This is a genomic window from Finegoldia dalianensis (assembly GCF_046255015.1).
Classification (GTDB): Bacteria; Bacillota; Clostridia; order Tissierellales; family Peptoniphilaceae; genus Finegoldia; species Finegoldia magna.
The window spans coordinates 1-44,603 of record NZ_JBDLBQ010000011.1 but is presented as its reverse complement, the minus strand read 5'-3'; the positions used below and the strand labels follow the sequence as shown (position 1 = coordinate 44,603).

At 32.7% G+C, this 44,603-nt stretch carries 41 protein-coding genes and 1 pseudogene; 8 read left to right on the top strand and 34 right to left on the bottom strand.

Features of this window, described 5'->3' with window-relative positions; all coding sequences use genetic code 11:
• The 7 genes from ABDJ34_RS09960 to ABDJ34_RS09930 form a co-directional block, all read right to left on the bottom strand.
• Nucleotides 1-814, bottom strand: an 814-nt coding sequence (locus ABDJ34_RS09960) for an ABC transporter transmembrane domain-containing protein (protein WP_412702242.1), incomplete at its 3' end; no start/stop codon positions are given.
• 100 nt (nucleotides 815-914) lie between these two features.
• Entirely contained in the window at nucleotides 915-2,549 is a 1,635-nt protein-coding gene (locus ABDJ34_RS09955; protein WP_412702241.1) for an ABC transporter substrate-binding protein, read from the bottom strand.
• 2 nt (nucleotides 2,550-2,551) lie between these two features.
• Nucleotides 2,552-3,256 carry an ATP-binding cassette domain-containing protein gene (locus tag ABDJ34_RS09950; RefSeq protein ID WP_412702240.1) on the bottom strand — a complete coding sequence of 235 codons (705 nt, stop codon included), beginning with the start codon at nucleotides 3,254-3,256 and terminating at the stop codon, nucleotides 2,552-2,554.
• Nucleotides 3,244-4,056: an ATP-binding cassette domain-containing protein gene (locus ABDJ34_RS09945; RefSeq protein ID WP_412702239.1), complete on the bottom strand. Its 813-nt coding sequence runs from the start codon at nucleotides 4,054-4,056 to the stop codon at nucleotides 3,244-3,246. Before ABDJ34_RS09945 ends, ABDJ34_RS09950 begins: the two co-directional genes overlap by 13 nt.
• Complete coding sequence (locus tag ABDJ34_RS09940; protein ID WP_412702238.1) at nucleotides 4,031-4,807, bottom strand: ABC transporter permease; 777 nt, start codon at nucleotides 4,805-4,807, stop codon at nucleotides 4,031-4,033. Before ABDJ34_RS09940 ends, ABDJ34_RS09945 begins: the two co-directional genes overlap by 26 nt.
• On the bottom strand, nucleotides 4,807-5,739 hold the full coding sequence (locus ABDJ34_RS09935; protein WP_412702237.1) for an ABC transporter permease: 933 nt from the start codon (nucleotides 5,737-5,739) through the stop codon (nucleotides 4,807-4,809). The genes ABDJ34_RS09940 and ABDJ34_RS09935 overlap by 1 nt, the downstream gene beginning before the upstream one ends.
• A gap of 20 nt (nucleotides 5,740-5,759) precedes the next feature.
• Complete coding sequence (locus ABDJ34_RS09930; RefSeq protein ID WP_412702236.1) at nucleotides 5,760-6,353, bottom strand: TetR/AcrR family transcriptional regulator; 594 nt, start codon at nucleotides 6,351-6,353, stop codon at nucleotides 5,760-5,762.
• 449 nt (nucleotides 6,354-6,802) lie between these two features.
• Between ABDJ34_RS09930 and ABDJ34_RS09925 the strand changes: the two genes are divergently transcribed.
• Both ABDJ34_RS09925 and ABDJ34_RS09920 read left to right on the top strand, forming a co-directional pair.
• The gene (locus ABDJ34_RS09925; protein ID WP_000013365.1) at nucleotides 6,803-7,159 is read left to right on the top strand and encodes a plasmid mobilization protein; all 357 of its coding nucleotides are present in this window, start codon (nucleotides 6,803-6,805) and stop codon (nucleotides 7,157-7,159) included.
• A 1-nt stretch (nucleotide 7,160) separates the two neighbouring features.
• Entirely contained in the window at nucleotides 7,161-8,492 is a 1,332-nt protein-coding gene (locus ABDJ34_RS09920) for a relaxase/mobilization nuclease domain-containing protein (RefSeq protein ID WP_412702235.1), read from the top strand.
• Between the two features lie 22 nt (nucleotides 8,493-8,514).
• Here ABDJ34_RS09920 and ABDJ34_RS09915 read toward each other — a convergent pair whose 3' ends face one another.
• The 15 genes from ABDJ34_RS09915 to ABDJ34_RS09845 all read right to left on the bottom strand — a co-directional run bounded on the left by ABDJ34_RS09915 (nucleotide 8,515) and on the right by ABDJ34_RS09845 (nucleotide 24,936).
• The gene (locus tag ABDJ34_RS09915) at nucleotides 8,515-10,230 is read right to left on the bottom strand and encodes an ATP-binding protein (protein ID WP_070241769.1); all 1,716 of its coding nucleotides are present in this window, start codon (nucleotides 10,228-10,230) and stop codon (nucleotides 8,515-8,517) included.
• Nucleotides 10,231-10,239: 9 nt separating this feature from the next.
• Nucleotides 10,240-11,304, bottom strand: coding sequence for an SIR2 family protein (locus ABDJ34_RS09910; RefSeq protein ID WP_282929925.1), 1,065 nt, complete (start codon nucleotides 11,302-11,304; stop codon nucleotides 10,240-10,242).
• Complete coding sequence (locus ABDJ34_RS09905) at nucleotides 11,291-11,503, bottom strand: helix-turn-helix domain-containing protein (protein WP_070241772.1); 213 nt, start codon at nucleotides 11,501-11,503, stop codon at nucleotides 11,291-11,293. Before ABDJ34_RS09905 ends, ABDJ34_RS09910 begins: the two co-directional genes overlap by 14 nt.
• Before the next feature lie 175 nt (nucleotides 11,504-11,678).
• The gene (locus ABDJ34_RS09900) at nucleotides 11,679-12,521 is read right to left on the bottom strand and encodes a nucleotidyl transferase AbiEii/AbiGii toxin family protein (RefSeq protein WP_412702234.1); all 843 of its coding nucleotides are present in this window, start codon (nucleotides 12,519-12,521) and stop codon (nucleotides 11,679-11,681) included.
• On the bottom strand, nucleotides 12,518-13,105 hold the full coding sequence (locus ABDJ34_RS09895) for a type IV toxin-antitoxin system AbiEi family antitoxin domain-containing protein (protein ID WP_130820052.1): 588 nt from the start codon (nucleotides 13,103-13,105) through the stop codon (nucleotides 12,518-12,520). The genes ABDJ34_RS09900 and ABDJ34_RS09895 overlap by 4 nt, the downstream gene beginning before the upstream one ends.
• 321 nt (nucleotides 13,106-13,426) lie before the next feature.
• The gene (gene rlmD / locus ABDJ34_RS09890; RefSeq protein WP_412702233.1) at nucleotides 13,427-14,641 is read right to left on the bottom strand and encodes a 23S rRNA (uracil(1939)-C(5))-methyltransferase RlmD; all 1,215 of its coding nucleotides are present in this window, start codon (nucleotides 14,639-14,641) and stop codon (nucleotides 13,427-13,429) included.
• 91 nt (nucleotides 14,642-14,732) lie between these two features.
• Complete coding sequence (locus ABDJ34_RS09885; protein WP_412702232.1) at nucleotides 14,733-16,529, bottom strand: ABC transporter ATP-binding protein; 1,797 nt, start codon at nucleotides 16,527-16,529, stop codon at nucleotides 14,733-14,735.
• Nucleotides 16,522-18,282: an ABC transporter ATP-binding protein gene (locus tag ABDJ34_RS09880; protein ID WP_412702231.1), complete on the bottom strand. Its 1,761-nt coding sequence runs from the start codon at nucleotides 18,280-18,282 to the stop codon at nucleotides 16,522-16,524. Before ABDJ34_RS09880 ends, ABDJ34_RS09885 begins: the two co-directional genes overlap by 8 nt.
• Nucleotides 18,257-18,733 (bottom strand): MarR family winged helix-turn-helix transcriptional regulator, encoded by a 477-nt coding sequence (locus ABDJ34_RS09875; protein ID WP_412702230.1) that lies wholly within the window; start codon nucleotides 18,731-18,733, stop codon nucleotides 18,257-18,259. Before ABDJ34_RS09875 ends, ABDJ34_RS09880 begins: the two co-directional genes overlap by 26 nt.
• A gap of 163 nt (nucleotides 18,734-18,896) precedes the next feature.
• Nucleotides 18,897-20,198, bottom strand: coding sequence for a phosphomethylpyrimidine synthase ThiC (gene thiC, locus ABDJ34_RS09870; protein WP_412702229.1), 1,302 nt, complete (start codon nucleotides 20,196-20,198; stop codon nucleotides 18,897-18,899).
• A gap of 180 nt (nucleotides 20,199-20,378) precedes the next feature.
• Nucleotides 20,379-21,293: a cyclic pyranopterin monophosphate synthase MoaC/MOSC-domain-containing protein gene (locus tag ABDJ34_RS09865; RefSeq protein WP_412702228.1), complete on the bottom strand. Its 915-nt coding sequence runs from the start codon at nucleotides 21,291-21,293 to the stop codon at nucleotides 20,379-20,381.
• Between the two features lies 1 nt (nucleotide 21,294).
• The gene (moaA, locus tag ABDJ34_RS09860; RefSeq protein WP_412702227.1) at nucleotides 21,295-22,242 is read right to left on the bottom strand and encodes a GTP 3',8-cyclase MoaA; all 948 of its coding nucleotides are present in this window, start codon (nucleotides 22,240-22,242) and stop codon (nucleotides 21,295-21,297) included.
• Nucleotides 22,243-22,329: 87 nt separating this feature from the next.
• Nucleotides 22,330-23,505 (bottom strand): GIY-YIG nuclease family protein, encoded by a 1,176-nt coding sequence (locus tag ABDJ34_RS09855; protein WP_094224216.1) that lies wholly within the window; start codon nucleotides 23,503-23,505, stop codon nucleotides 22,330-22,332.
• A 15-nt stretch (nucleotides 23,506-23,520) separates the two neighbouring features.
• Nucleotides 23,521-23,802: a hypothetical protein gene (locus ABDJ34_RS09850; RefSeq protein WP_094204204.1), complete on the bottom strand. Its 282-nt coding sequence runs from the start codon at nucleotides 23,800-23,802 to the stop codon at nucleotides 23,521-23,523.
• Nucleotides 23,803-24,174: 372 nt separating this feature from the next.
• On the bottom strand, nucleotides 24,175-24,936 hold the full coding sequence (locus ABDJ34_RS09845) for an AIM24 family protein (protein WP_094206300.1): 762 nt from the start codon (nucleotides 24,934-24,936) through the stop codon (nucleotides 24,175-24,177).
• A gap of 134 nt (nucleotides 24,937-25,070) precedes the next feature.
• Between ABDJ34_RS09845 and ABDJ34_RS09840 the strand changes: the two genes are divergently transcribed.
• Both ABDJ34_RS09840 and ABDJ34_RS09835 read left to right on the top strand, forming a co-directional pair.
• Nucleotides 25,071-26,330 (top strand): YkvI family membrane protein, encoded by a 1,260-nt coding sequence (locus ABDJ34_RS09840; protein WP_412702226.1) that lies wholly within the window; start codon nucleotides 25,071-25,073, stop codon nucleotides 26,328-26,330.
• 339 nt (nucleotides 26,331-26,669) lie between these two features.
• A complete protein-coding gene (locus ABDJ34_RS09835; RefSeq protein WP_412702225.1) occupies nucleotides 26,670-28,031 on the top strand; it encodes a YjiH family protein in 1,362 nt (453 codons plus the stop codon).
• A 40-nt stretch (nucleotides 28,032-28,071) separates the two neighbouring features.
• Here ABDJ34_RS09835 and ABDJ34_RS09830 read toward each other — a convergent pair whose 3' ends face one another.
• From ABDJ34_RS09830 to ABDJ34_RS09785, 10 genes are all read right to left on the bottom strand, one after another.
• Nucleotides 28,072-28,719 (bottom strand): SIMPL domain-containing protein, encoded by a 648-nt coding sequence (locus ABDJ34_RS09830; protein WP_412702224.1) that lies wholly within the window; start codon nucleotides 28,717-28,719, stop codon nucleotides 28,072-28,074.
• A 24-nt stretch (nucleotides 28,720-28,743) separates the two neighbouring features.
• A complete protein-coding gene (locus ABDJ34_RS09825) occupies nucleotides 28,744-31,848 on the bottom strand; it encodes a type I restriction endonuclease subunit R (RefSeq protein WP_412702223.1) in 3,105 nt (1,034 codons plus the stop codon).
• Entirely contained in the window at nucleotides 31,841-33,091 is a 1,251-nt protein-coding gene (locus ABDJ34_RS09820; protein WP_412702222.1) for a restriction endonuclease subunit S, read from the bottom strand. Before ABDJ34_RS09820 ends, ABDJ34_RS09825 begins: the two co-directional genes overlap by 8 nt.
• Nucleotides 33,081-33,968, bottom strand: coding sequence for an N-6 DNA methylase (locus ABDJ34_RS09815; RefSeq protein WP_412702221.1), 888 nt, complete (start codon nucleotides 33,966-33,968; stop codon nucleotides 33,081-33,083). The genes ABDJ34_RS09820 and ABDJ34_RS09815 overlap by 11 nt, the downstream gene beginning before the upstream one ends.
• 88 nt (nucleotides 33,969-34,056) lie before the next feature.
• Complete coding sequence (locus tag ABDJ34_RS09810) at nucleotides 34,057-35,550, bottom strand: recombinase family protein (protein WP_412702220.1); 1,494 nt, start codon at nucleotides 35,548-35,550, stop codon at nucleotides 34,057-34,059.
• The gene (locus ABDJ34_RS09805; RefSeq protein ID WP_412702219.1) at nucleotides 35,543-37,213 is read right to left on the bottom strand and encodes a recombinase family protein; all 1,671 of its coding nucleotides are present in this window, start codon (nucleotides 37,211-37,213) and stop codon (nucleotides 35,543-35,545) included. The genes ABDJ34_RS09810 and ABDJ34_RS09805 overlap by 8 nt, the downstream gene beginning before the upstream one ends.
• The gene (locus tag ABDJ34_RS09800; protein ID WP_412702218.1) at nucleotides 37,213-38,883 is read right to left on the bottom strand and encodes a recombinase family protein; all 1,671 of its coding nucleotides are present in this window, start codon (nucleotides 38,881-38,883) and stop codon (nucleotides 37,213-37,215) included. The genes ABDJ34_RS09805 and ABDJ34_RS09800 overlap by 1 nt, the downstream gene beginning before the upstream one ends.
• A gap of 100 nt (nucleotides 38,884-38,983) precedes the next feature.
• Nucleotides 38,984-39,205 (bottom strand): hypothetical protein, encoded by a 222-nt coding sequence (locus ABDJ34_RS09795; protein WP_457922058.1) that lies wholly within the window; start codon nucleotides 39,203-39,205, stop codon nucleotides 38,984-38,986.
• A gap of 473 nt (nucleotides 39,206-39,678) precedes the next feature.
• Nucleotides 39,679-40,089 (bottom strand): RNA polymerase sigma factor, encoded by a 411-nt coding sequence (locus ABDJ34_RS09790; RefSeq protein WP_412702217.1) that lies wholly within the window; start codon nucleotides 40,087-40,089, stop codon nucleotides 39,679-39,681.
• 269 nt (nucleotides 40,090-40,358) lie between these two features.
• On the bottom strand, nucleotides 40,359-40,880 hold the full coding sequence (locus ABDJ34_RS09785) for a hypothetical protein (protein WP_412702243.1): 522 nt from the start codon (nucleotides 40,878-40,880) through the stop codon (nucleotides 40,359-40,361).
• A 188-nt stretch (nucleotides 40,881-41,068) separates the two neighbouring features.
• On the opposite strand from ABDJ34_RS09785, the gene ABDJ34_RS09780 reads away from it, so the two are divergent.
• Genes ABDJ34_RS09780 through ABDJ34_RS09765 form a run of 4 tightly spaced genes read left to right on the top strand, consistent with a single transcriptional unit; the run spans nucleotide 41,069 to nucleotide 43,593 of the window.
• Complete coding sequence (locus tag ABDJ34_RS09780; RefSeq protein WP_000852883.1) at nucleotides 41,069-41,470, top strand: helix-turn-helix domain-containing protein; 402 nt, start codon at nucleotides 41,069-41,071, stop codon at nucleotides 41,468-41,470.
• A gap of 8 nt (nucleotides 41,471-41,478) precedes the next feature.
• A complete protein-coding gene (locus tag ABDJ34_RS09775) occupies nucleotides 41,479-42,027 on the top strand; it encodes an ImmA/IrrE family metallo-endopeptidase (RefSeq protein ID WP_065974253.1) in 549 nt (182 codons plus the stop codon).
• Between the two features lie 8 nt (nucleotides 42,028-42,035).
• The gene (locus tag ABDJ34_RS09770; protein WP_412702216.1) at nucleotides 42,036-42,518 is read left to right on the top strand and encodes a ligand-gated ion channel; all 483 of its coding nucleotides are present in this window, start codon (nucleotides 42,036-42,038) and stop codon (nucleotides 42,516-42,518) included.
• Nucleotides 42,511-43,593, top strand: coding sequence for a virulence RhuM family protein (locus ABDJ34_RS09765; protein ID WP_353966332.1), 1,083 nt, complete (start codon nucleotides 42,511-42,513; stop codon nucleotides 43,591-43,593). Before ABDJ34_RS09770 ends, ABDJ34_RS09765 begins: the two co-directional genes overlap by 8 nt.
• An 86-nt stretch (nucleotides 43,594-43,679) precedes the next feature.
• Here the strand turns inward: ABDJ34_RS09765 and ABDJ34_RS09760 are convergent.
• A pseudogene (locus ABDJ34_RS09760) lies at nucleotides 43,680-43,845 on the bottom strand (sigma-70 family RNA polymerase sigma factor); the annotation flags it as partial.
• Between the two features lie 9 nt (nucleotides 43,846-43,854).
• Nucleotides 43,855-44,603, bottom strand: a 749-nt coding sequence (locus ABDJ34_RS09755) for an ABC transporter ATP-binding protein (protein ID WP_412702215.1), incomplete at its 5' end; no start/stop codon positions are given.

Below are 44,603 nucleotides of genomic sequence, written 5' to 3'. Positions count from 1 at the left end.
CTAAATCAATACTTCCATTTATATAAAATAAAATCCCAAAGGGTATGATTGTAATAATTCCCATAGGAGAAAGTAATCTACCTATGGCAACCCTATTCATAGATTCACCCATCCAGTTATAATAAAAACTTGCATTATCATAAACTGCATCAGCATATTTTTTATAAGATGATTCGCTTTGATTAAAGGTCTTTATTACTTCTATCCCATCTATATACTCAACAATGGAATTATTCATATGTTGACCAATGGCAACTGACTTTCCAAACATTTCCTTATAATGAGTATTCATAACAGACATCATGGTAGCCATTCCTACCACAAATGGAATTAGTGATAGCAAGGTCAATCGCCAATCTAATGTAAACATGTAAATAAACAATAGAATAGGTCCTACTAAGTTTGCCGTGAATTCTGGCACAAGGTGAGCAAGTGAAGTTTCCATAGAATCAACTTGCTCAACAATTATATTTTTAAATTCCCCTGAAGATCTCGAAAGAACATCTCCTAGTGGCATCTTAAATAATTTTTTGGAAATATCATTTCTAATTTCTCCTAATGAATTAAAGGTTGCAGTATGAGATATAGTTGTTGATATTCCTGCTGCCACTTCTTTAATAACAAATGTTATTAAAATACTTATGCAAAGTGAAGTGTATAAGCTCATATCCCTTATGCCATTAATCAAATTCACAATAATTTTCGCCATGTATATATAAGAAAAAAGCCCAGCCACTACTCCAATTATTGCCAATAAGATTGACATAAAATATGAGCCTTTTCTCTTTTTTACATATTGTTTTATTAAATCCATCAAATCCCCTCCTTAATAAATCTTCGTAATAATAAGATAGGTCTATCCATTCACTACTTTATAGATAGACCTGCCTTAAATTCAATTTATTAACCTATTCTCATTTAGCTTTTACACTATAAATGTTGAAAAATTGTGGTGTGCTTGTAAAGTCATATCCACCAATTTTGTCATTTCTATACAAAATCATTTCTTTTGAATAAGAAAGAGGCAAATCCATAGCGTTTTCGTTTGAATATACTATAGCTTTTTGTATATTATCTTTAATCTCTCCTTCGTTTGTAGAAGTGGAAGCCTTCTTTATTGCATCAATATATATGATTGAATCAGAAAGTGCTTTTAACGGCATCAAATGTGGATCCATTTCAGTGATTGATTCTTGTAAGAACTTATGAGGTTCAGTATAAGAACCTTCTGTATTCCAGGTTGTCAAATGGAATTCTCCCTTTATACCATCTGTCCACCATGACATTTGATCTTTTTCAACTAGGTCAACATCTATACCTACTTCTTTTAATTGTGTCTTTATTGCAAGTGCAGTTTCCTTAGCAAGTACTAAATCTGACCAGTAAACATATTGAAGCTTTAATGGACTTCCGTCCTTTTCTCTAATTCCTGTATCTTTATTGAGTTTCCAACCCGCTTCATCTAGCAAGCTATTTGCTTTTTCAGGAGCATAACTATAAATAGTTGGATAATTTGCATCACAATAAGCTACATCTTTAGGGAATAAAGTTTCAGCTACATCTTCATATGAGTATGTTAAACTGTCGACAATGTCTTTTTTGTTAATTGCATAATTAATTGCTTGGCGAACTTTTAAATCTTCTAATTCTTTTTTACTTGGATTTAAAATTAGATTCTTAGTCAAAGTCCTATTTTTATTGACTTCTCCAGTAACATCCTTAATTTCAGAACCTTTTTTGAAGTCATCATAATTTATTAAATCTGCTCCATAAATTAAATCTATTTCCCCCTTATTTAAGGCTTGAAGTCTTGAGGAAGCATCGGGAATATATTTGACAATAACTTCATCATAATAAGGTTTTTCCCCATGATAATTTTCATTTCTAACAAATTTTGTATATTCTCCAGATTTAAATTCTTCTTGTACATAAGGACCTGTTCCTATATTTTCGTTAAATGTCTCAAAGTTTCCCTCAGTAAATGACTTTGGAGATGGCATCCCCAATACATTTTGGAAACAAAAGCCATTTATATAAAATTTAGACGGATTTTCATAGTGAACAGCAATCGTATTATCATCAATAACTTCTGTTGATTTTATCTCTGCAACAGCCCTAATGCCTGCAAAATTAGGGTTAGACTTATCAAAATCTAATATCTTTTTTACTGCATCAGCATTAAAATCTTCACCATCTGAAAACTTTACCCCATCCTTTAATTTAAAGACTAAAGTTTTGCCATCATCTTTATATTCAAAGCTTTCAGCAAGTTTTGGTACAATTTCACCGTTTTCATAAGCTACTAGGGTTTCGTAAATTAAACCACAAGCCATATTATTTTCCTTATTCATTGTTAAAGTCGTAAGGTTTGTCAGTTCTTTAGCAGTACATAAGGTTAAAACCTTCTTGCTTTCATCTTTTGTGTTTTCACTTGCTACATTTGAATTTTCTTGTGCTTTTTCTTGATTCTTTTGGCAACCTCCTAGTAAAATTGAAAAACTAAATACAAGTGCCAATAAAACCATCATATTTTTTCTAAGTTTGATCATTTCTATCTCCTTTGCAATTTTCCTTCTCTCAATATTTTTCCTTTCTTTATCTCTATGATATAATTTGAAATCTGTTTTGCTTGATTTATATCATGAGTGATAAAAATATAAGAAATACTATGCTTAGATTGATAATAAAAAAGTAAGTTTAATACTTTTTCAATCGTCAGTAAGTCAAGCCCAGCTGTAACCTCATCTAGTATTAAAAAATCAGGATTAACCATAAGGGCTCTTATGAGCGACAATCTTCTTTGCTCGCCTCCAGATAGTTGGTGAACGGGCACATCTAATATTTCCTTTTTTAAATGTAAATCCTCGCAAAATAATAACACCTTTTCCTTTCTTTCCTTTTTCGACAAGTTTGTTAAATTAATAAGCCCTTCTTCCAAATTTTTAAAAGTGCTTATACCAGGATTTAAAGTACCAGATGTATCCTGGAAAACAGACTGGATATTTTTTCTATATTTCCTTATTTTTTTTAATTTTAATTTTGAGATATCTACAGAATCATAGAATATAGATCCTTCATCTATTCTTTCTAATCCTATTAATGCTTTTGCAATGGTGCTTTTACCAGATCCACTTTCACCAATTAAACTTAAGTTATCTCCCCTTTTTAGTGAAAAGGAAATTTGATCTAGAGCTTTAAATGTCCCTTTTACTGTTTCAAAAGAAAGGCTAACATTACTCATAGCTATTTCGTCCATTTCCATTCACCTCCAGAATCTAATATTTTCTGACTACAGATAACAAATTTTCTTGTCCATTCTTCTTTAGGGCTTTCAAATATATCTTCACTACTCCCCTTTTCTATAAGGCATCCATTTTCTATCACATAGATGTAATCGCTATATTTTTTAAGAATATCAGCCTCGTGTGTTATTAACAAAATTCCTTTGCCTTTGAAATTTGCTTTAATCAATTCAAAAAATAATGATGAGTTATAATTGTCTAAGGCTGATGTTGGTTCATCAGCAATTATATAATCAGTATTTAGTCCCATAGATATCGCTAAAATAACACGCTGAATCATGCCTCCAGAGAGTTCAGTTGGATATGAATCTAAAACTCTTTCATATTCAAGATTGACGCTTTTGAGCTTATCTTTTGCTATACTTAATGCTTCTGATTTATTTATATTAAGATTAGCAATGTATGTTTCAACCATTTGACTTTTTATCTTTTTTCTTTTGTCAAAAGAAATCATGGGAAGTTGAGGAATAAAAGCGATGTTTCTATTGTTGCTATTGATATTATCTTTTTCCAATATATCGAAATCATCTATAGTAATAGTTCCAGAACTTACTTTTAAATCCTCTGATAAAATCCCAAGTATTGTGTTTACTAATGTAGTCTTCCCAGCACCACTGGGTCCAGTAAGACCAATAATTTTTCCCATAGGGATTCTAAGAGAAATATTATTTAAAAGATTGTTTCCTTTTTTATCTTTAACTTGTAATTGATTAACCAAAATCATATCTTCACCTTCTATTCGCTTCTTTTGCAATAATATTAAAAGACATCGTAGTAATAAAAACTGCAAAAATCGGGTAAATTATGAGTTCTGGCTTAATAAATATTGAATCTCTCGCTTCTAAAATCATAGAACCCCACTCCACAACATTTTCTCCAAGTCCAATTCCTATAAATGAAAAACCAGTAATTGCTAAAATCATATCCGCACAGGACAAACAAATATAATGAACTAAATCTAATAATATATTTGGTAGTATATGAACTAGAACCAACCTAGTCTTTGATGCGCCAAGTGAAATCATACAAGTGCAATAAGCTTTATCATATTCAATATTTATTTGAGTTCTAACAAGTCTTAAAAATCTCAATATATATGAAACAACCAAAGCGATTAATGTAGTTTTTATTCCATTTCCCCAGGATGCTATAAATATGATTAAATAAGCAATTGGTGGTATAGCCGTTACAGCATTAATAATCGAATCTACTATTACATTCTTTTTCATGGTAACTTTTGACGTTAGTGTTCCTAAAAGCAAACCTAAAGTAAAAACAATAATTGATGCCGTCATAACCATAAATAATGTAGTTTTCCCCCCGAACAGTATTCTCGATAAAACGCACCTGCCCATGCTATCATTTCCCAAAAGATACTTAGAACTTGGATTTGCAAATCTAAGGGGAAGATTAACTTCTAAGGGATCATTAGGGGCAAAAAAACTTCCAAAAAATATAAATAAAATCACTAGGAAAGGAAATAATGTCCTTTTGTTTATTTTCATTAATCTCCCCTTTCCTTTATCAAAAGATCGTTTATCAAATCTGATATTATATTAGCAAGTGCAATAAATAATGCTAAAAAGAAAACCAACCCATGAATCATCGTTGCATCACGATTTATTACAGAATTTACAATCAAATATCCAAATCCTGGAATAGAAAAAACTCCCTCAACTATTGCCACATTTGCAATCATAAGTCCAATACTCTGAAAGAAATTTGGAATTAACTTTACTATCGAGTTTGGCAATATATGTTTCACGAACAAAGTAAATTCCTTTAGACCATTTGCTCTAAAAAACATAATATAATATTCACCATTCTCTTTGTCTAAAGCATCTTTAAATAGTGGATAATAAAAAGAAGCCCCAAATATCCCTAAAGTTATTGCAGGAAGTAGATAATTTGTAATTCCAATATTACCTGCTACTGATAGCAAATCCCACTTTACTGCAAATATATCAAGTAAGATAATAGCAATATAAAAGCTAGGAATTGAAACACCAATAAGGCATAAAAGATTTATAAGCTTATTGATTATCTTGCTCTTCCATAAGAAAGTAATACATCCCAAAGATAATACTAAAATTACCTGCAATATTGCGGAAAAGAAAACAACAGATAAAGTTTTTGGCAAAGCCAACATTATATTATCCCAGACTGGTTTGCCATTGCTTAAAGACTGTCCTAAGTCTAGAGAACAAAGATTTTTAATCCAGTTAAAATATTGCTTATATACAGGTTTGTCAAAACCAAATCTTATTCTTACTTCTTCAATTTGCTCAGGTGATGGACTTCCGATATGTCTTTTAGCATATGCAGTGGCTGGATCGACGGGAGATAATTTCATTAAAACAAATGATAAAACACTAACAATTAATAATGTCATTATTAGCTCATAAAATTTTTTTAAAAATGTCTTTTTTGTATTCATTTTTATACCATAATTTAAGATCAGCCTAATAATTCAGGAAATTTATTTTTCAAATAATCTTCTAACATCTTTTTGATTGTTTTTTTATTTTCAATAAAAATTTCTTTTTGATTTAAACTTTCATATCCTAAAATCAAAGTATTTACAAAGGTCACTAAAAACTCATCTTCAAAAATAGATGAGAGATTATCATTTGGAGGAAATGTAGACGATAAAATTTCTGTGTTTGTTTCTTTTAAATTTTCAAACATTTCACACAATCTTTTATCTTCATTTTGTAGTTTCAAAAAAATTGCATAGATGCTTTTAAATTCATTTTCATCATAAATTCTTTCCATCATCATCTCAGTAATTGCGTCTAAAGTCGTTAACTTAGATGTGTCGATAGTTTTGTTTTTTTCTCCTCTATATTTGATACCTGATTTCATAAAATCATAAATCATTTCATAGGTTGAACCATAATGATAGTAAACACCACCTTTACTTAAACTGACTTTTTCTATAACATCTTCCATAGTTGTATTTTGGAAACCCTTTTCTAAAAAACATGTCTTTGCCGCTTCCAGAATTTCTAACTTCCTTTTTTCTCCTACTTTCAATTTTTTATCATTCAAAACTTTATCTCCTGTCAATAAATAATTCCGACGCTACCGTCAGTTTTATTGTAACTCATTTGATAATTAATTTCAATACATGAATTATTTTAAAATTTAGTAATCTTATTTAAGATATTTGTTTGAACGCCCTTTATAATTCTTTATTAATTTCTTTAAATGCGGTATAATTAATAAAACTTAATACGCGCTTGACGCTTATAACTTTAATAGCAAGCACAGTAAGTGTACGGACACTTACGAAAAAATTAATGGAGCAGACCTTTACGGAATGCTCCATTTTTTTACACACCTAACCACACGAAAGTTTACTTGAGTGTTTGGTAGGTGCTATGCAAGGACTTCCCAAGAGCTAATATAGTTAGTGATTGGTTGAAGTCTACTGCTAATTTTTACCTTGTTAGGGAGAACCCTAAGACCCCGAAACATATTTTATAAAGGAGAACAAAATGGCTAATAGATTTAGAAATGAAAGAATAGAAATAAAACTAACTAAAGAAGAAAAAGAAGTTTTTGAAAAGAAAATGAAACTTGCTAATTGCAAAACTATGTCCCACTTTCTTAGGAAATGTGTATTAGAAAAAGAGATTTATGTAGTAGATTTAGAACCATTTAGGAATCTACAATGGTTACTTTCAAATGCTACGAATAATATAAACCAGATTGCAAAAGCAACTAATACAACTGGTGTTATTTACAAAAATGAAATTGAATCAATGAATAAACAGATAGAAAAATTATCAAGAGAAATATGGCAGATCCATTCCCTACTTCTTAATAAATCAAAAGAAAGTTCTGGTGATTAGTATGGCAATTACAAAAATACATCCTATAAAATCAACTCTAAATTTGGCAATAGACTATATAACTAAGAGTGAAAAAACTGATGAAAAAATCTTGGTATCTTCCTTCAAATGCCATCCATCTACTGCCCATATTCAATTTATGAAAACACGAGAAAATAATGATACTAATGGTACAGTTTTGGCTAGACATTTAATCCAATCTTTTCTACCAGGAGAGGTTGATCCTATAAAAGCTCACGAAATTGGAATGGAATTATGTAAGAAAATTTTAAAGGAAGATTATGAATTTGTTCTTGCAACTCATATAGATAGAGGGCATATCCATAACCATATTATTTTTAATAATGTTAATTACAAGACTGGCAAATGCTACCAATCTAACAAAAAAACTTACCATAAAATTAGGTATCAAAGTGACGAGTTATGTAAAGAAAATAAGCTTTCAGTCATTGATAAATATTATGAAGCTTACAAAAGAAAATATAAAACTGCTGGTAAATCTTGGTATGAGAATGAACAGGCAAAGCGTGGTACTTCTTGGAAAAGTAGACTTCAATTTGACATTTACAGAATGATTAAACAGTCTAAGGATTGGGATGATTTTCTAAAGAAAATGGCTGATCTTGGCTATCAAATTAAGTATGGCAAACACATTGCTTTTAAACCGAAAGATAAGCTGAGATTTATAAGATCTAAAACAATCGGAGAAGATTATACTGAAGAAAGGTTAAAAGAACGCATTGCAGAAATATCGTCTATTAAAACCCCTGCTGTCAAAAAACGCATTGGCAATGTTATTGATATGAACACAAATGTTAAAGTAAAAGAAAGCAAAGGCTATGAATATTGGGCAACCAAACATAACATTAATACAATGGCTGAGTCTGTTATCTTCCTCAGAGAACAAGGTATTAAATCCGTTAAGCAACTTGATGAGTACATCCAAAAAGCAGCCGATGAAAGGCAAAATTTACAGAATAAAATCAAGGTTATTGATGAGGAAATGCTGTTGCTTTCTGCCACTATGGAACAAGTTAATACCGTTAAAAAATACAGGGCACACTACAAGGAATATAAGGCAAATCCGTCTGATAAGTCATTTTTTGAAGAGTACAAAGCTCAGATTACCCTATATGAAAATGCTCTTTCAGAACTCAAAAAATCCTATTCCAAGCTCCCAGATTCAAAGGATATTTTATCTAAACACGATAAATTACAAGAAAAAAAGAATACCCTTATGCAAGAGTATTCTTCTACAAAATCTACAATGGACGAGCTTTATCAAATACGAAAGAACTATGGAATTTATATGGGTAAGGAGATGGAGAGATAGTTTCCTATATTCTCTTCTCCCCCTACCTTGTCTGTTTAATCATACATTTAATTGCTTCATCAATATTGAAAACTGTACCTTTTCCATCTAGCCATCTGTCCCAAAAATCAATAGTTGAACTTTTGGGTTCTTCCTTAGGTTTGTCTAAAATAATTTTAGTAGGTAATTTAATTGAATCTCCAATAACAATACATTCTCCAACATCAAGATTAGGTAATGTTTCAACCAAACCTACCAATGAATCAGTTAACATAGTTGCTACTGCCGATTTATCTCTATCATTCGTAATTTTCAAACTTATAATATTATTGCATTGAGATATTATAGTAGAATTTAATTCTGCAGGTCTTTGAGAAACAATCACCAATGAAACACCATATTTTCTCCCCTCTTTAGATATTTTTTCAAATATCTCCAGCGATTTATTCTCAACCGCTTTCAATTTCGTTGTATCTCTCGGCATATATAAGTGTGCTTCATCGCAAATAAAGGCTATAGGATGCCTAGTCTCATCTGTTTTAGGCGACATCCAAAATTGGACTTCATATACCAGTCTTGTAACAATCCCTATTATTATAGGTAACATATCTGATGGGACTTCTGATAAATCTATTACTTTTATCTTTTTATCTAGTCCCATTATTTTATCAACAAATTCTTTCAGATAGTCAGCTCTTACAGTATTATCTTCATTAAATACAAACCCATATTTTTTATCATCTATTTTTGTCTGAAGTCTCGTAATAAGGTTTGTTAATTTCCCATAGTATTGACCTTGTTTCGTCTTTGCTTGTCCTTTTTTATCTCCGGTTTTATATACTTCACCTGTTGTTTCTTCCTTTATATTTTCATCCTCTAAATATGCTTTTAACCCTTTTGCTGAAAAAGGAATCGGCGTATCTGCTGTAATTATTTCGGATGAAAATTCAGTCATATTTTCTTCAAGATACCTTTTCTTATGCTCTAAAATATATTTAATTACTGCTGCCCTTTGATTTGTAGATGTCCCTTCAGAAGATTCAATAAACAATGAATGAATTTCCTCATAATTGAAAAACCACAGAGGAATATGTAACCCATCCTCAGAGTCACAAATTTTTATCTGTTCAGCATAACTTAATTCATTGTATTCACCGTGCAAATCAAAAACAATTAAATTAGCGTGCTCCAACTCATTTGCTTTTTCAAGAATATTTGCTACAGTAAAAGATTTTCCACTTCCAGTACTTCCTACTATTGTTGCATGTCTTTGAAAAAATCTATTTCCATCCAAAATAGCTTCAACAGTTTTATTACTTGCATATTTGCCAATAATTAATCTTTTTTCTGAAGATATCTCATTTTCAAGAGAGTTCATAATAATAGATAGAGCTTTACCATCTGCCAAATAAACTTTGCTATTGATTTCAGGATAAGTGTTCACTGCTCTTTTGAAAATATTTTGTTTAGTTGAAGACAATTTTTTATAAAATGTACCTACTAAAGTTATATTGCAAAAGTTATATGAATACTCTTGTTCTTCAGTTTCTTCGTCATCAATATCAATTCTCTTTTTGCTCACCCTAGTTACTATTCCAATTAGTTTTTCATCTGCATTATTTCCAGATAAAACAACTATATCATTTATTTTTAGCCTATTTAAAATTTCTTCCTTTTCTACTGATACAGATACTTTCTTGGTATCAACATTTTGAACAACTCCAACTTCTTGATTTAAATAATTTTGAATATCTTCCATAATTTTCTCCTATCCTAAAAAAGTTTCCGAAAATACATTTATATCCCATAATTCCTTATTTATATTATATTTTTTACCTTTATATACCATATAATTTCCTTCTTCTGTATTTTCTTCTTTATCTTCATATTTATAAAATAAAGTCCAGTTTTCATTTTTCATTGCTCTATCTAAAAATGATTTTTTAATAGTCCTTGTCAAGACAATCACATCCTTTTGAGTATCCTCGAATACTGTATTAAAATGCTGGTCATTGAATCCATATCCATAAATAAATATAGAAAAATTCTTTTTAGAGTCTGTTATCAATTCATTAAAAATTTCCCTATGACATCTAAAAATACCGTTAATCATTCCTAACTTATATTTCATACTGCCTGGTGTAATAATATCTATATAGCACTTGTTATCTTTTAGTAACTTATAATCATTAATCTGATATTCTCTCTCATTCTTTTTTATCCAATTAACTGATCCATGTGGCTTAAATAATCTTACTAAAGGAACGCTTTTAGAAAAAAAATCATAAGGTTGCTTTAGTATATTTTCATTAAAAGTTTGATACATATTCCCCGAAAATCCTAATGTAGTTGATAGTTTTAATTTATCACAAATTAGTTCTATAATTCTGTCATAATTAGGAGTCATTATATCGATTACTTGATTATTTACACTTACAGTTCCCAATAAGTACTTTAATAATTTTTCAAATCCGGAAATTTCATTTAATATATCACTATGCTGATTATATTCTTCATCTAAAATAAATTCACTCGTTATCTCTCGAATTATTTCCACAAACGATTCTTCACTTATTGAAACATCTAATAAGGCTGCTTCTAATCCTTCATCTTTGATCTTCCCCTTATATTTGTTCCACTGCTTCTGTAACTCTAAATCACCGATACTTTCAAACGATTCCTCCAATTTTTCAGCCAATTTTGACATTCCCGGAATATTCATTGCAATAGAAAGCCCTGTTCCAACTATTAATTTGGGGAAATTTACACCTGATAGGTATCGTTCCTTAATATCCATAAATATTGGTTCAAATTCTTCACTATCTATATTCATCACTACACTCCATAATTTCTTCAATGCCACAATCCAAAGTATTGCAAATTCTAAGTAAAACATCCGTCGTTATATTCTGCCCATTCTTCATTTTGTAAAATGTGCTTTTACTTATTTTTGCCTTTTCCATCAATTCATTATTTGTCATATCTAAATCAATGAGTTTTTTAAATAATCTTTTATAACTAAAAGTTCTCACTATACCCTCCGTAGAAAAATTATATTTATTATATTATACCATTAAATGTTTTTTAAAGACTGAAAATAGTCTCTTTCAAAGTAATATTTGAATTATAAAAAAGAAGTAGAATAATTCCACTTCTCTTTTACTTAATATTTTCTTGCCTATGATTTGCCAGACAGTGTCTGTTAAATTACAGCTCATTAATCCTATTTGATAAAATTGTCACTACACCAACAACTTTATCAAATGTCAAATCTCCAATGTACTTATTTTCACTGAGATATATTTCCCACAAGGATCTTAGGTATGAATCTTCTTTTATGTCCTCGATTATTTCCTCATAGTCTTTTACTATCTCCTGACTTTCTCTTTTGTCGGAAGTTCTTTCTACTGCTTCTTTTAAAATTTCATAGTTTATCTCATCTTTTTTCAATTTGTAGAGAGTGTATATGTCGTAAAAGTCTCTCATTCGTGTTGTTGTTATATTTCTTCTGATTATGGTTTCATATTTTTCAGCTAAAATTGTTTCTAATGGATATGCCATTATTTTTATATCTTCTTTGGTAAATATACATGGATAGGTATATTCTATTTCCCTTGGTGTTATTGCATCTCCTGTTGTTAGGTCTAGTTTCATCGGGTTTTTGGTCTTTCCAACATTTGCTATTAGTGATATTCTAAAGTTCTCGTACTCGTCCTCTTCCCTAATATAACTAATGTCTTTTATTTCAAATTTTATTCCATCTTCTACATTGATATTTATAATTTCATCTACGACTTCTTTTATTTTCTCTTCTTTTAGGGCTATGCCTTTTATGGTTGTATCCATGTCCATAGTTGTTCTATTTTCAATACCAATTAGAGATGATATCAGGAATCCTCCTTTTATTACAAAATTATTTTTGTAATTTGATTTGGATAGCCTTTCTAAAAATCTTTCGAAGAAATATATTTGCAGAACTTCTTGTGATTTCAGATTTTTCTTCTCTGCAAGACTTCTTATCTTGCCCTTTATACTCTCGATATTAATCACGATAATACCTCCATGTATTTTCTAATTTCATTTTCTATTTTAAATAATCTACTGTATTTTATGAGTCGTCTTAGATTTTTATTTGATGATTTAAAGTATCTTTTTATGGCTTCTGTAAAAATTTGCTTATCTATTTTTTCTCTGTCGATTATGATGTCACAAATTGTTCGATCTATATCGTAAACTGGAATAAGGTTGCCTTGTGGTGATTTTATTTCTGTCTTTCCTAGTTCGTATAAATCTCTTTTTACATAGTGAACTTGTAGATCTTCGTACCTCTTTTTGATATGGCTGGCATTGTAGCCTTGGGGTACAGATATATGAAATACATTTGGGGTCCTATCTGATAGGTCATGTAGATATAGGGCTGTTTGATGGGAAAATATAATTCGATTGCTATTTGATGATATTAAAACAAAATCGTCTATTACTTTTCCTTTTAATTGATATAGTCCTGGTCTTAATCTTTCTAATTGTCCGATTTTTGTTAATTCTGATAGATTATGCCTAGTATATCCAAGGTCTTCTGCTTCTTTGTTGGTTATTACTAAATTTTCTTGTATATATTCTTTAAGTGTATTCATAGTCCGCCTCCTCTCGTTTACGCTTTTATTATATGTTATAAAAGCGAATATGTAAAGTTGCTTATGAGTTTTCCATTTTTTGAAAAAGGATGTAACGAAATATTACTACCTTTAATAAAAAAGAGCAGCCTTTTAAGCTACTCTTGTAGAAAGTATAAAATGGGTTTTATCTTATTATATTTTTCTTTGTGTCTCCTCATACCAGTTGTAAAACTACTCTTACGTCCATGTAGTTTTTTTGAGTCTTTTTGACGTATCCTTCTTCATCTTTATCGAAGACAAAATGCTTATAAAACTGCTTAAAATGCAGGATTTCTAAGTTTACATCTTTTGTATCAACGCTATAGTCTCCACATGCATTGTCTTCGCGAACATATCGACCAATTTGACATCTCTGACTGCAAATCCGTTTTCTGTTAACATCTTCAAATCCCTTGCAAGGGTTGCAGGGTCGCACGAGATGTAGACGAGTTTTTTTGCTGTGGATTTTATTATTGCATCGACTACTTTCTCATCCATTCCTTTTCGTGGTGGGTCGACGAGGATTATATCGAAGTGCTCTTTTGTGAGTTTTCCTACGACGTTTTCTGATTTTTCTTCAATAAACTGAATGCTTTCCAGGTTGTTTAGTTTTTTGTTTTCGTTAGCATCTTTTACTGCATCTTTTACGACTTCGACTCCGATTGTGTTGTTGCCATTTCCAATGTACATTGTTGTTGTTCCTATGCCGCAGTATAAATCCAATATTCTGTCATTTGCCTCTGCATCCATCATTTGTTTTGCCGTGTCGTAGAGCAAACTTGTGTTGTATTTATTTACTTGGAAGAATGATTTGGGGCTTATTATGAATGATAAGTCGCCAATTTTATCCACAAATTGCTTCTTCCTATAAATCAAATCAAAGTTTTTATTTTTCGCATAAATTTCTACGATGCTTTCTACAGATTTCAAATTTTCTAACATTTCATCTGATAAATAATCCATGGAGATTTGGATTTCATCGTTGTAATTAGATCTGATTTTGATTTCCGACACGCCATTCAAATCGTGATTTTCCAACCAATTTATCATTTCATTTATTGCTGTGGATGCGATTTTACAAGTGGATATTTGTATTAGGTTGTGTGTTTTTCTGTTGTAATATCCAAGTTTTCCATTTTCCACTTTCAAATCTACTTTGTTTCTGTAATAATATTCAGCGTTTGTGAGTATGTCGACATCTTTTACATCTAGTTTCGCGATTCTTTGCAATTTGTTGAGTACAGAATTTTTTTTGATTTCCAATTCTTTTTCATATGTAATGTCTTGCATGCTGCATCCGTCACATTCGTAGTAATGTGGGCAGAGCGGTTCTTGTTTATGAGGTGATTGTTGTATTGTTTTTGTTTTTGTGGCGAATATCAAATTCTTTTTTTCTTTTATTTTCTTTGCTTCGATTATTTCTCCAACACTTCCTCCATCTACGAACACTGTTTTTCCTTCGTATTTTGCAACACATCTTCCGTCATCTATCATGTCTATTATTTCTAGTTTCATTTAATCACCTCTTTATCTTTTTATTATATCAAATTTAGAGATAAAAAAAGATTGGGACGCCCTGTTCCCAATCTCTATTTTCATTTTATCGCTATTTTCTTTCAAATTGCGCGTTGTATAATTGTGCGTAGAATCCGTCTTGTGCCAATAATTCGTCATGTTTTCCTTTTTCTACGATGTCTCCGTCTTTCATTACAAGTATCAAATCTGCGTTTTTGATTGTGGATAGTCTGTGCGCGATTACAAATGATGTTCTTCCTTTTGCAAGTTCGTCCATTGCATCTTGAACGATTATTTCAGTTCTTGTATCCACGGAGCTTGTGGCTTCATCTAGTATCAACATTGGCGCGTGACTTACCATTGCACGTGCGATTGTGAGTAGTTGAAGTTGTCCTTGCGACAATGATTGTTTGTCGTTTAAAATAGTGTCATATCCATTTGGGAGCGTTCTGATAAAGTGATCCAAGTTTACGCGTTTGCACACGTCTATCAATTCTTCGTCAGTTATATCTTTTTCTCCGAATGTTATGTTTTCTCTGACACTTGCTTCGAACACCCATGAATCTTGAAGTACCATACAGAATTGGTCTCTCAAATTCTCTCTGGATAAGTTTTTCGTATCAATTCCGTCTACCAATATTTGTCCGTCGTTTATTTCGTAAAATCTCATTAGTAGGTTTACTATTGTGGTTTTCCCAGCTCCTGTCGGCCCTACTATGGCGATTTTTTCTCCTGGATTTACTTTTACGCTGAAATCTTTGATGATGATTTTGTCTGGATTATATCCAAATCTAACGTCTTTGAATTCGACTTCGCCTTTTGCTCTGTCGAGTTTTTCAGTTACGTTTTCTTCTTCTAATTCTTTTTCGTTCAAAAATTCGAACACTCTCTCCCCTGCCGCTGCAGCTCTTTGCAAAGTGTTGAAACTTTGTGCGATATCTGATAGAGGATTTGTGAACAGTCTTACATAAATCATAAAAGCTACTATAACCCCGAATGATATTTTGCCGTTGATTGCCAATGCTCCTCCGACTATGCAGACCATTACGTATGAAAAGTTTCCTGCAAATTGCATTACAGGCATCATAAGTCCGGACAGAAATTGTGATTTCCATGCACTAGTGTAGAGTTTCGTGTTTATTTGTTCAAATTCATCTACGGCTCTTGCTCCTGCGTTGTAAGCTTTGATGACGTTGTGACCAGTGTATACTTCTTCGATTTGTCCGTTGATATCACCCAAGTTTTGTTGTTGTTCTTTGAAGTATTTTTGTGATTTCTTCATTATTATTGTAATGAAGACAAATCCCACAAGCGATGACAAAATCGTCGTTATCGTCAAGATTCCCGAATTATAAATCATCATCACTACAGTTCCAATAAGCATTACGATACTTGTCAACAATGCTCCAACAGATTGGTTCAAGCTTTGGCTGATTGTGTCCACGTCGTTTGTTACTCTACTTAGAATGTCTCCAAAAGTCGTGTTGTCAAAATAGCTAAATGGCAATCTATTGATTTTTTTTGCTATCTCTTCTCTGAATGATTTGGAGATTTTTTGTGTAACATCTGCCATGATAAATCTCTGCAACAAATTCAACACAAGTGAAGATAGATAAAATATCAACAGCATCAACGATATTGATTTTACGCTATCCATGTCTATCGCAGTTACAACAGGTTTTCCTTTGACAATTTTTGGAAGTCCTTTTGTGATTTCATCTGTGATTAGTTTTAACTTATCTGGCCCAATTATTTGCAAAATTGTCGCTATTACGCTTGCCACAACTGCTATTAATATCAATGGAAAATAAGGTTTCAAATACCCTGCCATTTCTTTTAATGTTTTTTTGAATTTTTTCGGTTTTTCATTTACAGTTTGTCTAGGCATTTAATTCCTCCTCCGTTAATTGCGAGTAGGCTATTTCCTTGTACACTTCACAATTTTTCAATAAATCTTTGTGTTTACCTATTCCTGCTATTTCTCCGTTTTCAAGTACGATTATTTGATCTGAATCCATTATCGAACCCACTCTTTGAGCGACAATAATAGTTGTAGCGTCGGGGCTTTTTTCTCTCAATTGGTGTCTAAGTTCGCTATCTGTTTTGAAATCAAGTGCAGAGAAACTGTCGTCAAACAGATAAATATCTGGCTTTTTGTAGATTGCTCTGGCTATGGACAATCTTTGTTTTTGTCCACCAGAAACATTCTTACCTAATTGTGCGATTTCGTGGTCAAATTTATCGTCAAACTTTTCGATAAACTCTATTGATTGCGAAGTATCTGCCGCTTGTTCTACTTTTTCATTATCCATACCATCTTCTGAAAATGAAATGTTCGATTTTACATTTCCTTTGAATAGGAATGATTTTTGGAAAACGGCGCCTATTTTTTCGTACAAAAATTTAAGCTTATACTTTCTAATGTCGATTCCTTGGATTTTCACAACGCCTTCAGTTGCATCATAAAATCTCAAAAGCAAATTCAAGATAGTGCTTTTACCAGATCCTGTGGAACCTATTATAGCTATCTTTTCTCCTTTTTTCACCTTAAAATCAATATCCTTTAAAATATATTGCTCGGAATCAGTGTATTTGAAAGATACATTGTCAAACTCAATTTCATATTCGTAATCTTTGTTTGATGTATCAATATCTCCATCTTTAATTGAAAGTTCTGTATCCAACACTTCGTTGATACGATTTGCAGAAATTTGCGCTCTTGGAATCATTATGAATATCATACTCATCATCATAAATGACATGACAACTTGCATTGCATACGAACTGAACACAACCATATTTGAGAACAAAACGTATTTGTCCATCATATTCGCAGCATTTATGAGTCCCGCCCCTATGAAATAAATCACAAGAGTTAGAACAGACATCCCCAAATTAATTGCAGGAAACATCGTACTCATTGCACGACTTGTGAACAGTTGAGTATTTGTCAATTCAACATTTGCTTCTTCAAACTTTCCTTCTCTAAATTCTTCAGAATTATACGCTCTTATAACTGCAAGTCCTGTCAAGTTTTCACGCAAAATCCTGTTGATATTATCTGTTAAAGTTTGCATTATTCTGAATTTCGGCATAACTAAAATCATTAGAATTGCAACGAAAATGATTAAAATCAACACAGTGACAGCAGTCGCCATTGTCCATTCAAATCCCTTGTTGTAGATTTTCGTGATAGCCCACACAGCCATTATTGGAGCTTTAATCAAAATTTGTAATCCTATCACTATTACCATTTGAATTTGAGTAATATCATTTGTAGATCTAGTTATCAAACTTGCTGTGGAAAATTCGTTGATTTCTTTCATAGAGAAACTTTCCACCTTGGAAAATATTCTAGACCTCAAATCTTTAGAAAATGACGCCGATACCTTCGACGCCAAATATCCTACGATAATTGCTGAAATCAAAGAGCCGAATGCACACAAAAGCATCCATTTCCCTTCGCCGATAATATCACTTACACTGTGACCCGGACTTTCCACATACATCGTGATTTTCGACATATAATCCGGAATTTTCAAATCCAAATACACTTGAGTAACGATAAACACAAAACTCAAAAGTATCTGCATCCATTGTTTTTTATTCAAATATCTAATTATTTTTATCAAAACTATCATCCATTTCTTTAAATTTATCTTCGCAAACCTTGCTTATCTTTGGCAAATTTTTAATAAGCTTGTCGATTATTCTGACGAAATTTTCAGAATCTTCTTCTCCCAAAGCATCAAACATTTGACCAAGAGCATACATTATCTTGTCCTCAGTTTCTTGGGCGACTTTTTCTCCTTTTTCAGTTAAACTTACCAAAGTTTTTCTCCTGTCGATTCTATCTCCAGTTCTTGTTACAAGTTCGCGTTGTTCCAGTTTTTTTATAATTGCTGCAACTCTCGCGCTGGAAATCCCCATAGCAAGTTCAATATCTTTCGGATAAGTCGATCCACCTTCCGATTTGATAAATCCCAAAGCCATGTTTTCTCCTCTTACAGAATCGTTGATTTGTTTGTGAGGATGGTGCTTTCCAATGCTATGAACGCATCTTATAACTTCTTTTGCTAATTTTTCATTCATAATATCACCTTTTTACCTAATACTATTAGAATTATACGACTACTAATAACCATTGTCAATGATTTTCTCGAATATTTTTCGATTTCGTTCAAATAAAAACAACCACCAAGATATTCTTGATGGTTGAATTCGCATTTTAAAATAAATTTTTAATCAAATTTTTCTAAATCAAATTGACATCTTCGCCGTTCAATACTTTCTTCACAGTTCTCATTGAGCACATTTTACCGCACATTGTGCAAGAATCTTCTTCGATTGGTTGAGATTCTTTTCTGTATTTTTTTGGTTTTTCGCTGTCAATTGCAAGTTCGAACATTTTTTCCCAATCCAAGTTGAATCGGGCTCTGCTCATTTCGTCGTCTCTTTCTTTTGCCCCAGGGATTTTCTTTGCGATATCTCCAGCATGAGCTGCGATTTTCGTAGCAATAATTCCTTCTTTCATATCTTCCAAGTTAGGAAGTCTCAAATGTTCTGCAGGAGTTACATAGCACAAGAAATCAGCTCCAGTACTTGCTGCGATTGCACCACCAATTGCTGATGTGATGTGGTCGTATCCCGGTGCAATGTCTGTTACCAAAGGTCCCAACACGTAAAATGGCGCGTTGTTGCAGATTGTTTTTTCGATTTTCATATTTGCCTCGATTTGATCGATTGGAACATGACCTGGTCCTTCAATCATTACTTGTACATTTTTTTCGTAGGCTCTTTTTGCCATTCTGGATAAATTGATTAGCTCTTGAATTTGTAAATCATCTGTCGCATCGTTAATGCAACCCGGCCTTAAAGCATCTCCCAAGCTTAGTGTGACGTCGTATTTTTCGCAGATTTCAAGTACATCGTCGTATCTTGTTACAAGTGGGTTTTCCTTGTTATTAGCAATCATCCACGCGAATAATAACGATCCACCACGAGATACTATTTTTGTGATTCTGTCTGTTGTTTTCAAATGTTCAGCGATATCTCTTGTAAGTCCAACGTGAATTGTGATGAAATCCACCCCGTCTTTTGCGTGTTGTTCCACAACTTCCAAGAATTCATCTTCAGTTATATCCTTCAATTCTTTATCTAACATTCCAACGCAATCGTACATCGGAACGCTACCAATCATTGCAGGAGAATAGTCGATAAGTTCTTCTCTGAACTGTCTAGTCTTTCCGTAATTTGACAAATCCATTATCGCTTCTGCGTCCATGTCGATTGCCACTCTAACTTTTTCCATTTCCTTTTCGATGTTGTAGCAATCTTTTGAAATTCCTAAGTTCACGTTGATTTTAGTCTTCAAACCTTCACCAACACCGTGAGCATCCAATGATTTGTGGTTTTTGTTCGCAGGAATAACCACATATCCTTTTTCAACTTTTTCTCTAAGAATTTCTACGTCTATGTTTTCTTTTTCCGCTACTCTTTTCATTTCTTTTGTAATGATTTTCTTCTTTGCAGCGTCTAATTGAGTTGTATATTCCATAAATACCTCCTATGTTGATTTGGAGACTGGAAAAAAATAACGGATACATAACCCATGTATCCGCAAAAAACATTCTAAGTTCTTCCCTTCGCATGCATTATCATGAGCAGGTATAAGGGTTTCTAAAAAGATCTCAGCGTAAAGCACCCCCAGACTCCGAATATATTATAACACAAACTTTTAATTTAATTCTACAAGCTTGATTTTGTCGTTTTTCTTAATAATTCCGCCCTTTAAAACTTTGCAGAAAATTCCTTCCGTTGGCATAATACAATTGCCGACTTTTTGTTTAATCGCACAACCTTTGTGACATTCTTTTCCGATTTGAGTAACTTCTAGAACACATTCTCCAATCGTCAACACTTGACCGACAGGCAAAGTAAAAAGCTCGATGTTTCTCGTTGTAATATTTTCAGCGAAATCTCCGTCTTTCAAATCAAGACCCATTTCGCGCATTTTGTTGATGGATTCTTCTGCCAAAAGCGACACTTGTCTGTGCCAATTTCCAGCATGTGCATCTCCAACCAATCCATGATCCACTCTAAGTTCTGCAAATTCTACAGGAGTTTTTACAGTGCCTTTTTCCTCGCTAATATTCACATCGATTACAACTGCCTCATCACTGTCGACACTTCTGTTGTAAACGCCGCTTTTCCCACCTTCTTTGTGAAGTAACTCAACATTTGTAATTCGCATCGAACGGTCAATCGCCTTGCACATATCGTAAATCGTAAGAGCCGCCACACTTGCAGCCGTCAAACTTTCCATCTCAATTCCCGTTTTTGATTCGGTGTTTGATTGGACGAAAATATCTATAAAATCATCTGCTAATTCGAATTTAACATCAACACCTGTGATGAAAATATTGTGACACATTGGAATAATTTCCGATGTTTTCTTCGCAGCCATAATCGCAGCAGTTTGTGCGACACTCAATACGTCGCCTTTTTTGATGGATTTTTCTGTGATTTTTTGCATAGTTTCTTTTTTCATATAAATCCTACTATGAGCCACAGCAACTCTTTTAGTAGTTTCCTTTTCAGATACATCCACCATTCTTGGCAAACCATCTTCGTTAAAATGAGTTAAATCCACATTAACCTCCTATAGTATTCATATCCCTTTTGTTGAAGTTACCTTCTTCGAGATAATGTCTTTCTGGTTTATTGTATATTTGTTGTGTAATAATTTGTCGTATATCTTCGCCATTTCGAATACAATCTTTCAAATTAATCGACTTATTAGAATGTAAACACATCAACAAATTGCCCTTGCAATCCAACCTAACTCTGTTACATTCTGAGCAGAATTTATGAGAAATCGGATTGATAAATCCCACAATAGCACCATTTGGATTGGTGTAATATTCTGCAACCTTCGATTTTTTTGAATCGCTGTCAATTTTATGAAGATTGCCAATTTTTTTGATAATTTCTTCATTTGACACGTAATCATCCGACTTTCCAATCGCCTCTCCAATAGGCATCAGTTCGATAAATCTTACAATCACTCCATCCTCTGCGAATTTCACAAAATCTTCTATCTCATCGTAGTTGAAATGTCTCATCACAACGGTGTTGATTTTAATTGGTTTCATATCCATTTGTTTTAATTTATCGATTGATTTCAAAACCTTGTTCACATCGCCGCCACGAGTTATATCGCGAAATTTTTCCGCATCCAGAGTATCCAACGAAATATTAAACCTATCAACGCCGTTTTTCTTCAAATCATAAGCCATATCGTACAATTTAATCGCATTGGTAGTCATGCAGATTTCTTCGATTCCCATGTTCTTGATGCCTTTTACCAAATTCAATATTCCGTTTCTAACCAGAGGTTCGCCTCCAGTTAAACGTACTTTTTTTATTCCCAAATCTTTGAAAACTTCTACTATTTTCAAAGTTTCATCTATAGTTAGAATTTCGTCATGATTCAAATGCGTGATTCCTTCTTCTGGCATACAGTATTTGCATCTCAAATTGCACTTGTCAGTCACCGAAATTCTCAAATAATCTATCTTTCTTCCGAGAGCGTCTTTCATTTTACCACCTTTGTATATTATATCATATAACGCTTAAGGGTAAAAAATTCCCCAATTCGATTTCTCAAATTGGGAAATTCATTCAAATTATTCTTTTAATAAAAGTTCCTTTGCTTTTTCTAATCTTTCTTTCATAGAATTAATGTGAGATTCAGACACGTTATCTTGATTGGACAATCTTTTGATACCTTCTTGCAAAATATCAATTTCGTTGTCGTAATCTTTCATGCTTCTGTAAACACTAGCATAAGAACTGTAAAGTGCAGGAGTACACAATCCGTTTTCACGAGCAGTGTCGTAATTTTTGATTGCAGATTGGAAATGAGAATCCTTTCTGAATTTTTCTCCTTCGTTCCAATATCTCAAACCTTCCTTCGCACCCTTCGCTGGATCGTCCAAGTTTTTGATATCAAACACAGCAACCCTACTGTTGTGTGGGTGAATTACAACTTCTTTTGTAGTCTTGATTTTGTTGAAAATCTCATCCAAGTTATCCTTGTTTTTTTCTTTTAATTTCTTCAACACATCCATCATGTGATATACAGGAATTTTCTTGGAAAGCTTTTGTTGGGCTTTATCTTCGTATTCCTTAACCTTTGCAATGGAATCATCGCCAATGTAAATCCAAGCAGTTACATCATTTGCAAATTGGTCGTCTACGATTTTAATGTTTTCGTGTTCCAACAAAGATTTTGTTTGGTTCAAATATTTATCCAAATCATCCTTGTAAATGTTAGCGATAATTTCATCATCAACGCCCTTTTCAACTAAGTACACAGATTTCAAATTATCCAAGTCAACTTTTTCAAAATCATCATAATCCATATCCAAATAATGTTGTTCATATTCAGCAACATATAACACCGGTGCTTGTTCAAATCTATAGTTTGGTGTAGTTTCTGACTTTAATAATCCCGATTTTCTAGTAATCATATTAGGAGTCACACGATTGATAATCACATTGTCAGTTTCTTTCAACACTCTCTTCAACTCTTCTTGTTGCAAATCGCGAGCTTCATCTTCTTCCAAGTTATCCTTTATAATTTTAGATTCCACATCCAATTTTTCCTTGATTCTTTCTCCGTGATAACTTTCAAATCCGAAAGACTTAGAATCCTCACCATAACCATAACCAACATAGAAGATTTCACCAGTGTCCTTTACACTCCATTCAAAAACATACCAATCATTTTTGTGAGCTTGACTATTAGTTTCCTTTTCTTCTGAAGAAAAAACGCTTTTTAATTTATCAAATATACCCATAATATCCTCCAAATTTTAAATAATACGATACATCAAATAAAGTCCCGCTAAAATGATTAAAATGAAAAACAAAATATCGAAATCTCTGTTTTTAATCGCTGCCAACATCTCCAAAACCATCAGCATCAACACAATAGCTATAGAAGCATAGATGAAAATGCTTGATAACGGTGATATCAAAACGCTTACAAGTTTCGGATAACTCATTCTAAGTTTCAATTCCATAATAAATAGAATTACACCCACAATAATCGTCCTAAATTCGTATTTGTATAATTTGTTTCTCAATTTATTCATAGTAGTGCCTCCCAAGATGTTCTTTACATTACTTTGAATATACTTTTCTTTATTATACCATATTCGTTTTGTCCGAATAAAAAAACGCGAAAATTTTTGCAAACTTTCACGATTAAAATTTATTACGACAAATTAAAAATAACAAACCATTAATGCTAAGAATATCATACGGAACAAATTGTTTGATTTCAAATCGAAAAAATCCGTCAAAAATCGTATTTGCGTAAACGAAGTGTGCTTACGATTTTAGGATTTTAAGATTATGAAATCTTCAATTTGTGGAGTCTAGATATTCGTGCATTTAGGTTTGTTATCCAGTTTTTTTAGCATTAATGGTTTGTCATTAAATACTTAATATTTAATTTTTCAAATTTATTCTAAAACTGGTGCCATTAGAACTTTTCCAGTTCCTCTGTACACATTCACAAGTCCTTCACCGCTTGTCGCAGAACCTATCAATGATTTACCAGCTCTTTCAACTGTAAAACTCAACGATCCACTCCAAGCAATTGCCATATTTCCATCTATCTTCAACACATCATTGTCAAGCGTTATTTCAATCAATTCTTCTCTTGGTACATAAGATTCCAACGCAACAATTCCCGTTCCGTGAAGTCCTAAGTTGAACAACCCTTCGCCACCTGCAACAGCCGATGAAATATTGGATTGCATAATAGCTTTGTGTTCCAATTCAGAATCACAAGCCAAGAACAATCCATCTTCTATGATGATTTCATTGTCCCAATCATCTGCATCCAACAATAAAATGTGCTTGTATGTCGGTTCCAACACCAAAAGCCCGTCGCCTGTGTATTCTGGTTTTATCGCACCTTCACCCGTAACAGAACCACGCAAAGCTTTTTTGAAGAAATCTCCAGCTCCTTTTATTCCAGTAGTTGAGCTGACATTTCCAATCATCCATTGCATAGCACCTGCTTGCACAGTTATATTTGATTTGGAAACATCACACACCAATTGTCTTCTTCTGACATTCATTTCAGATGCGAAGTAAGAGCTTTGTGCTTGTTCGTAATCAACAGACAAATCCCTCTTGTATTCTACAACTTTAAACGCTCCATTTTGTTCTTTGATTATGACATCATCATTATCTTCAAAATTTTTAACTTTAAACATATAGCACCTCTTTTCATGAATATTATACCATATTGTTCAATTCGCTAATTTACTTTTTGTAAAATTTGTTATATAATTACGTCTTGGCTATTTTTGAATTATATTATATAATTTTACAAAAGAAGGAGAGAACTATGAAAAAGAAAATATTAAGCACATCCCTTGCTTATGTAGCAGTGCTAACTGGTGCTGGGCTTGCAAGTGGACAAGAAATCTTGCAATATTTCACAGCTTATGGCAAATCTGGTTTGTGGACTGCGCTATTTGTTTTGTTGTTGCATACATTTATCGGAGCGATTATTTTAGAGTTGGGTTCGTATTATTTTGCAGATGAACACAGCGATGTTTTGGACGAGATAGCATCCAAAAAATTCACTAGAATTTTCGACATTTTACTTATTTTGACAGGATTTATAATCGGGTTCGTAATGCTATCAGGTGCAGGATCCAACCTCAACCAACAATTCGGACTAGCTCCATGGATAGGGTCTTTGATTTGCGCACTACTTGTAATTTTCGTGGGAATGATGGATTTTGAAAAAGTTACAAGAATTATCGGATCATTCACGCCAATTATTGTTGCGTTAATTTTAATCGCATCGGTCTATACAATTATAAAATTTGACGGAAGTTTTGACCAATTAGATCCAATTGCAAGAACTATTCCGAAAAATTTCGGCAATCCTTGGCTTTCTGTAATCAATTATTTTTCATTGTGTATGATGGTTGGTTTAAGTACGGCGTTTGCAATCGGTGGCAATCACGTTTTATCAGAAGAGGCCAAAGTAAGTGGATTGTTGGGAGGATTTATCACAGGAACAGTAACAGCTCTCTTGGCAGTTGTGTTGTTCATGAGAGTCAACATTCTAAAAGATGCAGATCTTCCAACACAAACTCTAATCGAAGAAATCAATCCAGTTTTAGGTTTGATAATGAGTTTTGTAATATTCGGAATGATTTTCAACACAGCTATTGGCTTGTATTATTCGTTAGCTAAAAGAGCTTCCAAGGACAATCCTACAAAATACAAAATGTATTTGATTGGATTTGTAACGATAGGATTTTTCCTAAGCTTTTTAGGATTCAGAAAACTTATCAGCATCACATACCCTATAATTGGTTACGCCGGAATAATTTTGATAATATTTTTGATTTACGCATACATCAGAGACTTCCAAAAAATCAAAAAAGAATCCAAAAGAAGATTCAAAATCTTGGATTTATTGGAAAAGAAATACGACGACGATCAACATTACAGCAAAAAAGATGCCAAAAAAGTAAAATCCATGATTGAAGATTCAAACTTGGACAACAAAGTTTTGAAAGAAGAAATGGAAACAATGGCTGAAGAAAACCAATCAGACGATGATGATGAAGAAGATACAGAAGAATAATTTACGGGCTACTTTATCGGTAGCCTTTTTTATTTGAGATTTTGTAGATTAGAAAATCCTCTGGCTAAGAATATCATACGAAACAAATTGTTTGATTTCAAATCGAAAAAATCCGTCAAAAATCGTATTTGCGTAAGCGTTAGCGTGCTTACGATTTTAGGATTTTGAGATTTAGAAATCTTCAATTTGTGTAGTCTAGATATTCGTGCTAGAGGATTTTTCTAATTCTTCGTGCCATATGATTTCTTGCTTCTCCTAATTAATTTTATTTGTTATTTTCTTGCATCATATTTTCATAAGTGTTATACTAGTTGAAATATTTTAAAGCGAGGAGATAATATGAAAACCAACAAAAAATCACTAATGAATTTTCTGATTCCATCGATTATCGGGATAATTATCTTCATGATTCCCGTAAAATTCGATGGCGAATGGACTATAATCGTCAAAATTTTCGCTGATTTTATAGCCAAAACCATCGGCGATTATCTGCCAGCACTTTGCACAATAATAATTACGATATCGTTCGTGATGAGCGTTTTGGCAAGTTTCAATGTAAAATTCATCAAAGAAAACAAACTTTTAGATCAAACATTTTCTGTAACGCCTGTGTGGCTAGTACTTAGAATTCTAGGATTTGTTGTCGTGTGGATGGTTGTGTTAAAGGACAAGCTTAACCTTGGGCCGTTTTTCGACATGATAGTTGCCGATGAATCTGCGACATTTATACTCAACGATTTGTTGACATCACTTGTAATTATTTTCGTAATAGCAAGCATGCTTCTTCCACTTTTATTAGATTTCGGACTTTTGGAATTTATCGGTGCGATTTTCACAAAAATAATGCGCCCAGTATTTTTGATTCCTGGACGTGCCGCAGTAGATTGCATCACAAGTTGGATTGGAGATGGAACATTGGGTGTCATGCTGACTTCAAACCAATACGAATCTGGATATTATTCTGCAAAAGAAGCTGCAATTATTTCTACGAATTTCTCTGCAGTTTCCATCACATTCAGCCTTATCGTTTTATCCCAGGTTGACATGGTCGACTATTTCGGAGTGTACTACCTATTGGTGTGCTTAGTTGGAATTGTCTGTGCAATTATAGTTCCAAGAATTCCACCATTGTCACTCAAAAAAGACGACTACGTAGTAGACTCTAATCATGATAACAAAGATATTGCAGAGAATTATTCTTCATCGGTACAATACGGACTAGATTTGGCAATCAAACGTGCAGAGTCTCACAAAGGTATCGGAGAATTTTTGAAAAACGGAATCGAAAACGCATTTGGAATGTGGTTTTCAGTAATGCCTATTGTTATGATAATCGGAACGGCATCACTTGTACTTGCAAACAACACACAAGTTTTCGAAATCCTTGGCAAGCCTTTCTTGCCACTGTTGAATTTTCTGAAAGTTCCGGAAAGTTTGGAAGCATCCAAGACAATGATTGTAGGATTCAGCGACATGTTCACACCATCCATCATCGCTGCAAGCACAATTCAATCGCAAATGACCAAGTTCATCGTAGCGACAATTTCCGTAACGCAATTGATCTACTTATCAGAAGTCGGTGGACTAATCCTCGCATCGTCAATTCCTGTAAACTTGTTCGAATTATTCGTCATATTTATCGAACGAACAATAATTTCGCTTTTGATAGTAGCACCAATCGCTCATTTGTTGTTTATGTAAACGAAAACCAGAGAACTTACAATTCTCTGGTTTTTTTGATTTATTCTATTGCCCATGTAATTGTAACAGTGTCTTGCACATCAATGTCGTCAGCCTCGATGTCTATGTCATATGTCGATGCCGCTTCACGAACCATCAAATCATCCATCGGCGAAGAATATATATCAATTTCTCCCCACGAATAATCTATGTTTAGTATTGCCTTTAACTTCACACCAGAAGCCTTAGCCAACACCTTTGCCTTCGTTGTAGAATCTTCTACAGCTTTTTCTAGCAAATCATTCTTGACCTTTTCCTTGTCCTTCACGGTGTAATTAATATCAAACTTCACTTTTACATCGCAATGCGCCAATTCGTACAAAACCTTCCCCAGTATCTTATTGTCATTTTCAAACTTAATATATGTGCGATGTTCGTATTCGTAACCTACGAACTTTTCCTTATAGTCGTCGTTTTTGTCACGATAGCTCTCGTATTTAGAATCAATCGAAAAATATGTCGTCTTCAAATTCTTCGGATCGAGCCCCGCATTTTTCAAAGCGTCTCGTAAAATCCTCGTGTCCTTTGTCGATTGCTCAATAGTTTCGTCGTAATTCCAGCGCAAACCCTCAGCTTTTATCGTAATCTTGATAGTGTCAGGCTTCACCGAAATCTTGCCCTTTCCTTTTACGCGAATAGTTCTTTCCATAATAATCTCCTTTTGCTGACAAATTTATCCTACAACTTCGTCGATGTACTCTGCTTGTTCCACGATAAGATCGATGATTTTCGAGCGATAATCTTGAGGATATTTGTATTTTGCAAGAAGCCTTTTAATCGTCCTTCTCATATTTGCCCTGCCCGATTCTCTCATCATCCAATCGGAAGTCATCTCGTTTGCAATAGTCCTTGTCAAATCCTGCGTAAACTTCACAAGCTCCTCGTTAGTGTAAAAGTCCGTAATATTTTCAGGCTTACTAATCGCATGATAAAACGCTAACTCTTCCTTGCTAAGGCCAAGCTTCTTGTTCTCCTCGTCCATCTTCACCATATCTTGCGCTAACTTTATCAACTCTTCACGAATATAATCCATATCGTACTTTGACTTCTCATCTTCAACAACTCCCACAAAATGATCCAAACTCTTCGCATTATCCACCATATTGTTTCGATATCTTTTCATAATATTTTGAAGTCTTTCGGAGAAATCATGTCCCTTGACAATATCTCCCCTTGAGAAAATAGCAATCTCATCCTTTAATAGTTTATTCAAAAGTTCAATACTGATGTTTCTTTGTTCCATCTTTTTGATTTTTTCCATAAACAAAGGATCAAACAAACTAAAGCCATTCTCAAAATCTTGGAACAAATTGATAACGCCGTCGCTGTGAATAGATTTTTCCAGAAGTTTTGAAATCTCCATGTCGATTATATTTTTTGGAATCCTACCACCAGTTGTAATTCTATTCAAACTCGTTCGTATAGCTTCGATAAACGCAGCCTCTCTTTGTTCGTGTTCTGAAGTAATTGAAGAACACAAAGTGTGTGATTGTTTTAATTCGTAGGATAGCTTCTTGAATTTATTTTGGTTATCTTCTGAAAATCCCAAAACGTAATTCAAGCCATTCATTATAAGTTCTGCAATTTTTTCGTCATTGACATTTTCATCGAAGATTTCCTCATAATCAAACCTTTTGAGATAAACTTCCCTAATTTTTTCTAATTTAGCTACAAACAAAGGATAAGCAGATTTTCTGATATCGGCATTGTCGATAATTTGTTGGTCTGATTTTGTGTAATCAATCATAGCCTTCTTCAACGCATTTGCAATCCCGATATAATCTACAACCAGACCGCCCTCCTTGTCCTTGAACACACGGTTAACTCTCGCGATAGCCTGCATCAAATTGTGACCTTGCATTGGCTTAAACACATACAACGTCGCCAAACTAGGAACATCAAATCCCGTCAACCACATATCCACGACAATCGCAATCTTGAACGGATCATCGTCGTTTTTGAATTTGCTCGCCAACTCTTCCATATCGGATTTGTTGCCGATAATCTTTTTCCAATCCTCTGGATCGTTGTTGTTTGAAGTTGCCACCACATTAACCTTCTCATTCCAATTAGGACGAACCTCCATAATTTTCTTGTAAATCTTCACCGCAATTTCTCTGTTGTAAGCGACAATCATAGCCTTTCCTGTCAGAAGATCTTTTCTAGTAGTTTCGTAGTGATGAATAATATCGTGAACAAGAGTATCGATACATTCATCAGAGCCGATAACCTGCTCCAACCTACTCAAATCACGCTTACTTCGTTCGATATCATACTCATTCGCATTTTCTGCAAGCTCGTCGTATTTGTCATCAATCCTCTTCAAAATATCAGAATTCAAACCTAGATTAATCACCCTGTTTTCATAATACACAGGTTTAGTTGCACCATCCTCAACAGCTTGGCTCATATCGTAAATATCAATATATTCACCAAAAATTTCCTGCGTATCCTTGTCATTCTTGCTAATAGGAGTTCCAGTAAAACCAATATAAGTAGCATTCGGAAGAGATTTTCTCACAAGCCTTGCCATCCCCGACTGAACCTTCCCGTCCTTCGATATTTTTTCACGAAGACCGTACTGTGACCTGTGAGCCTCATCTGCAATCACAATAACATCGTCACGATCAGTCAACGACTCATCAGACTCTGCGAATTTTTGCATCGTTGAGAAGAAAATCCCGTTCGACTTTCTGTCATTAAGCAAATCGTGCAAATTCTTCCTCGAAGTTGCTTGAACAGGAGTTTGCCTCAAAAACCTCGTCGCTCTTGCAAACTGTTCAAAAAGTTGTGTATCCAAATCATTCCTGTCCGTCAACACCACAAAAGTCGGATTAGAACACCACTGATCCATATTCATCAAATAATGCACATAGAAAACCATCGACTTTGATTTACCTGAACCTTGCGTGTGCCAAAAAACACCACCCCTGCCATCGCCGATAGCCATCGCTTGTGTAGTAGAATGCGCGGCCTTTTCCACAGCAAAATATTGGTGATATTGCGCAAGGATTTTATTTGTAGAATCATTTTGATGCTCGAAAAAAATGAAATTTCTTATAATATCCAACAACCTATGTTGCTCCAACACGCCTTCCACAAGCGTCTTGTAATCTGCATACTTCGTCGACTCATACGAACCATCCGTCGATTTCCATTCCTTGTACCACGATTCTCCCGCAGTAATAGTTCCCACCTTCGTAGTCGTAAAATCAGAAATAATATTGAAAACATTGTACACGAAAAGCTCTTCGATATCGTGCTGATAGTTTTTGATCTGCCTGTAAGCGCTCGATACATCAGAATTTAACGAAGTCATCGATTTAAGTTCTACAACAATCAACGGAAGACCATTCACATACACCAACACATCCGGCCTTTTCGTATCCTTGCCAACAATCGTAAGCTGATTAGTCACCACAAAAGTATTATTCATAAAATGATCGTAATCAATCAAATGCACCCTGTCTGTCACTGGCATGTTATTTTCAAGGTGAACAATTTCGATACCGTTTTGCAAATATTCGAAGAAAATCTCGTTTCGATCCACAAGAAGGCCCGCGTCGATATTCTTAATCACATGAATAGCCTCATCAATTGCAGCATCTTCCAGCTCAAAGTTAATTCTTCTAAGAGACTCCCTCAACATTTCAGATGCAATCGGACTTTTCATACTGTCCCTTACAATATCTTGGTGAGCCACGTATTCATATCCCAAATCCTCGATAGCCTTGATGAAAATCTTCTCAAAACCATCTTCCAAATAAACATCACTCATTTTTGACCTCCTCTCCCTCGATTTTAATATTACTAACATCAATCTCGCCTGCCATCAACTTCGGTAGCAAAGCATCACGTAATTCCGCAAGCTTGGTGTTTTCGAAATAATTTTTTTCAACTTTTGACATTAGTAGAGACACAATTTTTACGTATTCCGTCATTATTCTGCTCTGAGGAATAATTATTTTGGATGTTCTTATATCATTTAAATTAATATGTTGTTGTGCTGCTCCCGTTTGATTTGAAATTATTTTGTTTATATTGTTCTTTATAAACAAATATATATACTCATAAGGGATTTTTTCATTTGGTTCAATACCTATAATAGATTGATTAGTACAGCAATCTATTTCTAACAAACTGACTTGTCCTAGTGTAGCACCTGTGATAGCCACTAATGTTGTTTTTCTCTTCAATAACTTTGTTGCTGAATTTTTTAATCCATCTTCTGTTATATATTCTGATGGTTCAATTATTCTATCTTTGTTAACTTCTCCAGAATTTATCCATGGTATATCGCCATTCCAAAATTCTCTTTTTTTTCTGCTTGGAGTTCCTCCTAATTTACAATCTGCCACTTCCCCCAACTCTTTAACTTCCCAGCCTTTTGGAATCATGCCCAACTCACTCTCAACAAAATTTCCATCTTGAAATGGTTCAAAATCCACAAACCACGATTTGAATATCGCTTGCGCTTGGCTCTCTAAGTTGGAAATAATTTTATTGTTTATTTCGATTTTTGAGTCAAGATTCGATAAAATTTGTTCAATTTTATCTTGATTATTTCTGTTTGGTAACAAAATTTCTAGATTTTTAATGTCTGAAGGCTTAATTGCTGGATATGTCGAAACTGAGTCTTCAGCAATTTTTTGTAAATATGCTGTAATATCTTTCTTTGTTAGAAAATAATAAATATATTTTGGATTTATGTTTTCTTTATAAATATCAATCACCGTAAATCCTGTTGACACTAATAAGTTATCAAATTTATTCTCTAAAATCCCATAATGTTCTTGGTTTGGTCTAACGGTAGAATATAATATACTATTTATTTGTGGAATTCTTTTTGCTCTAGATGGTAATTTTTCTTTTCTTAAATTAAAAGTAGTTAGATTTTCAACTTTATTTTTATTTAAATTTCCAGTATCTAAATATTTCACAGTTTTCCAGTTATAATTACTTTTGTATGATTTTTGATTAAATTTTGCAATCTCTCCTAAAGTAACTTTTTTAAATTCCATAGCCAATAGCTCCAAGTTGTTCTTTGATCTTTTTCTCCAAATTGTTGGATTCATCAAACAAATCTTTTAACTCTTCTGTTAATCGTTGCATTTTGTCTTCGAATGCTTCTCCGTCATCATCCATTTCTTCGAGTCCAACGTATCTTCCAGGTGTGAGTACGTATAGGTTTGTTTCTATTTCATCCATGTCTGCTGCGTGGGCGTATCCCAATTCTTCGACGTCTTTTCCATTGACGAAATTTTTGTATGTTGTGGTGATTTTCATGATGTCTTCTTCTGACAAATCACGGTGCGCTCTGTCTATCATGTGACCTAAGTTACGGCAATCCAAGAATAGTGTTTTGTTTTTTTGCTGTTTGTTTTTGTTTAATATCCACAACGACACTGATATTCCTGTGGAATAAAATAATCTGTCGGGCATTGCTATGATGCATTCCACTAGGTCATCTTTTATTATATTTTCTCGGATTTCTCCTTCTTTTCCGGATGCAGACAATGATCCGTTGGCAAGTACGAGTCCCATTTTGCCAGTGTTATCATCCAAATGGTATATCATATGTTGCATCCATGCGTAGTTTGCATTCCCTTGTGGTGGTGTTCCATATTTCCATCTGGAATCTTCTGATAGTTTGTCGCCGCCCCATTGCTTTAGGTTGAATGGTGGATTTGCCAATATGAAATCTGCTTTTAATGATGAGTGTTGGTCTTTGAAGAATGTATCTGCAGCACCGTGTCCCAAATCCCCTTCCAATCCGTGAATTGCGAGGTTCATTTGTGCAAGCTTCCACGTGTTGGTGTTGTATTCTTGTCCGTAAATTGATATTTCGTTGATTCTTCCTTGGTGATTTTCTACGAATTTGGCAGATTGTACGAACATTCCCCCTGCGCCCTCTCATGTCAAGCTTATGACAAAAAAGGAGTTATTGTTATGTAATGTAAAAGAGAGTGATTGCTCACTCCCTTTGCTACTTCCATATTATGTTCAACACTTCATTTCCTTCACAGAATACTGAATCTATATATTTTTCCATCAATTCCCTGGTAAGTTTAGTGTTGTCTATTACTTCTTTTTCTTCTTTTGCTTTTTGTATTTTTTCTTTTATTGCTTGTATCTCTTCATCTATCGAATTTTTAAGATCAATGAATTTTTGTCTATTCATCTTGCCTAATTTATACTTCTCAAAACTTTGCATTTTTTTAGCTTCAAGATCTTCGATAGATTTTTCCATAGGTTTAACTTTTACTTTTTCATCCTTGATTGGATCTTCTAGACCATATTTTTCTTTTATTGCTTCAAATACTTGCTCTTCAATGCTTCCTGCTCTTGAGTTCTTATGTTTTACATTATTACACTTGCATATCCTACAAGTAAAATATGTGTGGACTCTTATAGTTCCATCTTGTCTTTTTCTTTTTGATTGAGTACATCCTAGAATGTGATTGCAAGTTGGACATTTTGCAAAACCTTGTAGTGGAGATTTTTTTCTCCATTCATAATCGGTATTTTTACCTTTCATAAATAGATTCTTCTCTTTAATCTTCTGAACTTTTTCAAAGTCTTCTTTAGATATAATAGCTTCATGATTATTCTCAACTCTTCCCCATTCTTCTTTTGGTTTGAATTTAAAAGAAGATGGATTTAACACTGACTTATCTTGCATATTGAAAGTGTAAGTTCCAGTATAATTTTCATTTGCTAATACATCTATTACATTGCCATTAGTCCAAGTTGGTCTAGGTTTTTTCGCAGTTCTAATTATTGAATATTCAAAGTCAAGATTGGTTAATTCACTCTTTCTTTTTGATGGTGTTGGAATTTTTTCCTCATTTAATATCTTAGCTATATTTCTTGAAGATATACCATCAAGTGCAAGTTTGAAAATCTTCTTTACTATCCAAGCTGTTTCTTCATCTACTATGATTTTATGTCTATCATTAGGATCTTTCATATAACCCAATGGTGGACTCCAAGCTAAAAACTTTCCTTGTTTTTTAAGTGTGGTCATAGAAGACTTTACCTTTTCGGAAATATCTTTTGTGTAGAAGTCATATAATAGTCCCTTGAATTGAATATCTAAATCTGTTCCATTTCCTTTTTCTTTGTCACTATCATAGCCATCATTTATGGCGATAAATCTTACTCCTAGGAATGGAAATACATTTTCAAGATAATCTCCAAGTGTTATATAATCTCTCATAAATCTGGACAAGTCTTTTACAATTATAGTCTGTATATTGTTTTTCTTTACATCTTCGAGCATTCTTTGAAAGGCTGGTCTATTTTCATTTGTTCCAGAATATCCATCATCAACATATTCTTCTCTTGTGAAGTTTTTAAATTCTTCATTCTTATCGAGATAATCATTTAGATAAGCTCTTTGATTTATGATACTTTCACTCTCATCAGTCTTTATCATATCTTCAACGGATAATCTAATATAAAGAGCAACCTTACTCATCGTCTGTTCCTCCTACTAAATTATCTATATTGAATTTAAAGACTATTTCAAATTCGTGTTTATCATAAACTATTATTTTTTCAATTAAGCTATGGATTAAATCACCAGGTAGCTTTTCCAAATTCTTTGAAGCATATAAATCATTTATCCATTTTGTTGATTGTAATCTTTCTTTTTTAAGTTTTGATATATTAACTTCAATTGCTGAAATCTCGTTATCAAATGTAGCCATATGACTTTGAGCAATCTCTCTTTTTAATAGATACTCGTCTCTATCAATCTTACCTAAACTGTATTCCTCATAGGCTCTTTGAATGATATTTTCTTCATTTAGATTTTTTCTTTTAAGATTTTCAATGTCTTTCTTAAAAGTATCTATTGCGTTATTAAATCTAGCTTTAATTCGATTAACAAATTTTGTCTTGCTAGTTGTCTTCATAATAAACTCAGAAATCTTATCATTAATAGCCTGATCCAAATCTCTTTCCATAATGAATACTGATTTTTCGGGTTTTATACTTCCACTAAATCTCTCATTCTGAAATGAATAGTAAAGTCTATCTTTATTTTTACCATAGATACGAGTTCTTCTATTAAGTTCTTTGCCAGTATTATTATTGATTACAAGACCTTTAAATCTGTTCTCATAGTCCCTATTTTCAAAATTGTGCATTGGCGAACTGAAAACATAATTTTTCTTTCTTTCTTGTCTTTCTCGTAAGATTCTTTCGTGAACTTCCTTAGAAATGATTGCTTCATGTGCATTCTCACAAATTATATACTGACTTTCATCTACAAAATGTTGTTTAATTCCTTTTGCAAGATTTTGTTGCTTAACTCCTTGTACTAAAGTCCCCGTATAAGCTGGGTTTGTAAGCATTTTAGAAATTGTCCCTTTATTCCATTCAGGATCATCATTTTCTCTGTAAACTCTCCCAGTTTTATAGTAAATCATTCCAGGAGCATATCCTTTTTCATTAAAATGCTTTGCGACTTCATATTGGCTTTTGCCTTGAAGAGTTAAATCAAACATCTCTTCCACAATAAATCTAACATTTTCATCAATTACAAGTTTTTGACCTTCTTTAGTTTTTTTAATCTTGTAGCCATAAGGTGGAACAGAACCAATAAAGTATCCGTTTCTTGCTCTATTGTGTTTTGAGGTCTTTATCTTAACTGAAATATCCTTAGCATACATATCGTTGATAATATTTTTAAGAGTAACCTCAAAAGATTTCTTTGAATCTGTTTCTTTGACTGTGTCTAATTTATCATTAACTGAAATAAATCTAACACCTAAAAATGGAAAAACTTTATCAATCAATCTTCCCATTTCGAGATATTCTCTTCCAAGTCTCGATAAATCTCTGATAATAATACAATTGATTCTTCTATCTCTAATATCTTGCATCATATTCTGAAATGATGGTCTTTCAAAGTTTGTCCCACTATATTCATAGTCAGTGTAAACTTCTAAAACATCTATACTTTCTTTTAATGCATATTCTTTACAAGACAGGATTTGAGTTTCTATTGAGTATGATTTTTCTCTCCACTCTTCTGTTCTTTCGTTGGATAGTCTTGTATAAATTCCGGCCTTAAAAACTTTCCTTTCTGTCTTTTCGCTTTTCTTTTCAATATATCTTTTGGAAGTTCTTGCCATTATAAAACACCTCCAGCTAATTGAATTGGAGTCTTATTTTCAAGAGTATTTCCAAATACCTTATTTATTGAAATCAAATTCTTCTTTACTTCTGACTTGCTTTCACTTTCTTCTTTTATAAGGGTCTTCAGTAAGTTAACTGTTTCCAAATTATTAAAGACAAAATTAATCTCATTATTTTCTCCGATTTCAATTCTATCTATAAAAGATACAATTGTTAGTCTATTTAGACTGCTTAAATCTGTGGGAACAATTTCGGAAACCAAACTGTCCTTGTTTTTCATCTTTTCTTGCAAGTTGGCAAGTATATTTTTCTTTGTAGCAATTTGTTTCTCTATCTCCCTGATCTTAATAAGATAATTTTTTCTGAACCTTTCAAACTCTTCAGAAGTTATAAGTTCGTCTTCTAAGTCCATATATAAAGATTGTCTAAGTCTTTCATACTTTCTTTTTTCTGAGTTTAAGCTTTCAAAGTCAATATTAAATGTAACTTTTGATACATCTAACTTATTAACTTGACTTAGTAATTCATTGTATTTTTTTAAATAATCTTTAAGTGCAAAAAGAGTCATATCAAGTAGATAGTCTTCTTTTATACTATGTCTTGTGCAATCTCCTTTGTTATTATAGTGAGAACAAATATAAAAAATATTATATCCATTCTTGGACTTAACCTTTCTTCTAACCATTGAAGATCCACAATCTTTGCAATAAAGCATTCCTGATAAAATATGTGGTATATCTGCCGATTGTTTTACATCTCTAAGCATCATCTTATTAGCCAAAGCATAAATGCTTTTTGAAATAATAGGCTTATGAGAGTCGTTTATTACAATCCAATCTTCTTCATTTACTTCTACTTCTCTCTTAGACTTGTAATTTAGTTTTCTAGTTTTTCCTTGTTCAAGCACTCCTATATAAACCTTGTTTGTAATAATCCTATTGACAATTTTTGCGTCCCATTTAGAGTCTTTAACAATAAAACCAGTAGTATGATTATCGCCAGAATTTTCTTTATGCTTAGATGGTGTTACACAACCAATGCTATTTAAAAAATCTGCAATAGCTTTAGACGAATAACCATCTATCTTCATATTAAAGATTCTTTCAATTATATGTGAAACTTCTATATCAACGACTAACTTATGTTTGTTTTTGATATCCTTCTTATAACCAAAAGGAGCAAATGCACCAATAAATTCACCATTCTTTCTTTTAATTTCTTTTGAAGATTTAACCTTCATTGAAATATCCCTACAATAAGAATCATTAATAAAGTTTCTTATAGGAAGAATTAGGTGTGTATCGCTTACATCTGCATTTTCACTGTCATAGTTATCGTTTACGGATATAAATCTTATACCTTTTTCTGGGAATATCTTTTGCAGATATTTTCCTGATTCGATATAATCTCTCCCGAAACGGGATAAGTCCTTCACAATAATTGTTTTGAACTTCTTCTCTTCAAGATCTTGAATCATCTTCTTAAATTTTGGTCTGTCAAAATTAGATCCTGAAAAGCCATCATCTACATATTCAGCAACAACTTTAAAATCATTGTCCTTTGCATATGATTTGATAATCTGTCTTTGATTTGAAATAGAATTACTTTCTGTGCTATCTCCATCCTCTCTCGATAAACGAAGATACATACAAGCAAATTTTTCCATCACAAAACCTCCTTAATTTGTATTTGGGCAAATAGTCATTAAGGAGTTCTTCTACCACTTATATTTTACCGCACCCAAGTTTTTAAGTCAGCACCCCAGCTTATAGTCTTATACAAGCTCTACATAAATAAAGCTCAACAATATCTAGTAAGTCGAGGGACTCTTTATCACTTTGAGTGTAAGTAATTTTTTTAGAATAATCTTCTTTTGATATTTGCTCTTTAGGTTTATATTTTTTCTTTTCTTTTGTATTCATAGGTTTTACCTCACAATATAAAATAAAAGTTTTTTGACATTGACAAGTGCCTCGGATTAGCAACATAGGAATCTCACCTCCGCCTCTGTTCAGGATGAGCCGGCTTCAACCTTAGAAGTATCATTATCCTCATTTTCTTCATAGCGAATAGGGTATCCCTCCCTATATTCAAACTCTTACTTATCGCTCCCTTTCTTCCCTTGCTTTTAGCTTAGCAGTACTTATTTTGCCGAATTATTCAGCAGAAAGATCTTGGCGGATAGGTTATCACGCTCCAAAAATGATTAACGTCTTGTCTTGGTCTATTCAATTGTTAAGGTTCAAAATTTATCGAGAGCTATTAATCTTTTTAAAATTTGACCATCAGAAAATACTTATCTTGATGAAACAAAATTGTTTAAAATTACCCTCTTATACTTAACAGTGAAAAGAAGTCTTTCTTGCTAACCAATTTTCAAAAATAAATTTGGTAAAATAAAAAGGTCCAATTCCCACTGCATGAGTAACAGTGAAAATTAGACCCTCTTGGTAACTATCATCTAAAAGTCTTCTAGCATTTCTTTTAGTTTTTCTAAAACTTTATTACGCCTTTTAATAACGGCTGGATTAGAAATATTCAGTTTAGCGGCTACTTCTCTAATTGTTTCTTCTTTATAAAAAAGACTTTCTATCAAATCCCTTTCAACAGGATTGAGTTTAGAAATAGCTCTTCTTACTTCTTCAATCATTTCCTTTGTTTCGATAATTTTTTCAACATCAAATTCCAGATCTTCTAAATTTTCTTCAAAATTACCATCATGATCATAAGAACAAAAAAAGAAACAGTTATTTAACCTGTCTCTTCTCGTTTGATATTTCTCTTTATTCAATTCACTATGATAAGCAAGATATACCTCTTTGCTAACAACTACTTTCTTCCCTTCTACAAATAAATAATATTCTTTGTCCATTAATTTTTCCTCCTTGTTGACATGAATTTCTTTTGTTTGAAAATAAAATTCACACAAGGAGGGCTTCTAATTCTATGCATATAAACTCCTGGGCATAAAAAAAGACCGAAAGAAAATAAATTCTTTCAGTCAATAAATGCCAATATTAAATTTAGGTGCAAATCACCCATCATGGATATTATATATGCACTTAAGTACACATAAAATTCGTATATGGTACTTTTTTCATTCGGAAATAGTACGCAATAAGTTCGTCATAAATTAATTTCTTAGATGTTCATTATTTCTTCAATGCTACGACCGTCTTCAAGTTGGCTAATAGCAGTTGGTAGAGTATATCCCCAAATTATTACACCTACCAATGCAATTGCTTCCTTCTTTCTTTGATAATAAACAGTTCTCTCTAAAGACACACTTCTCATACAAGCTTCATCAGTAATCTTTTTTTCAGCAATGTAGTAGTTATAAATAATCTTATGATAGATTTCTCCATACTCTGGATAAACTTTTAACCTAACACAGGCATCATAAATTATTAAAAGCATAAGCTTACTATCCATTACATTGGAAACTCTATTATTAAACTTTTCTTCAACTTTTTCTGGAGCAAATGTAGAAAGATACAAGTAAGCAGATTCTGAAGTTGATCCATAGTTTTCTTTACTCTCAAACATCATAAAATTTGCCCTGCTATCTACTGCCCAGGTAACTTGTCTATATAAACTTAAAATAAGTTTTGCAGCTGAACTAATCTCTTTAAATTTCAAGTTACTATCTGCATACATGTTCATTATATTCTTTAAAGTTTTACTTATTCTCAATCTAATCACCCCAATACAACTTATTTACAAACTTGAATGTTTGTGCTATAATATGAATATAAGTTCAGTTTGTATTATATCTCAAATTGAAAAATAATTCAAGCACTATTGTTCGTATTAAAAGTTATAAATGCACATTAGTACAGGAGGTTAAAGTTATGGCTTTTGCGGATAGATTAAAGGAATTTCGTGAAAAAGAAAAGTTAAGTCAAGCAGATTTTGCAAAGATGATAGGAATAAGTACAAGAACTCTTGTACATTATGAAGACGGAGAAAGATACCCAAGAGATGTCGAGGTTTACAAAAAAATTGCTGAAGTTATGGACTGTGATTACAATTATCTTTTAGAAGAAAGTGACGAGTTTTTAAATAGAGTTTATAACATGGGTGGCAAAAAAGAATTAGAAAAAGCTAGAGCATTAACAGAAGGTCTAAGTTCTTTATTTGCAGGTGGAGAAATATCTGATGAAGATAAAGATGCTGCTTTTGAAGCTATTACTCGTGCTTATTGGGAGGCTAAAAGAGAAAATAAGAAATATGGTCGTAAGAAAAAAGATTAGGTGATTATATGAGCATGAATCGCTATATATATGATAAGGTTAATCGACTTATAAAAAAATATAAGACACGAGATCCTATCGAATTAATAGAAGCTTTGAATATTAATCTGGTATATCTACCTGAAACAAAAATACTTTTAGGAATGTACCATTATATTCAAAGGAACAGATTTATTTTTATCAGTAGCAACACAAATTTTAATAGAAAGACAATATTAGCACACGAATTAGGTCACGATCAACTTCACAGAGATTATTGTATGAGTGGCGGAGCTTTTCATGACCAAACTGTATTAAACCCTACAAATAAATTTGAAACTGAAGCTAATATTTTTGCAGCTCATTTATTAATAAGTGATGAAGATGTCCTAGATAATATCAATGATCAAGTTTGTGATTATGAAATTGCTGGAAAGTTAGGTGTAGATATAAATTTACTAAATCTAAAAATTTCTGAGTTAGCAAAAATGGGCAAGTTTAATAAACCAGTTAATGTTAATATACCTCAGGGAGATTTTCTCAAAAACTATCGCCCTGAACATGATGATTATTATTAGGAGACTCTATGGGAATTTTTATTGCAGGATATTTTTTATTAATCCTTTCTGGAATAGTTTTCTACTATCTCATCACTACCTACTCTGTAAAAATCTCAGCATTTTTGATTGATTTTATAGTTGTAGGTTTAGGATTTTATATATCCATAAAAGATAAACTAGATAACAAATTAGCTATTCCCCTTTCAATTACAGTAGTAATAATTTATGGAATATTGCTAGTTTTAATAAATCAAAAGCTACCAAAAGTTAGCAAAATTTTAAACTATATAATTGCTTTTATAGGATCATCAGTCGCCCTATGGTTGGCACTTGATTTCATTACAAGCACACTAACCGCTTTTAAAATAATAGGTCAAACTTATCATCAATTACCAATAACAAAAAATATGATGATAAATTCCTTTATACATTATGTAATTGTATTCTTAATTAGTATTCCAGTGTTTAAAGGTAGAATGAAATTTATATTTGGAGGAAATTATGAGTAAAGAAATGGATAAAAATAAAGATGAAAATCATGATAAAAAAGAACTTCAAATCAGATCTTCCGCTGCTGAATACTTGACTTTTATTGCAGCTAATGGTGATGATGGGGAAGCTATCGAAATTAGATATGAAGATGAAAATATTTGGCTTACTCAAAAGATGATGGCAGCTCTTTATGATGTTAGTGTAGCCACAATAAATGAACATCTTAAAAAAATCTATGCCGATAGTGAATTACAAGAAGAAGCAACTATTAGGAATTTCCTAATAGTTCAAAAAGAAGGTTCTAGAAATGTTTCAAGGGAAACAAAACACTACAACCTACAAGCAATTATTGCAGTAGGCTTTAAAGTAAATAACGAACGTGCAGTCCAATTTAGAAAGTGGGCAAACCAAATTGTAAAAGATTTTACAATTAAAGGTTGGGCAATGGATGATGAAAGGCTCAAGAATTCTGGTACAAAACTTACCAAGGATTATTTCGAAAAATTACTTGTAAAAATTCGTGAGATTAGATTATCTGAGAGAAGATTCTATCAAAAAATCACAGATATTTATGCCACATCTTTAGACTATGATCCATCTGCAAAAGCAACAAAAAGATTTTTTGCCGCTATTCAAAATAAATTGCACTATGCAATTCATGGAAAAACTGCAGCTGAATTAATTGTAGATAGAGCCAATCACAAAACTAAAAATATGGGACTTACTACTTGGGAAGGATCACCAGATTCAAAAATTCATAAATATGATGTAGTCGTTGCAAAAAATTATCTAAACGAAGAAGAATTAAATCAAATGCAAAGAATTGTTTCATCATATTTGGACATGGCAGAACTGCAAGCAGAAAGACATATCCCTATGACTATGGAAGATTGGGAAAAAAGATTAAATGGATTTTTGCAATTATGGGATAAAGAAATTCTAAACGATTCAGGAAAAGTATCTGCAGCTCTTGCAAAAAAGCACGCAGAAAGTGAGTTTGAAAAATATAGAATTATACAAGATAGACTCTACAAAAGTGATTTTGATAAATTCTTGGAATTAGAAGATGATACTAAAAAATTAGAAGAATAACTTAATATACGATTAACGGGGTCTGTAAATAATTTTGTGTATCAACCTAAATCCTGATAAAAGGGTAAGGGTTGATACATTTTTTATGCTTCAATCATCATTTGTGTTGCGACAACTTTTTCTACATCAACATTTTCATCTTCTAGATTATCTTTAAAATTCCCATCTTGATTTAGTGACGAAAAAAAAGAGCAAGTGATTTTTCTTGTCCACCTGCTCTAAATGTTTTTCCTGTTCAAAGACTTTAAATATTTCTTTCTATTAATTATTTAACTTCCATGATTCTGCCTTAGCTTTTGCATTTATAAGGTCAGAATAAAGTCCATTATTTTTAATCAGTTCTTCATGATTTCCACGTTCTACTATTTCTCCATCTTTTAAGACTAAAATCTGGTCAGCATTTCTAATTGTCTTTAGTCTGTGGGCAATCATAATTACCGTCTTATTTTTTGTTAATGATTCTATTGCTTCTTTAAGTTTATCTTCATTTTCTGGATCTATATTTGCAGTTGCCTCATCAAAGATAATTATGTCTGCATCTTTTAGCATAGCTCTTGCAATGGAAATTCTTTGTTTTTCTCCACCAGATAGACTTGCTCCACCTTCTCCGATGATAGTGTCATAGCCTTCTGGTAAAGCTTCTATAAATTCATGACATCTTGCTTTTTTTGCAGCTTCTACAACTTCTTCATGGCTTGCATTTTGTTTTCCAAATTTTATATTGTTCTCAATCGTATCTTCAAAGAGATATACATCTTGAAATACCATGGAAATAGAATTCATTAAGTTTTCTATCTTATAGTCCTTTATATTTTTTCCACCAATTAAAATCTCGCCAGAATTTACATCCCAAAATCTTGCTATGAGATTACAAAATGTAGTCTTACCAGATCCAGATGGACCAACTATGGCAGTCATGGTATTTTCTTTTATCTCTGCTGATACATTTTTTAAAATTGGTCTATCATCATAGGAGAAGCTGACATTTTTAAAGACTATATCATGATTTT

Bases quoted from the DNA above. Each gene is read 5' to 3' on its own strand.
- ABDJ34_RS09835 (WP_412702225.1), top strand. From the start codon at position 26,670: ATGAAAACCAACAAAAAATCACTAATGAATTTTCTGATTCCATCGATT.
- ABDJ34_RS09805 (WP_412702219.1), bottom strand. From the start codon at position 37,213: ATGGCAAGAACTTCCAAAAGATATATTGAAAAGAAAAGCGAAAAGACA.
- rlmD (WP_412702233.1), bottom strand. From the start codon at position 14,641: ATGAAACTAGAAATAATAGACATGATAGATGACGGAAGATGTGTTGCA.
- ABDJ34_RS09795 (WP_457922058.1), bottom strand. From the start codon at position 39,205: ATGTTGCTAATCCGAGGCACTTGTCAATGTCAAAAAACTTTTATTTTA.
- ABDJ34_RS09955 (WP_412702241.1), bottom strand. From the start codon at position 2,549: ATGATCAAACTTAGAAAAAATATGATGGTTTTATTGGCACTTGTATTT.
- thiC (WP_412702229.1), bottom strand. From the start codon at position 20,198: ATGGAATATACAACTCAATTAGACGCTGCAAAGAAGAAAATCATTACA.
- ABDJ34_RS09915 (WP_070241769.1), bottom strand. From the start codon at position 10,230: ATGGAAGATATTCAAAATTATTTAAATCAAGAAGTTGGAGTTGTTCAA.
- ABDJ34_RS09875 (WP_412702230.1), bottom strand. From the start codon at position 18,733: ATGAATGAAAAATTAGCAAAAGAAGTTATAAGATGCGTTCATAGCATT.
- ABDJ34_RS09815 (WP_412702221.1), bottom strand. From the start codon at position 33,968: ATGTTCGTACAATCTGCCAAATTCGTAGAAAATCACCAAGGAAGAATC.
- ABDJ34_RS09880 (WP_412702231.1), bottom strand. From the start codon at position 18,282: ATGATAGTTTTGATAAAAATAATTAGATATTTGAATAAAAAACAATGG.
- ABDJ34_RS09785 (WP_412702243.1), bottom strand. From the start codon at position 40,880: ATGAACATGTATGCAGATAGTAACTTGAAATTTAAAGAGATTAGTTCA.
- ABDJ34_RS09780 (WP_000852883.1), top strand. From the start codon at position 41,069: ATGGCTTTTGCGGATAGATTAAAGGAATTTCGTGAAAAAGAAAAGTTA.
- ABDJ34_RS09920 (WP_412702235.1), top strand. From the start codon at position 7,161: ATGGCAATTACAAAAATACATCCTATAAAATCAACTCTAAATTTGGCA.
- ABDJ34_RS09910 (WP_282929925.1), bottom strand. From the start codon at position 11,304: ATGAATATAGATAGTGAAGAATTTGAACCAATATTTATGGATATTAAG.
- ABDJ34_RS09895 (WP_130820052.1), bottom strand. From the start codon at position 13,105: ATGAATACACTTAAAGAATATATACAAGAAAATTTAGTAATAACCAAC.
- ABDJ34_RS09800 (WP_412702218.1), bottom strand. From the start codon at position 38,883: ATGGAAAAATTTGCTTGTATGTATCTTCGTTTATCGAGAGAGGATGGA.
- moaA (WP_412702227.1), bottom strand. From the start codon at position 22,242: ATGAAAGACGCTCTCGGAAGAAAGATAGATTATTTGAGAATTTCGGTG.
- ABDJ34_RS09810 (WP_412702220.1), bottom strand. From the start codon at position 35,550: ATGAGTAAGGTTGCTCTTTATATTAGATTATCCGTTGAAGATATGATA.
- ABDJ34_RS09885 (WP_412702232.1), bottom strand. From the start codon at position 16,529: ATGCCTAGACAAACTGTAAATGAAAAACCGAAAAAATTCAAAAAAACA.
- ABDJ34_RS09940 (WP_412702238.1), bottom strand. From the start codon at position 4,807: ATGAAAATAAACAAAAGGACATTATTTCCTTTCCTAGTGATTTTATTT.
- ABDJ34_RS09765 (WP_353966332.1), top strand. From the start codon at position 42,511: ATGAGTAAAGAAATGGATAAAAATAAAGATGAAAATCATGATAAAAAA.
- ABDJ34_RS09830 (WP_412702224.1), bottom strand. From the start codon at position 28,719: ATGGAAAGAACTATTCGCGTAAAAGGAAAGGGCAAGATTTCGGTGAAG.
- ABDJ34_RS09925 (WP_000013365.1), top strand. From the start codon at position 6,803: ATGGCTAATAGATTTAGAAATGAAAGAATAGAAATAAAACTAACTAAA.
- ABDJ34_RS09950 (WP_412702240.1), bottom strand. From the start codon at position 3,256: ATGGACGAAATAGCTATGAGTAATGTTAGCCTTTCTTTTGAAACAGTA.
- ABDJ34_RS09845 (WP_094206300.1), bottom strand. From the start codon at position 24,936: ATGTTTAAAGTTAAAAATTTTGAAGATAATGATGATGTCATAATCAAA.
- ABDJ34_RS09855 (WP_094224216.1), bottom strand. From the start codon at position 23,505: ATGGGTATATTTGATAAATTAAAAAGCGTTTTTTCTTCAGAAGAAAAG.
- ABDJ34_RS09840 (WP_412702226.1), top strand. From the start codon at position 25,071: ATGAAAAAGAAAATATTAAGCACATCCCTTGCTTATGTAGCAGTGCTA.
- ABDJ34_RS09935 (WP_412702237.1), bottom strand. From the start codon at position 5,739: ATGAATACAAAAAAGACATTTTTAAAAAAATTTTATGAGCTAATAATG.
- ABDJ34_RS09850 (WP_094204204.1), bottom strand. From the start codon at position 23,802: ATGAATAAATTGAGAAACAAATTATACAAATACGAATTTAGGACGATT.
- ABDJ34_RS09775 (WP_065974253.1), top strand. From the start codon at position 41,479: ATGAGCATGAATCGCTATATATATGATAAGGTTAATCGACTTATAAAA.
- ABDJ34_RS09790 (WP_412702217.1), bottom strand. From the start codon at position 40,089: ATGGACAAAGAATATTATTTATTTGTAGAAGGGAAGAAAGTAGTTGTT.
- ABDJ34_RS09820 (WP_412702222.1), bottom strand. From the start codon at position 33,091: ATGGAATTTAAAAAAGTTACTTTAGGAGAGATTGCAAAATTTAATCAA.
- ABDJ34_RS09825 (WP_412702223.1), bottom strand. From the start codon at position 31,848: ATGAGTGATGTTTATTTGGAAGATGGTTTTGAGAAGATTTTCATCAAG.
- ABDJ34_RS09770 (WP_412702216.1), top strand. From the start codon at position 42,036: ATGGGAATTTTTATTGCAGGATATTTTTTATTAATCCTTTCTGGAATA.